Consider the following 50,000-nt stretch of genomic DNA (forward strand, 5'->3'; position numbering starts at 1 on the left):
CGGAAGTGGTGGGCTATAAGGGCTGGACCCGGATGCACTGCGATATGGATGCAGGGAAATAATCTGCAATGGGATATGCCCAAACCGCTTAATGTTTAAGGATGAATTATGAATAAGGGAAGAGCGTTAAAAATAATAATCGGAACTATTTCGCTATGTGCTATCGCTGGCTGTACGAAAAAAACACCCTCACAAGTTATTTATCGCTATGATGATAGCCGGTATCTCGAACTAAAAGGTTTCGATTGTGAAGGTGCGCTTTGGTATCATGATACCAGGAGAAATATACATAAAGAATTAGTAAATGGCATTTATTCAACGTATCAGGTATTTTCCGGAGTATATATTCACCCGTCAGATAAGTATATTCTGATACCGCGATGGGAGCCAGATGCTTACAAGATATCTAAAGATTACGGTCAAACGTGGCAGGTCGCAATATATATGGCTTCTTTCCCGGCGCTGGAGAGAAACTCAGACGGTATTATGCGCGACTATCCTGAAGGAAAAGAAATAAAAAGAGTGGTGGTGGTTAATAATCAGGCATTTATTTCCACTGCACAAGGACATTTGTATATGAGCTCATACCCTTTTGACGACCCGCGTCTGGCGCCGGGTGGTCCAGGTATAGACTATCAATACTTTGATGACACCTATTATCTCTACAGACCTGGCAAGCATAAATCCGGTGGCGAGTATGTGGACGGCCATACCAGTCCTGAGTTTCCAGGTGCTGCGTGGGGAACGGTGGTATTTATGAAAGCATCTTTAGCCCATTTAACGGAAGGTTATAAGGCTAACTATCAAAACCTGCCGGACAAAGAGCCGGAGGTGGTGGGCTATAAGGGCTGGACCCGGATGCACTGCGATATGGATACAGGGAAATAATATGAAAGGTGTAATCAGGCTAAACGATCCGCTGGAAAATGGCGGATATGTCAATAAAGCTTCTGGTAGCAAGTTTATGGGAATTCCTGTCGCTTTACAGGGGGATACTGTGGTTTGTATTCTGCACAAAAGTACCTTCCCAATACTTGATTTTGAGCCAACCTGGACAATGGACGGCAAAGGCGTCGTTGTGGATGGCTGTAGGGCCGCATGTGGTTGTGCAATTAAAACCACACTACCAACGGCGGGGACAAGCAAATGAGGAAATGGAAGATACCAAACAAGAATCCCTATGAAGAACCAGAAAAATTCCCGCTTAATATTATGCTGATCATTAGCTGTGCTATCTTTCTGTTTTTTATAACGTACAATATATTCAGCTGGTTGCAGGACAAGAAAGTTCCTGATGATCTGATATGGAATGCAATAGGTATCCCGTCGCTAATAGTATTAGCAATCTGGTGTGTGGTGGTAATCACTTACGGTGTTATATCTTTTCCATGTTACTATGCGGGTTATCTTGAGCAGTATGGTATGAACCAGTGGAAAAACTGGGCAATACGGGCATTGCCTCTTTTAGACTATTCATCCATTCTCCCGGTGCCTGAACTGGCATTAAAAATTCAGAAACTAGAGGGTGAAGCGCCAGAAGGTTCTGCAACGCCGTTACGCATTGATATTGAAGTTGACTCAATGGATGACGCCAGAGTTGATAAAGTACTAAGGCAGTTGATAGAGCCCCTCAAATGTTCTCTTGTCAGGGATTATCGGCCTTTTACTACCTGGCTGTACGTTAAGGGAGCGGATGACACTATCGGCAATAGTTTCAAGGCGGTGCTGGCAAGTCTGAGCATCCCCAAAGATAAGGTCGGAAAAATCAATATTCTTCACAAATGTCCTGATTATTTTTTAATAAATGAGTGGGTTGATTTAAATATTTCTGAAAATAACCTGGTTATTACCGTTGAATTGCATGATGAAAATAATGCTGATTTTTTTGAAAGTGCTAATGCCTTTATTTTTACCAATACACAACTGCTTAAAGATAAAGACACACCTTTATATTTATTACGCATGATGGACAGTACCCCTTACTATCTTGATGAAATCGTAAGTACATATCTTTCTGCACAGCAAGTTGATGTTAGTAAAATTAAAAAACTATGGTTCAACTCACTGGATAAGCAGTCAAAATTCGTATTGTTTAGTGGGATAGAAAACGCAAAAACGAGCATTTTGGCCGATAGTCGATATGAACTGGAGGCCGTCACTGGGCAAAGCACAGAGGTTCAGCGCTGGGTTGTATTAGCGTTGGCTGCGGATGCTGCAAAATATGGTCAAGGCCATCAGTTATTCGCCAGTACATCCGCAGATACTATTCAATCCGGCATAATAGCTGCTAAATATCCAGGATGCTGGCCTGCACTTGATAAGCTGGATTTCCATGATTATTGGAGAGTCATAAAATTGTGCGCAATTATTTTATGGTGTATGGGATTTGTAAGTCTCGTACCACTAGAACTGTTCCAAAGTCACCCCTGGTATACGTTTGCACCTTTGGTTATTGGTATTCTGGTTATTTACACGGCGGTTATGATTTTTTCTTTTATACTGAGTCATAATATAGAAGAGGAAATGGATATTTATTACTCTCAGTTTTTATGAGGTAAGCGCCCTGACGGGCGCTCTTGCTTCTTTGACTCTCTTTGTGGCAGGAGCCTTAGTCGGTTCAGGATTTATTTCACCGTCCAACCCTTATAACTGCCGACGTTGTTTTTATCGATCATCGTCACCGGGATCAGCACGGGTTCTTTCGGGGCGGGTTTCCCCTGCAATATGTCATAGCCGATTTCGACCGCTTTGGCAGCCATCACCTGCGGATCTTGTGCCGGAGTCGCCACAAATAGTGAGTTTTCGCGCTTCAGCGCTTCTTCACCGTCTGGGGATCCATCTACGCCGACAATAAAGAATTCGCTACGCTGCGCCTGTTTTGCCGCCAGATCGGCACCGATCGCCGTCGGATCGTTAATGGCGAATACGCCGTCGATCTTCGGATTCGCCGCCAGCAGCGCGGTCATGATCTCCAGCCCGCCTTCGCGACTGCCTTTGGCGTTTTGGTTATGCGACAGCACCTTGATGTCAGGGTGGCGTTTAAACTCAGTCTGGCAGCCTTCCACGCGGTTCTGGACGGCGGAAACCGGCGGCCCGTTGATGATGACGACGTTGCCTTTGCCTTTCAGGCGGTCGGTAATGTATTTACAGGCCATTTCACCTGCCTGGGTGTTATCGGAGGTAATGGTCGCGTCTGCGCCTTCCGCTGCCACGTCAACGGCAACCACCACGATCCCGGCGTCTTTCGCGCGTTTTACCGCCGGGCCGATGCCCTTGGAGTCGGCGGCGTTAAGGATAATCATGTCGACTTTGGCGGCAATAAAGTTGTCGATCTGCGACACCTGTTGCCCCAAATCGTAACCGCTGGAAACCAGCGTTACTTTAACGCTATCACCTGCCAGCTTGCGTGCTTCCAGCTCCGCGCCTTTGGTGATCTGCACGAAGAACGGGTTGGCCAGATCGCCCACCGTAACGCCAATCGATTTCAGTTCTTTTGCCTGCACAAACGGAGCTGCAGCAAGCAGGGCGCCAGCACAGAGCGCGGTCACTAATGGCTTCAAACGCATACTCGTTTCCTCACGTAGGGTATTGTTGTTATACGCCTGATGGCGCTGCGCTTATCAGGCCTACGAATGAGCAGGCCAGTAAGCTTGTCTATGCACTTTGATGGTGTCGGGTACGGTATTTGTCGATTAGCACCGCTATGATGATCACCGCCCCTTTGATCACCAGTTGCCAGAAATAGGAGACGCCCATTAGCGTCATGCCGTTATTGAGCGTGGCGATTATCAACGCCCCCACCAGCGTGCCGGTGATGGTGCCGATCCCGCCAACAAAGCTGGTGCCGCCGAGGATCACCGCCGCGATGGCGTCCAGCTCGTAACCCATACCTAAGTTGCCGTTGGCGCTATACAGCCGCGAGGCGCTCATCACCCCGCCAAGACCTGAGAGCAAACCGCTCATGCCGTAGACGAACAGCAGCACCAGCCACACTTTGATCCCGGTTAAACGTGCGGCCTGCATATTGCCGCCGACCGCGTAGATATGAACGCCGAGCGTGGTGCGGCGCAGAATGAACCAGCACACCACCACCACCGCCAGCGCAATGACCACCAGCCACGGAACCGGGCCGAGATAGTTGTTACCGATCCACTCAAAGCTGATATTGGAGTTAATCACCGTTGTACCGTCGGCCAGCAGATAGGCCGCGCCGCGCAGCGCCGTATAGGTTCCAAGCGTGACGATAAACGGCGGTAGTCCGGCAAAAGCGACCAGCGCGCCGTTAAATAATCCCAGCACCAGGCCGAGCATCAGCGCCGCCGGAATTGACAGCATGGCAAGCTCAGGAATAAGAGAAACGACCATGGCTGCGACGGCGGTGGTGCCGAGAATCGAGCCAACCGAGAGGTCGATCCCGCCGGTCAAAATAATGAAGGTCATGCCAGCCGCCAGCACGATGTTGATCGACGCCTGACGGGTTATATTCAGCAGGTTGCTTTCGGTAAAAAAGTTGGGCGCGATAAAGCCAAATACCGCCACAATCAGGATGAGAATCGGTAAGATGCCGACTGTTTGCATCAGATCGCTCATCAGCATTCTTTTCGCGGAGGCGGATTTCGCCACCTGCTGGGGAGGGGTTGGATTATTCATGGGGCACCGCCTGATGGTGGGAGTCGTTCACGCCGGTAGCCAGCGTCATAATATTTTCCTGGGTAATACTTTGTCCGTTCAGCTCGCCGGCAATGCTTCCTTCCCGCATGACGTACACGCGATCGCTCATGCCGACGACTTCCGGCAGTTCGCTGGAGATCATCAGGATCGCTACGCCTTTGCGCGCCATATCGTTCATGATCCGGTAGATCTCGCTTTTGGCGCCAACATCCACGCCGCGCGTGGGTTCATCGAGGATCAAAATACGTGGGCCGATAGCGACCCAGCGTGAAATCAGCAGTTTTTGCTGATTTCCGCCAGACAGCCCGCCCGCGCGTACCTGTGCGTGCGGCACGCGGATGTTGAGCAGCTTGATGGCGTCATCGGAAATAGCCTGCGCCTTTTTGCGATCGAGCATGCCCCAGTTGGCGTCACGCTCCAGCGTTGCCATGGTGATGTTTTCTGCCGCTGCCAGCTCTAAAAATAATCCCTGCTCTTTGCGGTTTTCCGTCAGAAAGCCAATGCCGTGGTCAATCGCCTCGCGCGGGGAGTGGATCACTACCGGTTCACCGTCTACTTCAATCATGCCGCCGATGGCTTTACGAACGCCAAAAATCAACTGAGCCAGCTCAGAACGCCCGGCACCGACTAACCCAGCCAGGCCGACGATCTCCCCGGAGCGTACCAGCAAACTGCACGGCTGCACTTTGTTGCCATCAGTCAGGTGATGAACGTTGAGGCGCGCTTTACCTAAGGGAATGTCGCGCTCTTTGTTGAACAGATCGCTCAACGGACGGCCCACCATCATGCGCACCAGCTCCGAGGCGTTGAGCTTGTCGCGGATCAGACTGCCAACATATTGCCCGTCGCGCAGGACGCTGACGCGGTCCGAGAGTTCGTACACTTCCGCCATGCGGTGGCTGATGTAGATAATCGCCATCCCCTCATCGCGCAGGCGCATGATCAGTTCAAACAGGCGGTGGGTTTCACGTGAGGAGAGGGCGGCGGTGGGTTCATCCATTACCAGAATGCGGCTGTTACGGTGCAGGGCACGGGCAATTTCCACCTGCTGCTGTTCGGCGATGGTCAACGTCATCACGCGGTCGCTGGCCTTAAACTGGGCGCCGAGTCGGTCGATAACTTTCTGCGACTGCATGACCATCTCTTTACGCTGGACCAGACCGCCGCGCGACAGCTCGCTGCCAAGAAAGATATTTTCTGCCACTGTCAGGTTTGGCGCGAGCTGCATCTCCTGATAAATCAGCGTGATGCCTGCGCTAAGCGCGTCTTTTGGCCCGCGAATGTGGAACGGCTGACCGTCAATCAGGATCTCACCGCTGGTGGCGGTATAGGCCCCTGCGAGGATCTTCATCAGGGTACTCTTCCCCGCGCCATTCTCGCCCATCAGGGCATGAATCTCGCCCGGCCAGACCGTTAAATCGACCCCTTTCAGCGCGTAAAATTTGCCAAACGCTTTAGCAATGTTGCGCATCTCCAGAACCGGTGTCCTGCTCATGGCGGATCTCCTGTGGGGTGGCCGATATCAGCAGTCCATCACAGGAATGTAAATGCAAAATGTCAGAAGCCGTTCATATTTGTCATATTGCGATTTTTCTTCACGGAGCGTGATATGCCGCAACCGGGACGTCACTTTTTCGCCAGTGCGCGCGGACGATTGCTGTTCTTCAATCTGCTGGTGGTGGCGGTCACGCTGATGGTGAGCGGCGTGGCGGTGCTGGGTTTTCAGCACGCAAGCCAGATTCAGGAGCAGGTGCAGCAGCAAACCGTTGACGACATGACCGGCAGCATGAACCTGGCGCGCGATACGGCGAACGTGGCGACGGCGGCAGTGCGGCTGTCGCAGGTGGTCGGGGCGCTGGAATACAAAGGGGAAGCGGAGCGGCTGCAGGAGACGCAAAGGGTGCTGAAGCAGTCGCTGGAACAACTGGCTACCGCGCCGCTGGCGCAGCAAGAGCCGGTGCTGGTCGAGCGTATTATCCAGCGCAGTAATGAACTACAAAGCAGCGTAGAAGGGATGTTGCAGCGCGGGCAGCGGCGACACCTGGAGCGTAACGCGTTGCTCAGTTCGCTGTATCAAAATCAAAGCTATTTACGTCATCTGCAAAAGTTGACCGGCGCGCAGGATGATGCGCTGCTGGGGCAGATGGACCGCTTAATTGTTGCCGCCATCGACACGCCCACGCCGCGTTCGGTGGTGAAACAACTGGATGCGGTGATGCCTGCGCTTCCCTTGCGCCATGCTAGTCCGCTGATTAGCGGTATCCTCAACGACTTCAACCAGGAGCTGCATAAGCTGGAGCCGCTCTCTTCCGCGCTGGAGCAGAGCGATTTGGCCATCAACTGGTATATGTTTCATATCAAAGCGCTGGTGGCGATCCTCAACAGCGATATCAATCAGTATGCCTCGCAGGTGGCGCTGATCTCAGAGCAGCGGGTGGCGCAAAGCCATCAGGAACTGCAATCCGGCGCGTTGTTTATTTTAGTGTTTGCGCTGCTGGCGGTGGTGATCACCGGTTTTGCCGGATGGTATATCTACCGTAATCTCGGCTCCAACCTGACGGCCATTTCACGGGCGATGACCCGGCTGGCGCACGGTGAATCAGACGTCAGCGTCCCGGCCCTGCAGCGGCGTGATGAGTTAGGCGAGCTGGCCCGCGCCTTTAGCGTCTTTGCCCGGAATACGGCGTCGCTGGAGCACACCACCCGGCTGCTAAAAGAAAAAACCAGTCAGATGGAAATCGATCGCACCGAGCGTCAGGGGCTGGAAGAAGCGCTGTTGCACAGCCAAAAGCTGAAGGCGGTGGGGCAACTGACGGGTGGATTAGCACATGATTTCAATAACCTGCTGGCGGTTATTATTGGCAGTCTGGATCTGGTGAATCCGGAGTCGCCCGATGCGCCACGGGTCAATCGGGCGCTAAAAGCCGCCGAGCGCGGGGCGCTGCTTACCCAGCGACTGCTGGCCTTTTCGCGCAAACAGTCGTTGCACCCTCATGCGGTGGAGCTGAAAACGCTGCTGGAAAATCTGGGCGAACTGATGCGCCACTCTCTTCCGGCCACGTTGACGCTGGAGATTGAAGCCCAGTCTCCCGCCTGGCCCGCGTGGATTGACGTCAGCCAACTGGAAAACGCCATTATCAATCTGGTGATGAACGCCCGTGACGCCATGGACGGGCAGGCGGGCACGATTAAAATCCGTACCTGGAATCAGCGGGTCACGCGCAGCGATGGGCGCAAGCAGGATATGGTGATGCTGGAGGTTGCCGACCAGGGAAGCGGGATGTCACAGGAGGTGAAAGCCCAGGTCTTCGAGCCGTTTTTCACCACCAAACAGACCGGTAGCGGCAGCGGACTGGGGCTGTCGATGGTCTACGGTTTTGTGCGCCAGTCCGGTGGCCGGGTGGAGATTGAAAGCGCTCCCGGGCAGGGAACGACGGTCAGGTTGCAACTACCTCGTGCCGTTGTGCCGGTGCAGGCTCAAGTGGAAGCGGTAGCGGTACATGCGGCGAACAGCGGTGAAAAACTGGTGTTGGTGCTCGAGGATGAGGACGATGTACGCCAGACGTTGTGCGAGCAATTACACCTGCTGGGCTACCTGACGTTAGAGGCCGCAAACGGGGAACAGGCGATGCATATGCTGGCGGCTTCATCCGAGATTGATATTTTTATTAGCGACTTAATGCTGCCAGGTGGTTTAAGCGGCGTGGATGTGGTTAACCATGCCCAGGCACATTATCCGCAGTTGTCCATCCTGCTGATAAGCGGTCAGGATTTACGTCCGGCGCATAACCCGGCGTTGCCGGATGTGGCGCTATTGCGTAAGCCTTTTACTCGGGGAGAGCTGGCGCAGGCGCTGTGGAAAAGTGAACAGTCATACCGCTAAGACATTGTCCTCTTCGCATACTATTTTGCGAGCTTCCTTCGGAAAACTAAACCTGCCAAAGAGATTAGGAATTCATCAAGACCAGGGAGCAAACGGGTGATGCTAATCTGAGCAAACACAGCCCGATTAGGATATAAAAGGAATTATGCCAGTACTAACAAGAGGTGATTCGCAGATGATTGTGATGCCGACAACGTATAGCCCGATGGCCGTCGCCCGCTCGTTTAAGGTGGTGGATACGTTTGAGCTTTCCGGGCGTATTCTGCTGGTTATTTATGACAGGCAAACTCCACGCGCAGCAATCATTGAAGCTGATATTGAGATTTTTAATGGCGTGCCTCGCCATCGGGTTCTTGCTGCACTGGATTTGCAGCGTAAACCCTACCTGGACAACGATATTTTAACGGTGGAACGATGTTGGGAAGAGGCGTCTGTGTTTCAGATAGAAGGGATATGTGTTAATCCGTCCGAACGAGATAAAGGGTTGGCGACGCGCCTGTATGAAGCACTGATTTTGCGCTGTGGTGTAACGCTGATTAGCGATTTTGAGCAATATGATGGCGGGAAAATGCTCTGGCAGAAAATTGCGCGTGAGTCTGAATACATCTCAGTTTTTATCCTGGACACGGAGCAAAACGCATTCTGGCCGTATGATGGTTCGAAAGTTATATATGATGGGGGATGTATCCCAGAAGAGCGGATATGGAGCATGTCACCAGATACAAAATGCCACGGTGTTGTTTTGGTGGCAGAGGAAAAACAACGCGCTTACCAGTTGATGGAGCCAGGGGCGTCCTATCGAGTTTGAGATTCCTCCGCTACACCTTCTTTTCTGCGTTGACTAACGTAAAGCCAGTTCAACTTCGGGTCTGGCTTATGAAATGTTATCCCATGCTTTTATTGTTTAGCTTGCTGTCACTGACCACCATGTCAGCGCAGGCGGATATTATTGATGACGCCATTGGTAATATTCAGCAGGCGATTAACGACGCATACAAACCGGACAACGGGCGGGATTATGATGACTCCCGTGATGAAAGCTGGCAGCGCCAGATGAGTGACGACCGGCGCAGGCAATATGACAATCGCCGCCGCCAGTTTGAAGATCGACGTCGCCAACTGGATGACCGTCAGCGCCAGCTCGATCAGGAACGGCGTCAGTTAGAAGACGACGAACGCAGAATGGAAGAAGATTACGATCGTTAGCTGTTACTCCAGAACAATCTCCATTCCGTCATATCCTGCCTCAAACCCAGCGGGAAGCTGATTTTCCATCATCCACAGGTCGAACTGGTGGCTGATGTGCGTCAGGATCACTCGTGGGCAGCGGATGACGTCGTTCAATGCGATAACGGTGTTTAAATCACAATGATTGCGCGGTGGCTCGGCGCGCGGGGCATGGCTGCAGTCGATGATAATCACCTGAGGCTGGTTATTGTGGAGAAACTTCAACGTCTTGTCGGGAAGTCCGGCGGTATCGGAGAGCCACGCCACGCGGCTATGTGCGGTCTCCAGCAGATAACCAAACGTCAGCTTTGAATGGTTGAGCGGTAGCGGTGTTACCTGCAATCCTTGCAGGTCGAACACCACGAACGGTGCCACGGTATGGCTAAAATCGAGGATGCCGGGATGCTTAAACAGATCGTCGCAACCCTGTTCATCCGGCGGACCGTACACCGGGATGGTCGTCCCCACGCCCCAACGTAGCGGAAACAATCCCTGTACATGATCCATATGATAATGGGTCAGCAGAAACTGCTGGAAGCTGCCCGCCGGCCAGTCGTCCATCAGATGCGGGAGCCCCGCGTCCAGCAGTGTCACCGCATTATTGAACTTGACCACCCCGCTACATGGGCGTCGACGGTATTGTGCCTGTAAGCGTGCTCGTTGGCAGGCCGCGCAGTCGCAGCCAAATGTCGGCACTAGCTGTGCGCCGCCCGTTCCCGTCAGCGTAATGGTCAGACCCATGGCTCCCCCTACAACGGTTTGGTGAAGCGAAAATGGCTCATGGTATAGCCTTCACGCTGGTAAAAACGGTGTGCGTCAAGGCGTTGGGTGCTGGTGGAAAGTTCGGTGACTTCTGCGCCCGCTTCGCGCGCGGTGGCTTCGGCCCAGGCCAGTAACTGACTGCCGACCCTTAACCCTCGTGCCTGTGGCATCACCACCAGTTCCTGAATCTCGCCAATCCAGTTGGCGTGGTGCAGATGAAACTGCAGGTGCAGGCCGATCAAGCCGACGACCTGTCCGTTGAGCAGCGCCAGCTGGTAGTGCATATTGGGATCTTGCAGATTTGCGGCGTAGCCAGCGCTAAAGGCCTGCAGATCGAATTGGCCCTGCTTCAACTCACAGACAAGCGCGTAAACCGCATCGGTATCGTATAGCGTGGCGCGGCGTAATTCACAGACAGACATGTTTCTTCTCCTTGCGTCCCATCAGTGTGAGTAGTGTATCGACAGACTGTAGCAAACTTCCATCGTTGTTCAGGACGTGGCAGTCATACGGGGCGTAGCGGGCTGCGCGTTCAAGGCGGGCGGCGATTTCCGTTTCGCTCTCCCGTCCACGCGCCTGCAAGCGCTGGCGTAAAATTGCCGGAGAAACCTGTAAGCAAATGGGGAGTAAAGATGTGCCGTAACGGGCCTGCGCCTGGGGCAGATGTGCACGCGAGCCGTTGACCACCACATCAAAACCGGCGTGTAGCCAGAGGTCAATCTCCACGCCAACGCCGTAGTAGAAGCCATTGGCGTGCCAGCTCAGCGCCAGCAGGTTCTGCCCGGCGCGGGTAAAAAATTCTTGTTCGCTCAGCGCAATATGATTTTCATTCCCGGCGTTGGCGGCGCGGGTGATGTAACGGTGCGCTACCAGCAGTTGCGCCGGTTCCTGCTGGCGGAGTTCGGCCAGCAGACTGTCCTTACCGGAGCCGGATGGCCCCATCAGCCAGATCAGTTTACCCATAGTCAGAATACCCTTTTGCCCTGACGCCAGACGTGATCGATATGGATGTTGCCGCCTTTGCGGTGCGCCAGCACCAGATCCGCGCGTTTGCCTTCGGCAACAACGCCACGATCGTCGAGATTTAATGCCCGTGCCGGATTGCGGGTCACCAGACGAATGGCCTGTGGCAGCGTAAAACGGTTGGCGTCGTCGTCCGCTACGCGAAACGCCGCATCGAGCAGGCTGGCGGGATAGTAGTCGGAGGAGAGAATATCCAAAAGCCCCAGCTCAGCCAGCTTATGCGCCGCTACGTTGCCGGAGTGAGAACCGCCGCGCACGATGTTGGGCGCGCCCATCAGCACGTTCATACCATGCTGGCGCGAGGCTTCAGCCGCTTCGAAGGTGGTAGGAAATTCGGCGATCACGCTGCCAAGCTGGTGCGATTCCAGCACATGATCATGGGTGGCATCATCATGGCTCGCCAGCGCAATCTGGCGCTCACGACACATCTGGGCAATCGCCGTGCGATTGGGCTGTGACCAACGCGCCGCCAGCGCTAACTGTTCTTCTTCATAGCGGGCCATCTGCTCGTCGGTGAGCGAATACTTACCTTGATAATACTCGCGGTACTTCTCGCGATTGGCGAACTGACGCTGGCCTGGCGAGTGATCCATCAGCGACACCAGCGTTACCGGCTCGCGGCTGACCAGTTTTTCAAACAGCGGCAGGGTAGTGTGATGCGGCAGTTCGCAGCGCAAATGCAGGCGGTGCTCGGCGCGATTGACTCCGCGCTTCTGCGTCTCTTCGATCGCATTGATCATCTTCTCCAGATTTTCCAGACGGTCGCCGCCGTCGCGCACATCGCCAATCGCCACCGCGTCCAGCACAGTGGTAATGCCGCTGGCCACCATTAGCGCGTCGTGGCTGCTCATCGCCGAATGCGCAGGCCAGTCTACCTTCGGGCGTGGGGTAAAGAATTTGTCGAGATTGTCAGTATGTAGCTCGATAAGCCCCGGCAGCAGCCAGCCGCCTTCGCCGTCCAGCGCCTCTGGTAGGCTGCTCGGACTTTCAGCAAAGGCGCGAATGATCCCGCCCTCGATTTCCAGCGATCCTTGCACCACTTCATCTTCCAGTACCAGCTTTACATTATTGATAATCATGCTGTTGTTCCCATCAGATGCAGACGATCCGCTACGCGGTCGCGCACGGTTTGATCGTGAAAAATACCGACAATTGCCGCGCCGCGGGCTTTCGCCTCTTCAATTAATGCGACGACGGCGGCGCTGTTTTTGGCGTCCAGTGAGGCGGTGGGCTCATCGAGCAGCAGAATCGGGTAATCGACGATAAAGCCGCGGGCGATGTTGACGCGCTGCTGTTCGCCGCCGGAAAAGGTCGACGGCGCCAGGTGCCACAACCGCTCCGGCACGTTCAGGCGGGTAAGCAGGTTAGCTGCTTTGGCTGCACACTCCTCACGGGAGACCCCCAGATCCAGCAGCGGTTGCATCACCACATCCAGCGCGGAAATCCTTGGGATCACGCGCAGGAACTGGCTCACCCAGCCGATGGTTGAACGGCGAACCTCCAGTACTTTGCGCGCCGGGGCCTGCACCAGATCGACCCATTCATCGCTGTGGCGGATGTGGATGCGTCCTTCATCCGGCAGGTAGTTGGCGTACAGCGAACGTAGCAATGTGGATTTGCCGCTGCCCGAGTGACCGTGCAGCACCACGCATTCGCCGCTTTTAACGTCCAGAGTGGCGTTTTGCAGCACCGGTAGACGCACGCCGTTTTGCTGATGCAGGACAAAGGTTTTACTGACATTTTCAACGCGGATCGCGTTCATTTTTAGCCTCTTTAGACATTTTTGCGTTCGATTGCCTGATGCGCTTCGCTTATCAGGCCTACAACCAATGCCGCTCCGTAGGCCGGATAAGGCGTAGCCGCCATCCGGCACAAGCGATGCCGTTCCGTAGGCCGGATAAGGCATAGCCGCCATCCGGCACAACAAAAAATCAGTTCTGCAACACCGACGACACCAGCAACTGGGTATATGGATGATGCGGATCGTCGAGCACGCGATCGGTTAACCCACTTTCCACCACCTGACCTTGCTTCATCACCAGCAAACGGTCGGCCAGCAGGCGCGCGACGCCCAAATCGTGGGTGACAATAACTACCGCCAGATCCAGTTCCACCACCAGGCCGCGCAGCAGGTCCAGCAGTTTGGCCTGTACGGAAACGTCCAGCCCGCCGGTAGGTTCGTCCATAAACACCAGTTTGGGATGGGTGACGAGGTTGCGGGCAATCTGAAGGCGCTGCTGCATGCCGCCAGAAAAGGTGGTGGGCAGATCGTCGATACGCGAGGCAGGGATCTCTACCTCCTCCAGCCAGCGCTGAGCGGTGGCGCGGATGTCGCCGTAGTGACGCGCGCCGGTGGCCATCAGGCGTTCGCCGATATTGCCGCCTGCGGAGACCTGACGGCGCAGGCCATCCAGCGGATGCTGATGCACCACGCCCCATTCGGTGCGCAGCAGACGGCGACGGTCGGCCTCGTTCATGTCGTACAGCGAACGGTTCTGATACAAAATCTCACCGCTCTGCGGCGTCAGCCGTGAAGAGATCGATTTCAGCAGCGTGGTTTTGCCGGAACCGGACTCGCCGACGATGCCCAGCACTTCGCCTGGCCACAGGTCAAAAGAGACATCGCTGAAGCCCTTGCCCGGCGCGTAGAGATGGGTCAGGTTGTTGACTGAAAGCAGCGGTTGCGTCATTTGCTGAGGGCCTCGCTCTGTTGGCGGCAGTAGTCGGTGTCGGAGCAGACAAACATGCGTTTGCCGGTGTCATCGAGCACCACTTCATCGAGATAGCTGTAGGTTGAGCCGCAGATGGCACAAGGCTCATCCCAGCTCTGCACGGTAAACGGGTGATCGTCGAAATCGAGGCTTTCCACGCGGGTGTAAGGTGGAACGGCATAGATACGCTTTTCGCGGCCAGCGCCAAACAGTTGCAGGGCCGGCATCATGTCCATCTTTGGATTGTCGAATTTCGGGATGGGCGACGGGTCCATGACGTAGCGGTCATTGACCTTCACCGGATAGGCGTAAGTGGTGGCGATATGGCCGAAGCGGGCGATATCTTCATACAGTTTCACCTGCATGATGCCGTACTCTTCCAGCGCGTGCATGGTGCGAGTTTCCGTTTCACGCGGTTCGATAAAGCGCAGCGGCTCAGGGATCGGTACCTGGAAGATGATTATCTGATCTTCCACCAGCGGTGTTTCCGGGATGCGGTGGCGGGTCTGGATCAGCGTCGCATCTTCCGTACGCTCAGTGGTATTCACTCCGGTCACACGCTTGAAGAAATTACGAATCGACACGGCGTTAGTGGTGTCGTCTGCGCCCTGGTCAATCACCTTCAGCACGTCCGGCTCGCCAATCACGCTGGCGGTAAGCTGAATACCGCCGGTTCCCCAGCCGTAGGGCATCGGCATTTCACGTCCGCCAAACGGGACCTGGTAACCCGGGATCGCCACCGCTTTCAGAATTGCGCGGCGGATCATGCGTTTGGTCTGCTCATCAAGATAGGCAAAGTTGTAGCCGGAGAGGTTAGTGGTCACGGGTGGCCTCCTGTTGCAGGCGTTTGAGCAGTTCCAGTTCGGCCTGGAAATCGACGTAATGGGGAAGTTTGAGGTGCGAAACAAAACCCGCCGCCTCGACGTTATCCGCATGCGCCAGCACGAACTCTTCGTCCTGCGCCGGTCCTGTGACCGTTTCATCGTATTCGGCTGCCTGTAGGGCGCGGTCCACCAGCGCCATCGCCATCGCTTTACGTTCGCTCATACCGAACACCAGCCCGTAGCCGCGGGTAAAATGGGGGGATTCATTTTCTGGCGCGACAAACCCGTTAACCATTTCGCATTCGGTCATCAGCAGTTCGCCGACGTTCACCGCAAATCCCAGCTCTTCTGGTACGGTTTCCAGTGCCACATAGCCACTGCGGATTTCGGCGGCAAACGGGTGGTTGCGCCCGTAACCACGCTGAGTGGAGTAGGCCAGCGCCAGCAGATAGCCTTCGTCGCCGCGCATCAGCTGTTGCAGACGTGAAGCACGTGAGCAGGGGTAAACCGGCGGCGTGCGGGTGATGTCGTCGGGTGTCGCGCCATCATCCTCTTCACGCTTTGCCAGTCCCTGGTTGGCCAGAAGGGAAAAGACGTGTGGGGAGGCATCCTGCGCGCCGTCTGCGCTGCGCAGAGACGGCGTTTCGCCATTGGCCAGCAGGGTAAAATCCAGCAGGCGATGGGTGTAATCATAGGTTGGTCCCAACAGTTGCCCGCCGGGAATATCTTTGTAGACCGCCGAGATTCGGCGCTCAAGGCGCATTTCTGCACTGTTAACCGGTTCACTGACCGCCACTTTTGCCAGCGTAGTGCGGTAGGCGCGGAGCAAGAAGATGGCTTCGACGTTATCACCGCTGGCCTGCTTCAGCGCCAGCGCCGCCAGTTCGCGGTCGGCGATGCCGCCTTCGGTCATCACCCGGTCAACGGCCAGGTTCATCTGCTGTTCGATTTGTGCCACGCTCAGTTCAGCAATGGTCTCATCGCCCCGGCGTCGGTTTTCCTGTAGGGCGTGGGCGTTGGCTATCGCCTTTTCGCCCCCTTTGACGGCGACGTACATCAGCACACCTCCACATGGGTGGTTCGCGGAATAGCCAGCAGGCGTTCGCCGCAGGTGAGGATCAGATCGACCCCCAGTGGGAACGGGTGCGGGCGTTCGGTGAGTTCGTGAATCAGGCATTCCGGCAGCTGTGGCGCGATCATGCGCTCTTCGGCAATGCCCGCACCGGTCAGACGCAGCATACGTCCGCCGCTTAAGCCTGCGACCTGCACAATCAGCGTGGCGCTGGTCTCTGGCGCGACGGCTGAACCGGCGGAGAGGGCGTTAAGCTGTTCGCTGCTGATGCGCTCGTCGGCGACGGCAAAGGCCGCCAGCTGCGGCTGATCCACCAGCGGCGCGTTGGTATGAAAACGCAGGTTCTGGCGGGCAATATCGTTATCCATCGACGGCGCCAGCCAGACCGGCGTGTCGCCATCGACCAGGGTCAGCAGCACGCTGGTGGTCGCCAGACCCAGCGGCTGCCAGCCGTGTTTCAGTTGATGCAGGGCGACGATTACGCCCGGTTCGCTCATGGCTTTCAGCAGGCGACGAAAGCTCTGCTGAGCATCCTGAACGGGTAAATTAAAAGCGGTCTGTAAAGTCATGCGTTATCTCCGCGTACCAGCGTGAAGAAGTCGACCCGGCTGGCGTTGACTTCGGCACGGCGTGCGTTAATCAGCGCATCGCGTTCCGCTTCCAGCGGGGCAATTAAGGTTTCCATTAGGTTCTGGAAATGCGTTTGTTCCTGCAGCAGTGCGTCAATCACCGCGCACTGCTCGGCATGTTGTTTATTGCGTCCCAGCAGGTAGCTGTAACCCAGCGTGCCGCTCTTCAGGCGTACCACTGCGCGGGTAAGGGTGGTGTCACCGGCAAAGAAGCGGTTGCCGGTACCGCCCATACGGGCCTGGATCTGCATCAGTCCGCTTTCCGGAGCGCGGATAAGTTCATAGTCCGGCGTCAGCTTGAGCGCGGTGATGCGGGCGTTCAGGGCATCGGCATTGCTGTATGCCAGCGCGCGCATCCAGCGCTGGCGGGTGGCGGTATCGAAATGCATTCAGTGCTCCATAGTGAATTCGATCATGTCGGCGCGGGTCAGGCTGACGGAGTATTCCGCCGCGTGTTCTTCGCCTTCACGGTGGTTCAGGGTGCGCACGCACAGCAGCGGCGCCATATTGGGGATTTCCAGCACCTTGCTCTCTTTGGCCTGCGCGCGGCGGGCGCTGATGCGCGTTTGCGTGCGTAGCAGCCTCAGACCGGACTGTTCGCGCAGGTAGTCATGCAGCGAACCGCTGTTGAAGCCTTGCAGCAGCGGCCACAGCGAGAGGTCGGAAAAATAGTGGTCGATCTGGCACAGTGCGATACCGTTAACCCGGCGCAGGGTGCGCAGGTGAATCACATTATCGCCCTCGTTTATGCTGAGCGCATCGGCAATGTGGCTGGAGGCCGGACGCAGCACCGCCAGCAGTTTTTCGCTGGTGGGATGGCTGCCCTGGTCCAGCAGATTCTGACTAAAGCGCGCCTGGGCATTAAGCGGGTAATCGAACGGGCGCATCAGCACCAGCACGCCGACGCCCTGACGACGCTGAACCCAACCGCGTTCAACCAACTGGTCAATGGCGCGGCGCAGGGTGTGGCGGTTTACCTCGTAGCGCGCGGCAAGCTGATGCTCGGCGGGCAGATAGTCACCGCAGCGATAATGTTGACGTAGCTCCTGCTCAAGTCTCGCGGCAATTTCCTGATAACGCGTTGGATAACTGGTCGGATGTGTAGACAAGTGCATAGCAATCAATGCCTCGCTAATCAGATAAAGTGCTTACGCAAACGCTGGGAAAGAAAATCCAGCAGGCTGACGGTGACGATGATTAACACCATCAGGGCGCAGGTTTGCTGGAACTGAAAGCCGCGAATCGCTTCCCATAAGGTCACGCCAATACCGCCTGCACCCACCATTCCGACCACCGTGGCCGAGCGAACGTTGGATTCAAAGCGATACAGCGAGTAGGAGATAAGCAGCGGCATGACCTGTGGCAGAACGCCGTACAGAATCTCTTCAATTTTGTTGGCACCGGTGGCGCGAATGCCTTCTACCGGACCTGGCTCAATAGCTTCTACTGCTTCGGAAAGCAGCTTGGAGAGTACCCCGGTAGTGTGGATAAACAGCGCCATCACCCCGGCGAATGGGCCTAACCCGACGGCGACCACGAACAGCATGGCGAAGACCATTTCATTGATGGCGCGGCAGGCGTCCATCAGGCGACGCATCGGCTGGTAAATCCACCACGGGACCAGGTTATCGGCGCACATCAGGCCGAAGGGGATCGACAGCACAACGGCGAGGGCGGTACCCCAGACGGCAATTTGCAGAGTGACGGCCATTTCACCGAGATAGTCCTGCCACTGGCTGAAGTCCGGCGGGAAGAAGTCGGCGGCGAAGGTCGCCATATTGCCGGAATCCTGGATTAGCGTGAGCGGAGCCATTTCGGCACCTTTCCACGAGACTACCAGTACGGCGAGAAGAATGGCCCAGCTCAGCAACGAGAACCAGCTACGTTTGGGCGGGGCGACGGTGATGGTTTGCATGTTTAGCTCCTGGGTGTCGATGTTTCGGGTCTGTTGTAGGCCGGATAAGGTGCTGGCACCGCCATCCGGCATGTAATCCTTTGCATTGCCTGATGGCGCTGCGCTTATCAGGCCTACAATTTGGTCACCAGGGTTACTGCACCGCTTTGGTGACGCTGGTCATAGCGCCCAGTGCGGCGGTCAGACGGTCAAGGTCATCGAGCTGCGCTTTCAGCACCGAGGTTTTGCTGGTTTTCTCTTCCTCGTTCAGCCCTTTGTTGTCCTTCACACCCTGCATCTCTTTAAACAGCGCCAGCTGGCGAATCGGCACCAGTTGCAGATCGCTGGAGGCGCGGAACGGTGCCCATCCCAGGCGTTCCAGTACGGTTTTCTGTTCCGGTGTTTTTCCGTAATTCATAAAGAAGTCGTACACCTTGTCCTTGGTGGTTTCGGAAAGGTTTTTACGCCAGACGATCGGATCGCCCGGGATCAGTGGCGACTTCCAGATAACCTTCAGCTCTTTCAGTTTTTCCGGCGCGGAAGTTTTCAGCTTGTCGAGGTTTTCGGTGTTGTTGGTGGCGACATCGACCTGCTTGTTGGCGACGGCCAGTGCGTTGGTTTCGTGTCCGGCGTTAACGGTGCGTTTGAAGTCGCTGGCGGAGATGTTGTTTTTGGCGAAGACGTAGTAGCCGGGGACGAGGAAGCCTGACGTTGAGTTAGGATCGCCGTTGCCGAAGGTCAGATCCTTACGTTTAGCGATCAGATCGTTCAGGTTATTGATCGGACTGTCTTTGTTAACGATCAACACGCTCCAGTAACCCGGGGATCCGTCGGCGGCGACGGTCTGAGCAAACACTTGTCCGTTAGCACGATCCACCGCTTCCATTGCCGAGAGGTTGCCGTACCAGGCGATATCAACTTTGTTAAAGCGCATTCCCTGGATGATCCCGGCGTAGTCCGGGGCGAAGAAGGCGTTCACTTTCACGCCCAGTGATTTTTCCATGTCCTTCAGGAACGGTTCCCACTGCGGCTTCAGGTTTTGCTGTGATTCGGTCGAAATAATGCCAAAGTTCAGCGCTTTTTCTTGCTCTTCGGCATGGGCCGGGGTGAGCAGTGTGCTGAGACTAAACATGCTGGTGAAGGCCAGCGCGGCAACTGTTCTATAACTCATTTCCATTCCTCATTGTGGGGATGTCAGGCAGCCTGCGCGTTCTGTTCGACGCGGTTCATGCTGCGGTAGAGATGGTCAAAACGATCGTTATCAAAATGCTGGCTGCTGCCATCAAAGAAGACGTTGCCCTGGCGCAGCGCGACGATGCGTTCGCAGTAGCGCAGGGCGTAATCCACCTGATGCAGCGTGACGACCACGGTGATGCCGTCGGTCTGGTTTATGTCGCGTAGGGTGTCCATCACGATGCGGGCGGATTCCGGGTCCAGCGAGGCTATCGGCTCGTCGGCGAGGATCACTTTGGCCTGCTGCATCAGTGCGCGGGCGATTGCGACACGCTGCTGCTGACCGCCCGAAAGCGTGGAAACGCGCTGGTATGCAAAGTGCGCCATGCCCACGCGGGTCAACGCCTGTAATGCACGCTGTTTTTGTTCCTGGCTAAACCAGCTAAAACAGGTACGCCAGAATGGCGTGCTGCCGAGCGCGCCAATCAGGACGTTCTCCAGCACCGTCAGGCGGTTCACCAGATTGAACTGCTGGAAGATGTAGCCGGTGTGGGCGCGGCTTTTGCGGATATCGCGCGCCAGGCGGCCTTCATGTTGAACGGTGCGGCCCAGCAGCTCGACGCGGCTACCGGGGGATTTATCACCGGTGATCAAACCGCTTAAATGACGTAAAAGGGTGGATTTGCCGGAGCCAGACGGCCCAAGCAGAGCCACCATCTCACCGGAACAGATGTTCAGATCAACTGCATTGAGCGCCTGATGTTGATTGAAGGACTTGGAGAGTTTCTCGACGCGAATAATCGTTTGCATGATGCGGCCTCCCTAAAAAAGTGGCCCCATCGTGGCGGATTAATGTGACGTTTTCGTTAAGGGATGGTTACTCGACGATGAAGAGTTGAGCGCTATTTGATGACAGTACGGGAGGGCTGGCCTCCCGTTAGATTACTCTGTAGGGGGTTGCTGTTGTTTGACGACGTTGATCATCCACGGCACGCCATACTGGTCGCTCACTTTACCGAAACCGTGGGCCCAGAAGGTTTCCTGCCAGTCCATTTCGATTTTTCCGTTTGCTGCCAGGTTATCAAACCAGCGTTTGCCTTCATCGACGTTTTGCGTGTCGAGCACCAGCGTAAAGCCAGAGTAGTGAGCATTTCCGTCCGGGGCGCTATCGCTCATCATGATGTCACTACCCGCAACGCGCAGGTTGGCGTGGGCGATGGCGGTATCGGGGAATTTCATGCCTGAAGGGCAACCATCTTCGCTATCCTGCGCCGATTTGGGCATTTCACCGAAGTTGATTTTGTAGAGTAGCTCAGCGCCTAACGTTTTTTGATAGTAGGCGATAGCGTCAGCGCAGTTGCCTGCAAAGGAGATATAGGGACTTAACGGCATAATCTTTACCTCAGGTAAAAGAAGCCAATTAAGTGTAGTTAGCGTCTGCAAAAATAAACCAGGCGGGAAGTATGAGCTTCCCGCCTGGCAGAAGAGCTGGTGTTGACCTGATTAGCGTCGCGCTATCAGGCAAATTGCATCAGTTCTTTTTCACAAACTCAGATTTCAGCTTCATTGGGCCAAAGCCATCGATTTTGCAATCGATGTTGTGGTCGCCTTCAACCAGACGAATGTTTTTCACTTTGGTACCGATCTTCAGCATGGAAGAGCTACCTTTTACTTTCAGATCTTTCACGACGGTAACGCTGTCGCCGTCAGCCAGCAGGTTGCCGTTGGCATCTTTAACGATCAGTTCGTCGCTGTCCTGCGCCGGTTCAGCATCGTTCCATTCGTGAGCGCATTCCGGGCAGATGAACATGCCGTTATCTTCGTAAGTGTATTCGGAGTTGCATTGCGGGCAGTGTGGTAATGACATGTGGATTTCCTCAAAAGTCAGCAGGGGCAAATGCGCCCAAAAAATGGCAGATTGCCGAAAAAGGCCGCAATTATACATAAAATCCCTGCTTTTGTCGGGACTACTGCGTGATTACGCAAAATGATCTGCTGTAAAGACCCTCTACTTTCACCTCAATGAAAGTATGGCGGAATATTTTTTAAGGGAAATTGCTACGCTTAGATATTTAAGATAAGGTGAGGCGAAATATCTGATATTCATAGGTAACATTGCTTAGAAATGCCTAAGTCATTGTGATTGAATATCATTGAACCCCTTAAATTTAGTAGGGGGATTCCGCTGGCATTTTTTAAAACTGAACTACGCTGTTTATCTTTCTTACTTATTTTCATAAGTGAGAGGCATCAGGCCAGCGGTTATACACCAAATTTATTTTAATAATATCAATTGGTTGTTTTGATTTTAATTATTTCTATACGTAATTATAAAAGCCAAAAAATCTATAAATAAAACGATTGGGCTAAATAAAAGCAATGCCATTTGCGTTAAGGAAAAATTTTCCATGCACACACAGACAATATATGAATTAAGTCAGGAAGCGGAACGCTTGCTGATGCTCTCGCTTGAACATCTCAGGCAATTGCAAAAATTGCCCGTGACCTCGTTGGATGATGTCGCGCTAAAACAAGGAGAGCATAGCAGTCAGGTTGTTCAGCCCCTGCATTTCAGCGCGCGTGGCATGGATGTCCAGCAAGCAACGCTCAATAATGAGCTGCGCAAGATTACGCGTCTGGAAATGGTGCTGGCGATTGTTGGCACGATGAAAGCGGGAAAATCGACGACGATTAACGCGATTGTAGGTACAGAAGTTTTACCTAATCGTAATCGCCCCATGACGGCGTTACCAACGCTAATACGCCATACGCCGGGGCAGAAAGAGCCGGTGCTGCATTTTTCACATGTCGCGCCGATCGATGCCCTAATGAAGGTTTTGCAGCAGCGCGTGCGCGAGTGCGATCGCCTGCGTCTTACGCAGACCCTGGAAATTGACAAGGATATGAATGTTCTGCTGCAACATATTGAAAATGGTGTGGCATTTGAACGGTATTATCTTGGTGCACAGCCTATTTTCCATTGCCTTAAAAGCCTCAACGACCTGGTGCGCCTGTCAAAAGCATTGGACGTTGATTTTCCTTTTGCCGCCTATGCCGCGATTGAGCATATTCCGGTTATTGAGGTTGAATTTGTCCATTTGGCCGGACAGGCAAGCTACCCAGGGCAATTAACGCTGCTGGATACCCCGGGGCCGAACGAGGCGGGACAACCGCACTTACAAAAAATGCTCAATGAACAGCTGGTGCGGGCCTCTGCTGTGCTGGCGGTGTTGGATTACACCCAACTGAAATCGATTTCCGATGAGGAAGTGCGTCAGGCGATTATGGCGGTCGGCAAGTCAGTGCCGTTATATGCGCTGGTCAATAAATTCGATCAGAAAGACCGCAACAGTGATGATGAAGAACAGGTGCGGGCGTTGATTTCCGGCACGTTGATGCAAGGCGGAATCTCCCCTGAAAGAATTTATCCGGTCTCCTCAATGTGGGGCTATCTGGCAAACAGGGCGCGTCATGAGCTGACGACGCGCGGGCGACTGCCGGATCATCAGGAGCAACGTTGGGTGCAGGATTTTGCCGAAGCGGCCCTTGGAAGACGCTGGCGTACCACCGATCTTGACGATACGGAACACATCCGCCATGCCGCCGACCTGTTGTGGGAAGACTCGCTGTTTGAACAGCCGATCCAGAAAGTGATTCACGCCGCTTATGCCAATGCTTCGCTGTATGCGCTTCGCTCTGCGTCACATAAGTTATTGAACTATGCACAAAGCGTGCACGAATATCTGGAATTTCGTGCCCACGGGTTAACGGTCGCCTATGACAAACTGCGGCTGAACATCACGCATATTGAAGAGGATATGCAGCAGTTAGAAGTGAGCCAGGGGCGGGTGAGCGATGAAGTCAGCCATGAAGTAGAACTGGCGCTGGAGGCTGCTGCTGCCTATCTCAGTGAGCAACAAACCGAGATTCTTTGCGGTATCAACACGTTCTTTGTCAAAGAAAACGTCCTGATGATGTCACAACACGGTCTGGGGAATGCTGTGAATACGGCAGAAATGGCCGGAGAGATGTTGGTGTTGCATGATGAAGGGCAGGCGAAAATTGTGTTAGATAAAATTCGCTCGTCCTGTGAGGGGGTATTGCTGGCGGCGCAGGAAAGCATCAGCCGGGACTTAGCCCTGCGTTTTGAACAGCTTGAGTCGACGCTCTCCCGGGCGCTAAATGACGCGATGCGGCCAATTGAGCAAAGGGTGAAAGAGGAGCTAAACCACGCCGGTTTTCGTGCGCGGATCCGTTTTCCAGCGTTCCATACGGCGATGTTTAATTTCAATACCCGCCAATTGTTTAACGAGGCCATTGAGCAGGATATTCCGGCAGAAAATGCGCCGTCTACTGGCGGTGTGGTGCGTGACACTTTCTCTCGTTGGCTAAATCAACCCAACTGGGGATGGAATGATTACGTCGAAACAAAAACGCGTTATCTCATTGATATGGGCGCATTGCATAAAAACCTTGTGCAGTACGTCTCCCAGTTTTGCCAACAAATTCGTAAAGCTTTAGCTGCTCAGGTCGATATCTCCGTTACGGCTGGCATGGCCACATTTTTTGCTGATTTCTCTCTGTGCCTGGCGCAATTGCAGGCGAGTCTGAGTGAGAGTCTGACGCTACGCCAACAAAATGAATCTGCGGTGAATGCAATGAATGAGCAATTGCAACAGCGCATTACGATTGCGGCATGGCTTTATGAAGATTCCCGATTGCTGCGTGACGATATCAATACCCTTTTTGCAACCGAGCACACATGACTAACGTTTTACTGGAAGGCCCCGGGAGGACGCTGGAGTGTGTCTACCCGAAGTTTATGGTCGATCTGGTTCAGGGAGATGAAACCAAACGTTCCGGCGGTTTTCTGCAACAGCAGCAGCGGCTGCGCGCGCGTCTGACGCAGGAGGTGTTATCCCAGACGCAACTGCGTGCGTGGGTGATGGCAGGAGTGTCCAGCGAACATCTGGTGATGCGCCTTAAGCTGGTGGAGAAGCTGGCAGGCATGATTGACCCGGGTCATCTGGCGCTGGTACGGATCGTCGAAGGGCTAATATTTTTGCAACAAACAGAACACCCGCGTGGGCTTTCAACCCCCGGTCTTTTACAGCAAATAAATTCACTGACTGATTGGTTTACCCAACGCGCGGCGTATAAAGAGAAGGCGCTGACCCAGCGCGGCCTGACGGTTCAGGCGGGCGAGCATAGCGAACAAATTTTTACCCGCTGGCGGGCTGGCGCGTATGACGGCTGGTCGTTACCAGGACGCTGTTTTGTCGCGCTGGAGGAGCTACGTTGGGGAGCTTTTGGTGATGCCTGCCGGTTAGCGAATGCCGATGTGGTGTTAATGCTAAAAGACAACCTGCGAACCATGGCTGCTCAGGCATTGGCGGACAGCGTGAATGCAGCGCCCGCTACGCGTCATTACTATCATCATTGGCTCAGCACGCCAGCTGTCGGCGGATCGGGCGAGTATAACGATATGCTGAGCTGGCTGGGGAGCTGGTGCGATGCGCAACGTCATCCTGTGAGCTGGTCGGTGACGCAGCGTTGGCAAAATGTGGCGCTGGGAATGCCGCGATTGTGTTCGGCAAAGCGGCTGGTCGATGCGATGGTTGAGGAGATTTTTGCACCGACCCTGCTCGTCAATTGAGCAGGGCTGGTGAGTAGGATAAAGGCAGGTTTAGTGGTGCAGAGAGTCTGCCGGGGTGGCCACTGCTTCGTTGGCGACCAGGTTTTTATTAAAACGTTTGGCGTACAGCGCGGTGATAATCGGCACCAGAATGGCGGTGACAATTACGCTGGCGGCAACCAGCGCCGTAGCGGATGCGGCAACCGGTTCGAACGCCGGGTTAATCTGGGCGATAATCACCGGGTTTGCTACCGCAGCACCTGCTGCAGAGGAGGCTGCGACGCCTGCCGTACCGTTCCCGCCACCAATAACACGGTCAGCAATAATCAGCGGAATACCGGTGATGACGATAACCGCGACACCCAGCAGGATACCCAGCAGACCGGTATCAACGATCACGCTCAGGTTAATAGTGTTACCCAACGCGAAGCCGAAGAACGGGATCAGCACCGGTGTGGCTTTGCTGAAGAAAGAACGCAGGTCGTGATCCAGGTTGCCCAACGTAAAACCAATCAGGAACGGTAATACCGCGCCGATGAAATGGTGTGGCTCGAAGGAGGCCAGACCCGCGGAGCCGAGGATCACCATGGTCATTAACGGACCGGATTCCAGAGACATCAACACAAATGCGCCGGACTCTTCTTTGGTGCCGTACTGGTTCATCAGGCTGGCGTACAAACCACCGTTGGTCATGTCCATTGCGGAGACAATTGCCAAAACTGAGAGGCCTGCAAAGAACCCGGTTTGAATACCGGTATCAGGAATAAATGAAGCAGCAATCATTGCCACTACCCACGCCACGGCTATTTTGGTTATTACCAGCGTACCGGACTTGCGTAATACCGTACCGGTCGCCCGTAAATCAATAGATGCGCCGATACAAAAAAACCACACTGCCAGAATCGGTACCGTTCCGCTGATCATTCCTTTGGTAAACGAACCGAAATACGCACCGGTATCCGGGGCTAACGTATTTAACACTGCGCCTAATAACAGAGGAATCAACATCATTCCGCCGGGGATGCGTTCAATCGTGGCTTTAATTTTCATAAACGTCCTCATGTCTTGTCGCTGCTAAAACTCGCGCAAGAGGGTAAAAATTAATAAATTCAAATGGTTACTGGTGTTTCTTAACAAAGAAAATCGCTATCTCTTTGTTTTATAAAATCTAACGCGGCATACGTTGAGCGTGTTGCTGCTCCCAGGGATATTGCGTCTGGAATTAGTTTGCATTCATGGGAACATTGATTCAATCAAAATAAAACGATGTTTTAGTTATCTTCATCACATATTCCGAGCAAAAGTTCTCGGTCGCTCTGATTATTAAAAAAGCTGTGATCTTTTTGTGAAGGGATTAGGTGGTTTTTTTGCTAGCAGAATAATAGTGACCGCTGTGATTGTTGGTGCAATAAAGCGATTTATTTTTGTATTTAATTGTCATTAAATCGCAAGCATTACATGTAAAAAAGCTGACTAAGAATGACCTAATTTACGCATGTTGACGAAATGAAAAACTATATGTGAAGTTGATCACAAATTTAAACGCTGTTAGGGTAAAGAGGTCATTAACCGCCCAATCAGGCGTCAACAGGTTCGGTTGTACTGTGCGTTTCTCGTCAGTGTAAGTAAACCTGCTACGCTTGTTACAGGGAATGCGCCTGTGCGTTCCCCGCTCGGTGATGACCCTGACGCATGGGCGTTGGGGGACTCGAACTGGAGCGTGACAGGGCTAAGTCTATGAGGACGAGTATGCTAAAAAGGAAAAAAATAAAACCAATAACGCTGCGCGACGTTACCATCATTGATGACGGTAAATTGCGAAAAGCCATTACCGCAGCGTCGTTAGGTAATGCGATGGAGTGGTTCGATTTTGGTGTTTATGGATTTGTTGCTTACGCATTAGGTAAAGTGTTCTTCCCGGGGGCTGACCCCAGCGTGCAGATGGTTGCCGCACTCGCCACCTTCTCTGTTCCCTTTCTGATTCGACCGCTTGGCGGATTGTTCTTCGGTATGCTTGGCGATAAATATGGTCGCCAGAAGATACTCGCTATCACCATTGTGATTATGTCGATCAGTACCTTCTGTATCGGTCTTATTCCCTCGTATGCCTCAATTGGTATCTGGGCACCGATTCTGTTGTTGCTGTGTAAGATGGCGCAGGGGTTCTCGGTCGGCGGAGAGTATACCGGGGCATCGATTTTTGTCGCAGAGTACTCGCCAGACCGTAAGCGCGGATTTATGGGCAGTTGGCTGGACTTCGGCTCGATTGCCGGGTTTGTGCTGGGCGCGGGCGTGGTGGTCCTGATCTCAACTATCGTCGGCGAGGATAACTTCCTTGAGTGGGGCTGGCGTATTCCGTTCTTCCTGGCGCTACCGTTAGGGCTGATTGGTCTGTACCTGCGCCATGCGCTGGAAGAGACGCCGGCGTTCCAGCAGCACGTGGATAAACTGGAGCAGGGCGATCGTCAGGGTCTGCAGGAAGGTCCTAAGGTCTCGTTTAAAGAGATTGCAACTAAGCACTGGCGCAGCCTGTTGGCATGTGTTGGTCTGGTGATTGCCACCAACGTCACCTACTACATGCTGCTCACCTATATGCCGAGCTATCTGTCGCATAACCTGCATTACTCTGAAGACCACGGCGTGTTGATTATTATCGCCATCATGATTGGTATGCTGTTTGTGCAGCCGATTATGGGTTTGCTCAGCGACCGTTTCGGGCGTCGTCCGTTTGTGATCATGGGCAGTATTGCGCTGTTTGTGCTGGCGATTCCGGCATTTATTCTGATTAACAGTAACGTCATCGGCCTGATTTTCGCCGGATTGTTGATGTTGGCGGTGATCCTCAACTGCTTTACCGGGGTGATGGCGTCAACGTTACCAGCGATGTTCCCGACGCATATTCGCTACAGTGCGCTGGCCGCCGCGTTTAATATCTCGGTATTAATCGCCGGTCTGACTCCGACATTGGCCGCATGGCTGGTGGAAAGCTCGCAGAATCTGATGATGCCTGCTTATTATCTGATGGTGATTGCGGTAGTAGGTTTGATTACCGGCGTGACCATGAAAGAGACGGCTAATCAGCCGCTGAAAGGCGCGACACCTGCTGCTTCGGATATTCAGGAAGCGAAAGAGATCCTCGGCGAACACTACGATAACATTGAACAGAAAATCGAAGATATCGATCAGGAAATTGCTGAGCTACAGGTTAAGCGCACGCGTCTGGTGCAGCAGCATCCGCGTATTGAAGAGTAACGGTGTTATTGCCTGACGGCACTACGTTTATCAGGCCTACGGGCAGCGTAGTACTCAGTAGGCCGGATAAGGTGTCTTATGATATCAACTTAAGGTTGGCTTAATCTGTGTCAGGCAAACTCTCCTCCATAGTTTCGGAGGAGAGTGTCATGAAAACCCGTATTTATGAAAGTTTGACCACCGTATGCAGTGTGCTGATTGTTAGCAGCTTTTTGTATGTGTGGGTGAGCTCTTACTGATTTTTCGCCAATTCCACCCATGCGCGAGTGCCGCTGGCTCCCTGGCGATTTTGCAGATAGAAATGCCCTTGATGTAACTGGGTGATACGACTGACAATGCTCAGCCCCAGCCCAATCCCACCAAAACGGCTGTCCATTCGGACGAATGCTTTACTTAACTCCCCGCATTTACTTTCATCAATGCCCGGCCCTTCATCTTCGACGGCCAGGACGGCATCATGCTCGGTGTTCAGGATAATCGTAATATGGGTGCCTTCCGGGCTGTAACGATGCGCGTTTTCCACCAGATTTCGTAGCAGCATCCGCAACAGCGTAGCATCGCCACGCACGACAACGTCCGCCGCGCTTTGTGGCAGGAGCAGCGTCTGTTTACGTTGGTCCAGCATGGTGTTGAGTTCATCGTAGGAGGGCAGAATAACGTCCTCCAGCAGTTTGACATTCTGGTAACTCCCGGCTGAAAACGACTGTCCGACGCGGGCGAGTTGCAGCAGTTGCGATACGCTGTCCATCATCTGGTCAAGGCGGGCAATTAACGGCGTAACGTCGACCTTATGGGTTTTGGATAATAATTCCAGATGCAGGCGAACGCCTGACAGCGGTGTACGCAGTTCGTGGGCGACATCGGCGGTAAATAAGCGTTCGTTTTCAATAGTGCTGGTCAGCCGTGTCACTAGCTCGTTGAGCGCTGAGACAACGGCCTGAATCTCAACGGTTGAGCTGTGAATTTCAATTGGGGCCAGGTTATCGGCTGCTCGCGCTTCTAACTCTTTTTGCAGATCTGCCAACGGGCGGGTTATTCGTCGCACCGCCTGATAGCAAATCAGCAACGTCAGGCTGACCATAAAGATGCCGGGGACGATCAGGCTGGCGATAGCCTCGCGGATCTCATGCATGATGTGGCGATCGTTATTACGATTTTCGCGTAGCGCCTGTTCGAATAACTGTATTTGTTCGGTACTTTCGTGCCACAACCAGAAGGTACTAATCAACTGAAAGACCAGCAGAATAAGACCAATCGTCAACATCAGGCGATGACGAAGCGGGAGCGGTTGTTTTAGATATTGCAGCGGTTTCACTTAGCTTTCCTCAGTGGCGACCAGCATATAGCCAAATCCCCTGACCGTGCGGATGCGTGATTTACCGACTTTATCGCGCAGATTGTGAATATGCACTTCCAGCGTATTGGTCGACGGTTCGTTATCCCAGCTGTAGATGTCGTTATACAAAATTTCCCGGTGTACCGGGCTGCCCGCTTTGAGCATCAGGCGTGACAGGAGTGCGTATTCTTTCGGCGTCAAGATAACCTCTTGTCCGTCCATCCACACCTGGCGACGACCGATATTCAGCGTCAGATTGCTGACAATTAATTCACTTTCACCCTGATTGTTGTGGCGACGCAGAAGTGCCCGGATGCGGGCGTGCAGTTCTTCCAGTGCGAACGGTTTGACCAGATAGTCATCGGCGCCCACGTCCAACCCGCTGACCCGATCTTTGAGCGTGTCACGGGCGGTGAGAATAAGCACCGGCACGGTGTATTTTTTCTGCCTGATCCGGTTCAGGAAATGCAGGCCGTCTTCATCCGGTAAACCCAGGTCCAGAACAACCAGACTGTAATGTCCGGTTTCCAGACATTGCTCCGCTGCACGGGCCGTTGATACGCCGTCGCAGGCATAGCCTTCTGTTTGCGCGGCGAGTATCAGTCCCTGTAATAACAACGTATCGTCTTCAACAATCAGAATTTTCATTCGTTTAGCCTCCCCGGCAGGGTTGCAGAATATCATCTGCCGCCTGATATTTCTGTGTTTGCACGCCCGTTAATCCCAGCAGAGTTGAGAAGAGATTATCCTGCGAGAAGTCTTCTGAGCTTGCCCGTTTTTGCAAACATGTCTGAGAGACCTGATAGCGTTGCTGATAATCCTCGGAGAGCCACAGCAGCATCGGCACATGTTTTTGCGTATCTGGTGCAATCGAATACGGCAGGCCGTGCAAATAGACGCCATTTTCCCCTAAGGATTCGCCGTGATCGGAAAGATAGACCAGGCTGGTGGTGAAATTATCCTGGTGTTCTTTCAGTATATTGATTGCTTTATCAACAATATAGTCAACGTAAAGAATGGTGTTGTCGTAAGTATTGACCAACTGTTGCTGCGAACAGGTCTGGATTTCGTTGGTATCGCAGGTTGGCGTAAATTTCTTAAACTGCGCAGGATAGCGGTTGTAATAGGTCGGACCGTGGCTGCCGATGGTATGCAGCACAATCACGCCGTCGCCTTGCAGGTTATTAATGTACTCTTCCAGCCCGTGGAACAGGACTTCATCGTAGCATTCACCGTCAATACACTGCCCTGGCAGGTTCAGCTTAGTCATATTCTGGTGTGGAACCCGGTCGCAAGCCCCTTTGCAGCCGCCGTCGTTATCGTTCCACAGAACGTTAATTCCCGCCCGCTGAATGATGTCGAGTACGCCTTCCTGATGCTGTGCCAGTTCTTCGTCGTAGTGCGCGCGTGGCATGTCCGAGAACATGCAGGGTACTGATACTGCCGTTGCCGTTCCGCAGGATGTGGTGCGGGGGAAATAGACCACATCATCTTTTTCCAGCAGCGGGTTGGTCTGGCGCGAGTAGCCTGACAGCGAGAAGTTATCGCCGCGCGAGGTCTCGCCGAGAACCACAATCGTCAGGTTTTTACGCTTTTCTTTTACCATCAATGGATTGCGATGTGCATCCTCGCCAATGCGCACCAGCGGCAGGTGGGCCAGTCGCTGGTGTGAATACCAGGATGACGTCGCCACAATGCTGTTGGATGGACTGAGGGATTTCACCAGTTCTTTGTTGTTGCGAAACAGTGAGGCGTAATCTTTATAGAAGAACGCAGCGACCAGCACGATCAGCAGCGCGGAGATCAGAATGTTCGCGCCACGAAACAGTATGCTGCGCATGACTGGCGTGATCGGTTTGATTTTTACCCAGCAGGCAATGAGCGCGGCCAGAATACCGCTGATCCCAAGTGTAAGCACCATTCGTGGCGTCATGAGGGCGAAGGTTTCAGCGGGCGTAGTATCCATCATATTGGCGATCATCGAGCGGTCGATGATGATGCCGTAGGTCATGATGAAATATTGGGCCGATGCACCAACCAGAATGAAAATGCACGCCACAAGGCGATTAAGCCACAGGAATGAGGCCAGCGTCAGCACGATGTTCATGACGCTGAACGCGACCACCGGCATTGATAAAAACACCAGCACGTTACGCACAGAGTCCAGAGGCAGGTCTTGCAGCACTTGTTTATAGAACGCAATGTTCAGGAAGGTCGCAAGATAAAATGAGATCAGCAGGAGCCAGCTGATTAGCCCGAGAGTGGGCCTTTTAAACAAGAGCTTTAACATTAAGGGGGTTCCATCGACTATGTGGCGCAAATCCTCTCAAAGTAAAATTAAGCCAACCTTAAGTTCTTAATGTTGATTTTTCGAATATCAGCGAGGCAGCGTAGGCCCGATGAACTGACGCCATCGGGCAATGACGATTGCTTAAGTTAGTTATTGTTTACCGGGGCATCCAGTGGATACGGGTTTTTATGGATCCGGTTGTAGTTCAGTGCGTACAGCGCGGTGATGATCATCAGCGTGACGAACGACCACATCACTTCTTTGGCGCCGGAACCGACAACCGCCCAGATGCAGTAGACAAAGGCGATAAAGGTCACCAGTAAGTACATCGGGCGTGCTTTACCAAAGTGGCCATGGCCGAGCAGCAGCAGCGCGGCGCAGGTGTACAGATACGGCACCAGGGTGAAAATAACGGAAACCGAAGAGACCAGACCAAACTCTTTCGCTGCGTTCGGCGACATACTGCTGAACTGGAAGATGGTCATCAGGATGCCGACAATAATTAACCCGGCCACTGGCGTACCGGCTTTGTTCACGCGGGCAAAAATCGGTGGGAATAGGCCGTCATCGGCTGCGGCTTTGGCGGTTTGCCCGGCAAGCAGCGTCCAGCCGCCCAGAGAACCAAGACACCCGGCAGCAGCACAGAAGGAAACAATCGCCCCAGCGGTGTCACCCAGCGCCATACGTGCGGCATCACCGAACGGAGAGGCTGATACACGCAGCGCCGCATTAGGGATCATACCCATGATTGCGGTGGTGGAGAGCACGTAGCAAACAGCGGCAATCAGCACGCCGCCCATGGTGGCGATAGGTACGTTACGTTTGGGATTTTTAACCACGCCAGCCGCAACGGAGGCGCTTTCCACCCCGATAAATGACCACAAGGTGACGTTCAGAGTGCTTTGAATCGCGCCAAAGGTGTTCATCCCGCTGACGTTCCAGGCTGCCATATAGGTTTCACCGCGGAACCAGAACCAGCCGAAGACGGCAATCCCGACAATTGGCACCAGTGCCAGTACCGTTGCGACGGCCTGCACGCGGGTGATCATTTTCGGTCCGACAATGTTCAGTAATACGAAGATCCACAGCACTACGACGCAGGTTAGCGTCAGGACCAGCGGATCTTTTAAGATGGGGAAGAAGTAGCTCAGGTAACCGACGCCAATGACCACCATGGCGATGTTACCAATCCAGCAGGCCAGCCAGTACAGCACGTTGGTCTGGTAGCCCAAAAAAGGACCGAAGCAGCGGCGGGCGTAAGCATAAGAACCACCGGGACTGGAGTCTAAGGACGACATTTTGGCGTACACCATCGACAGTGCCAGAGCACCGATAATCGTGACCAACCATCCGTAGATTGCAATCCCGCCAGTTGACGCAAGGTTTGCGGGTAGCAGGAATACACCGGAACCCATAATATTCCCCGACACCATAAGGGTGACGGGGATTAAGCCCACTTTGTGAGCATCAGCATCCGTCGACATATTTTTTAACTCCTGATAAGGATAAATGACGCCTTATCATACCTCGTCAAAAGTCTGTTTAATGATGACGGAGCTGGGGTATCGCTAATGCTGATATTATTATGGCTTATCGCTAACTGATTAAAAATCAGGCGGCGGATGGCTCCCTGTGTTGGCTAACATAATGCAGAGGCGTCATCCCATAGAACTCTTTGAATACGGAGATAAAGTATGAGGTACTGTTATATCCACACAGTTGAGAGACCTGAGAAATGTTTTTGCCGTCCATCAGTAATTGATTGACAGCATATCGCATGCGACATGTGGTAATTATTTGGCTGTAACTTGTATTTTCACTTTTGAGCTTTTTCTTTAACAAACTGGGACTCAGACATAAGCAACTGGCAACCATGCTTAAATTCCAGTCTTTATGTATATCGCTCTCAATAATGTGATAAACGCTATCGCTGATACAGTTGCGTAGCATATACATGAGCAAAGAAATAAACTTTTTGCTGTCGAGAAAGCGTGATAACACCGTGAACAGTAGCGAGCGTGTACGCTCTCTTTCAGCTTCGTTCACTGTGTCCATTACGCTGTGTTGGGCAGCCACCCTGAAGACATCCGGCGTCAGACACGCGGCGGTCATCACTGGGCTGGCACTGCGTTGCCAGAGTGGGATCTGTGAAAGGTCTTTATTTAAAAAGCGCAGATAATCTTTAATGATATCGCGGCTGATATGTACGACCAATGCGTTATTAAGTGATGAGAAATCGATAATATTATTATCGCATGCCACCAGTGCCATATGATTAGCTTTTAAACTGATGGCTTCTTTACCGTTAATCCTTAACCAAACATCCTTCTCCGTTAATACAACAACACAAGCTTCTTTGCTGCAAAGCCTCATACCCAACTCCAGGAATATGAACATAAAACACCGTAGCTCAACATCGGATGAGCCAAATCGGCTAAATTGAAATTGTATGATGAAACCAGGACTGCAATAAAATAACGTGTCTGAAATTAATTACAATGTTTGGCGGGATTTTTCTTATGTACACATTTTTGTACGCAAGTGGAAAGGCGCTATTTGCGTATAAAAAAAGCGCGGGGTGGTCCCGCGCAAAAAGGTATGACAATGTTATTGTTTTGCAGCAATACTCAGGAATTACTCAAGCATGACATGTCTACCTTAAACATCGGACTATCTATAAAACGACATTATGCTTTCACGCACATAACGTGGTACACACCGTCAATAATTTCCGTTCCTTCGGTTTCATGTTCAAATCCAGGGAAGTGGTGGTCCCAGGACTGCAACGAACGTAGATAACTAATCTGCGGGCTATTGGCGTCGCCAAAGTTTTCCCCGGACAGCAGCATCGGAATTCCTGGTGGGTAAGGAATAACGGAATTCGCGGCTATACGACCCGGCAGATTTTCAATGGCCACCATCTCAACGTTATCGCTGACTATCGCGTTATAGGCTTCACGCGGGGTGATTTCAGCAACAGGCAGGCCGGAGTAGGCCGCGTTAAGACGTGCGCCAGGGTTGTTCTCTTTCAGCCAGGCGAACATGGTGTCGCCCAGATCGTGAATGCCCATGTTGGCGTAAGTGTCTGGATGTTCCTCAACCAGTTCTGGCATCACCTGTGCCAGCGGGGTATTGGCATCGTAATGGTGTTTGAAAGAGCACAACGTGTTGATCAGTGTGCCCCATTTCCCGCGGGTAATACCCATGGAGAACAGGAACATAATCTGGAAATCGGTGGTACGGGTCGGCACGATGCCGTGACGGCCAAGCCAGGCGGTGACCAGTGCGGCCGGTACGCCGTTCTCTTCCAGTTCGCCATCGTCGCCCATCCCCGGTGCCAGAATGCTGACTTTGATCGGGTCCAGCATGCTCCAGTTATCCGGCAGGTCTTTAAATCCGTGCCAGGATTCACCCGGGCGCATAACCCAGCAGTTCTGGTCGGTGGTCAGGAGTTGGGTTGGCGCATCGGCAAAGTCATAGGTTTTGCCGGTCTGCGGATCGGTCACAATCTCTTTGTTCCACGGTTTGAAGAACCAGTCGCCTTCGGCGGTGAATTCTTTGTACAACCGTGCCATGGCCTGACGGAAATCGACCGCTTCGTCGATCACTTCCTGGGTGAGTGACAGGCCGCTGTTACCATCCATCATGGAGACCGCCACGTCGTTTGAGGCGCAGATGGCATACAGCGGAGAGGTAGTGGCGTGCATCATGTACGCCTGGTTAAAGCGGGAGAAGTTCACGGCCCCACGACCTTCACGAACGTGAATGTAAGATGCCTGAGAAAGCGCATTCAGCAGTTTGTGGGTTGAGTGGGTGGCAAAAACGGTAGGACCGTTATGATCGCCCGGCGCGCCACGCATGGCGTAGTGATCGGCATAAATTGGGTTGAAGCGAGCATAGCCGTACCAGGCCTCATCGAAGTGGATGCGATCGCTGGTTTGCGCGAGCAGGTCCTGGGCCTCTTTGGCGTTGTAGCAAACACCGTCGTAGGTACAGTTGGTCACAACGCTGTAAGACGGTTTTTGCCCGGCTTTACCTTTGGTCAGCGGGCTTTCGCTGATCTTTTTCTGCAATGTTTCAGGCTGCATTTCCTGCGGGTAGATAGGCCCGATAATGCCGTACCGGTTGCGGCTTGGCACCATATACACCGGTTTTGCCCCGGTGAGGATAAGCCCCTGCTCGATGGATTTATGGCAGTTACGATCCAGCACCACGACGTCGTTGTCGGTCATACAAGCTTGCATGATGGTGCGGTTAGAGCCGGAAGTCCCGACCACTACAGACCAGGAGCGATCAGCGCCAAACACGCGGGCGGCATATTTTTCGCTCTCGCCAAACGCGCCGGTATGATCCAGCAGCGAGCCGAGCGATGCACGTTCAATACCCATGTCGCTACGGAATAAGTTTTCACCATAGTAATCATGGTAGAAACGACCGGCCGGCGTTTTGGTGAATCCGACGCCGCCCTGGTGACCCGGTGCTGCCCAGGAGTATTCATGGATGTCGCCGTACTTCATCAGCGCGCTGAACAGCGGTGGCAGAAGCTGTTGGCGGTAGCGGGTCATTGCCGCAACGGCGCGCCCGGCGATAAAGTCTGCGGTGTCTTCCAGAATCCAGGCGAATTCATCGACAAGCTCCAGCAGGTCGCGATCCAGCGATGCGGTGGCTTTTTCGCGATCGCCCAGCAGGAAAACGGGAACGTTTTGCTGGCGCTCGTGGAGCTTGCCGATCAATTGCCTGACGTTCAGGTGCTCGTCTTGTTGTTCCATTTGATAGCTGAACATCAGACAATCAATGGCTTCATTGGCGGCGAGGATTGCATAACCATCGTCGAATGAGGTGGACTTAATGACGGTAACATTTTGGCGGCTTAATGCGTCAGCCAGACGTTCGACAGCGCTACCGACCCAGGTGTCCTGATGCAGAAACTCACTTTCAACAATTAATACTTTCATCATCTTTTACCCGGTTGTGGAAAGGTTGCAATCTATGAATTGCAGACACACCGTATGAATGTGACGCAGGCAAGTATTATCCTGTCAAAATGGGCTGTAAAGCGGGTAAAAAGTAGCCTGATTTGTGTTTAATTTGTTTTTAAACAGTGTGTTATGTTTGCTTGTTGGCGGTTTTTCACCGCCGTTTATCGACAGGGGGAATATTTTTTTGGCTGATACTGATATTGCCGAATGATATCAACCTGCGATTGTTTGCCGATGCTGCTGGCTTAGTTTGCGGTACTGCTGCGGCGACATGCCGACAAACTTGCTGAAGGTGTCATAAAAACGGCTGCTGGATCGGAATCCGGCGGTCAACGCAACGTCGAGAATGGTTTTATCGGTATCGCTGAGCAATGCGCGGACGTGATTGATCCGCATTGCCGTAATGTACTGCTTCAGGGTGAGTTGCATTACGCGTTGGAAAATCCCCATCGCGTAGTTGGCGTTGAGCTTCACGTGTTCCGCGACGTCGTTGATGGTGAGCGCCTGATCGTAGTTGTCGGCAATAAAGCTCAGCATTTGGCTGACGTAAAACTGGGCGTGCCGCGACACGCTGTTTTTGTGGGTCCGCGAGGTTTTATTGACCAGGATAGGCTGCCAACCGGAAAGGCTAAACCGTTTGAGCATCAGACCAATTTCATCAATGGCGAGCTGGCGAATTTGTTCGTTCGGGTTGCTCAGTTCCTGTTGCCAGCGCTGAACCTCAAAGGTGCTCAACTGCTGCGACGCCAGCGATTTGATGACCATTCCATGGGTAACATGGTTGATCAGCTCGCGATCCAGCGGCCAGGAGAGGAAAAGGTGCATCGGTAAATTGAAGATAGCCATACTTTGGCAGCTGCCCGGACGCGTGAGTTGATGAGGTGTACAGGCCCAGAATAGCGTGATGTGTCCCTGTTTTATCTGCACGACTTCATTGTTGATAAGGTACTCGACGTCACCATCAAACGGAACATTGATCTCCACCTGCCCATGCCAGTGGCTGGCAGGCATAGCATGCGGTGAGCGCAACTCGATATCCATCCGTTGATATTCTGAGTACAGCGATAGCGGGCTGCGGGTTTGTTCTTCATCGCTACTGCACATGTGCGGATCGGGAGGGAGAGGCGATGTCGGTAATGTACTCATGGTTGCTCCATTTCCTGAATTATCAGAATCATGTCATTTAACACGTATTAAGGCTGAGAATCAGGACACAAATTGGACCGTTACCATTGAGCATAGCGACATTTTGCGGCCGCATACTCTGCTTTTTGGGTAATTTTGTCCCATAAACTCAGATCCAATAGGGCGCAGAGTGATGATCTGAGTTTATGGGAATGCTCGGCAGGGAAGTCGGAGGTTTTCATCTATGCGCTGTGCCACCATGACTGTGTTCACTAATGTTCTGGAGAGTCATGATGTCTGCACCCAAAATTACCTTTATCGGCGCCGGTTCCACGATTTTCGTCAAAAATATTCTTGGGGATGTCTTTCACCGCGATGCGCTTAAATCTGCGCATATCGCCTTGATGGATCTCGATCCTACGCGTTTGGAAGAATCACACGTTGTTGTGCGCAAGTTGATGGATTCTGCGGGCGCGTCTGGACGAATCACCTGCTATACCGATCAAAAAGCAGCATTACAGGATGCTGATTTTGTAGTGGTCGCTTTCCAGATTGGCGGCTATGAACCTTGTACCGTCACCGATTTTACGGTGTGTAAACGCCATGGTCTGGAGCAGACGATTGCCGACACGCTGGGGCCGGGCGGCATCATGCGCGCGCTGCGTACCATCCCGCATTTATGGCAGATTTGTGAGGATATGACCGAAGTCTGTCCGCAGGCCACGATGCTTAACTACGTTAACCCGATGGCAATGAACACCTGGGCAATGTATGCACGTTATCCGCATATTAAGCAGGTTGGGTTGTGTCATTCGGTGCAGGGGACGGCGGAGGAGTTGGCCCGCGATCTGAACATCGACCCTGCTTCTTTGCGCTATCGCAGTGCCGGGATCAACCATATGGCGTTTTATCTGGAGCTGGAGCGCAAAACGGCGGACGGTGCCTATGTGAATCTCTACCCGGAGCTGCTGACGGCCTATGAATCCGGTCAGGCGCCGAAACCAAATATTCACGGAAATACCCGTTGCCAGAACATTGTGCGTTATGAAATGTTCAAAAAACTGGGGTATTTCGTCACCGAATCGTCGGAGCACTTCGCTGAATATACGCCGTGGTTTATCAAGCCGGGGCGTGAAGATCTGATTGAGCGCTATAAGGTGCCATTGGATGAATATCCGAAACGTTGTGTGGAACAGTTGGCGAACTGGAAAAAAGAGCTGGAAGAGTACAAAACGGCTGAGCGGATCGACATTAAACCGTCGCGCGAATATGCCAGCACTATCATGAACGCTATCTGGACCGGTGAACCGAGCGTCGTGTATGGCAACGTTCGCAATGACAATCTGATCGATAACCTGCCGCAAGGCTGCTGCGTTGAAGTCGCTTGTCTGGTCGATGCGAATGGTATTCAGCCAACGAAAGTCGGGACTCTCCCGTCACATTTGGCGGCCATGATGCAAACCAATATCAATGTTCAGACCCTGCTAACGGAAGCCATCCTGACGGAGAATCGCGATCGCGTTTATCACGCGGCGATGATGGATCCGCATACCGCCGCTGTACTGGGGATTGAAGAGATTTATGCGCTGGTGGACGACCTGATCGCGTCTCACGGCGACTGGCTGCCGGCCTGGCTGCACCGTTAATACACAATCACGCCGGGCATTGTATCCGGCGTTTAACCTCTGACGTTTCCTCTTACAGAAGGCGGGCGCTGGTAACAGCGACCCGATACCCTATGAGCATATCTCTGACAACAAAACTCAGTTATGGATTTGGAGCGTTTGGTAAGGATTTCGCCATCGGAATTGTGTACATGTACCTGATGTATTACTACACCGACGTGGTGGGATTATCGGTGGGGCTGGTCGGAACGTTGTTCCTGGCGGCAAGGATCTGGGATGCGGTAAACGATCCCATCATGGGCTGGATTGTGAACGCCACCCGATCTCGCTGGGGAAAATTTAAACCCTGGATCTTGCTCGGTACGCTGGCGAACTCATTGGTGCTGTTTTTGCTTTTTAGCGCACATCTTTTTGAGGGTACTGTGCAGGTCGTATTTGTTTGCGTGACGTATATATTATGGGGAATGACCTACACCATTATGGATATTCCATTCTGGTCACTGGTGCCAACCATTACACTGGATAAACGCGAGCGTGAACAACTGGTGCCGTATCCGCGTTTCTTCGCCAGCCTTGCCGGGTTTGTTACCGCAGGCGTGACGCTACCCTTTGTGAGCTATGTTGGCGGAGCCGATCGTGGTTTTGGTTTTCAGATGTTTACGCTCATTCTCATCGCGTTCTTTATCGTTTCCACCGTTGTGACGCTACGGAATGTGCATGAGGTTTTTTCGTCAGACAGTGAGGCCACGGCAGACAGCAGTCGTCTTGGGTTGAAAGCGATCGTTGGGCTCATTTATAAAAATGACCAGCTAACCTGCCTGTTAGGTATGGCACTGGCTTACAATATTGCATCCAATATCATTGCTGGCTTTGCCATTTACTATTTTACCTACGTGATTGGCGATGCAAGTCTCTTCCCGTACTACATGTCTTACGCAGGTGCGGCAAACCTGCTGACGCTGATTTTCTTTCCTCGGTTGGTAAGCTCGTTGTCACGACGGATCTTGTGGGCTGGGGCATCGGTGCTGCCGGTGCTTAGCTGTAGCGTACTACTGGTGATGGCGCTGGCAGATTTCCATAATATCTTACTGATTGTTATTGCTGGTGTTTTACTAAATATTGGATCTGCGCTTTTCTGGGTGTTGCAGGTCATTATGGTGGCGGATACCGTTGATTACGGCGAATACAAACTTAATGTTCGTTGTGAAAGTATCGCTTACTCGGTACAGACAATGGTGGTAAAAGGCGGGTCAGCATTTGCCGCTTTCTTTATCGCATTGATACTCGGGGTGATTAATTACGTGCCAAATGTCGCGCAGTCTGCCGAAACCATCGTTGGCATGCAGTTTATTATGATAGCGCTACCCGCACTCTTTTTTGTGGTGACCTTAGTCCTGTATTTCCGCTTTTATCGACTGAATGGCGACACCCTGCGCAGGATCCAGATCCATTTACTGGATAAGTATCGCAAGGTGCCGCAGCACCATGAGCAACCGGATATCCCGGCTATTGCGGTAGTGGCTCCAGGCGATGTGAAGGCATAGCGATGGAATGGCAATCGTTGATTGGATATTTGGCGGCCAGCCTGACGACGCTCTCTTTCTTGCCGCAAGCCATTAAGGTTATTACCACCCGCAATACGCAAGGTATCTCCGGTTTGATGTATGTGATGTTTGTGTGCGGGCTGGTTTTGTGGCTGATTTACGGATTATTGATTGAAGATACTGCCGTCAGCATGGCGAACTTTCTGACACTGTTGTTCGCCTTGCCGATTCTGGTTATCAAGTATCGCAGTAGGTAGCGTAGATTGCCGGAGAAGCGTTAGCGCTCTCCGGCCGTTTTCAACTGCCGATTGTGCCAGCCCGCCAACGCGAGGACCGTTGTTAACGCACCGAGCAGGGCGCAGAACATGTCCGACTGGGTATCCCACGGGTCACCCTGCGTGCCAAGGAAGTCATCCGCACCTTGTCCCATTGCCAGCGCCGCCCACCATTCGATCAGTTCATACATTGCGCTAATCGCCAGCGCTACGCAGCAGACCAGAAATGACAGCATCTTACGACCACGGACAATATTGCCGCGCACTAAAATCTCTCTTGCCGTCAGGGCTGGTACCAGCCCCTGGAAGAAATGGCCCAGCTTGTCATAGGGGTTACGGCTGAGATCCAGCCATTCCTGAACCTGAAAACCAATGGGAACTTTGGCGTAGGTATACATCCCACCTACCATCAGAATGATGGCGTGCAAGAAAATCAACGTATAAAGCAGCGGCGTCAATGGGTACTGCTTCATGGTAGCCAGCAACAGCGGGACGACAATAATGACTGGCGTGACTTCCATTAGCCAGGTGATTTTCTCAGAGGCAGAGATACCGGTGTAGATAAGAATCAGCGCCAGGATCAATGCGCCAGTGCGCAAGATTGTGGGGTTCAGAGTGCGGAGCATTGCGAATTCACACGTAATGGAAAAGGTCACTATTCCCTGTGAACGGCAAAAATTCAATACCAGTAAATGGGGGGATAAAGTTGGCCCGGGGGGATCGCTGGACTGACGCCAAAAATTTAGTGCCAGTCCAGTGCCGGGCCGAATGGGTTACTTCGCGCAGTTAGCGCATTGTTTGCTGACGATTTGCTGGAAGAAATCGTTGCCTTTGTCATCGACCAGGATGAAAGCCGGGAAATCTTCTACTTCGATTTTCCAGATAGCTTCCATTCCCAGCTCCGGGTATTCCACGCATTCCAGATGCTTAATGCTCTGCTGCGCCAGTACCGCTGCCGGTCCGCCGATGCTGCCCAAGTAGAAGCCTCCGTGTTTGTGGCAGGCGTCAGTCACCTGCTGGCTACGGTTACCTTTTGCCAGCATGATCATGCTGCCGCCGTGAGACTGCAACAGGTCAACGTAGGAGTCCATACGACCCGCGGTGGTTGGACCTAAAGAACCGGACGGGTAGCCTGCAGGCGTTTTGGCCGGACCCGCGTAGTAGATCGGATGATCTTTCACGTACTGCGGCAGACCTTCGCCGGACTCAATACGTTCTTTTAACTTCGCGTGGGCAATGTCACGACCAACAATGATAGTACCGCTCAGTGACAGACGAGTAGAAACCGGGTACTGAGAGAGCTGGGCGAGGATCTCTTTCATTGGGCGGTTAAGGTCAACTTTAACCACTTCGCCTTCGCCCGCCTGGCGCAGAGATTCTGGAATGTACTGACCTGGGTTATGTTCCAGTTTTTCAATCCAGATCCCTTCGCGGTTGATCTTGGCCTTGATGTTACGGTCTGCGGAGCAAGAAACGCCCATACCAACCGGGCAGGACGCGCCGTGGCGAGGCAGGCGGATCACGCGGATATCGTGTGCGAAGTATTTTCCGCCAAACTGAGCGCCAAGGCCGAGTTTTTGCGCTTCTTCCAGTAGTTCCTGTTCCAGTTGCAGATCGCGGAACGCCTGGCCGTGAGCATTGCCTTCAGTCGGCAGCGCGTCATAGTAGTGTGTGCTGGCCAGCTTCACCGTTTTAAGGGTGCTTTCCGCTGACGTGCCGCCAATGACGAATGCGATGTGGTACGGCGGGCAAGCTGCGGTACCCAGCGTACGCATTTTCTCAACCAGGAAGTTTTTCAGTTTGCCGGGAGTCAGCAGCGCTTTGGTTTCCTGATACAGATAGGTTTTGTTGGCTGAGCCGCCGCCTTTGGCCACGCACAGGAATTTGTATTCGTCACCGTCCACGCTGTACAGATCGATCTGTGCGGGCAGGTTGGTGCCGGTATTCACTTCTTTGTACATATCCAGCGCCGCGTTTTGCGAGTAGCGCAGGTTATCTTCGATATAGGTATTAAATACGCCTTTGGAGAGCGCCGCTTCATCGCCGCCGCCGGTCCAAACACGCTGACCTTTTTTACCCATGATGATTGCCGTACCGGTGTCCTGGCAGGTTGGCAACACGCCTTTGGCGGCGATTTCGGAGTTTCTCAGGAACTGCAGTGCCACGTACTTATCGTTTTCGCTGGCTTCGGGATCATGGAGAATTGAGGCGACTTGCTGTTGGTGTTCTGGGCGGAGCATGAAGGAGGCATCGTGGAAGGCTTGCTGGGCCAGTAGCGTAAGTGCTTCAGGGGCTACTTTCAGGATTGTTTCGCCTTCAAACTCGCCGACGCTGACGTGTTCGGATGTCAGCAGGTAGTACTCAGTTTTGTCTTCCCTCAGTGGGAAAGCCGCCTGGTAAGTGAATTCAACTTTTGACATTTGCTTCCAGCCTTTTCATTTTTCTCAGGAATTTTAAAATTCTCTGTGTCTTCATGGTGGCGTGCCGTACCAACGTGGACGGCACGCGAACTGTGATTACAGGAAACCGTACATTGCGGCGAAGATCCAACCAAAGACACAGGATACGCTTACGCCGATCAAGCCAGGCAGAATGAAGCTGTGGTTGATAACGAAGCGGCCGATGTGGGTGGTGCCGGAACGGTCAAACTGGATAGCAGCCAGATCGCTCGGGTAGGTCGGTAGAATGTAGTAACCGTAACATGCCGGAGCAGAAGCCACGATGTACGCGGGATCAACTCCGATTGCCAGCGCGACCGGAACAATCGCTGCCAGCGCCGCTGCCTGGGAGTTTACAAATTTGGATACCAGCAGCAGAACAATTGCATAGGCCCACGGATACTCTTTCACCATATTGCCCAGCACACCTTCGATTTCTGTCATGTGCGCGCCGAACATTGTTTCGGCCATCCAGGCAATACCGTACACCGCCACAATCGCGATCATACCGGAACGGAAGACTTCGTTTTTAGATATTGAAGCGGGATTGGTCTTCGTCAGGATAATAATCAGCGCACCGGTCAGCAGCATGAACATCTGGATAACCAGCACCATTGACAGCGGTTTGCCGCTAAAGGTAGGACGCAGCTCAGAGAACGCGCCAAGCACGGCAACAACGGCGATAGCGGCCAGGAAGATCCACATGGCCAGCCAGTTGCTTTTCGGCAGCTTTTTGTCTAACAGCGTGGCGGTATCGCCATACACATAGTTGTGGTTTTCAGGTACGGAAATGAACTTCTGGAACTCTTCATCTTTATCCAGATCCTTACCACGGAACCAGCTGAAAATACCGATCGCCAGGATACCCAACAGGGTAGACGGGATGGTGATGCTGAGCAGGTCGAGGAATTCGAGATGCTTGCCTTCAAACGTTACGTTACCCAGCATTGCCACCAGTGACACAACGGCTACAGAAACCGGGCTGGCGATAATCCCCATCTGCGCGCCGATAGAACTCGCCGCCATCGGACGTTCCGGGCGAATATTGTTCTTAATGGCAACGTCATAAATGATTGGCAGGATGGTGTATACCACGTGCCCTGTACCGCAGAGAATCGTCAGGGTGCAGGTAACGAAAGGTGCGACGATGGAAACGTATTTTGGGTTACGGCGCAGCAGCTTTTCAGCGATTTGCAGCATAACGTCAAGGCCGCCGGAGGCTTGCAAGGTTGCCGATGCGGCCACCACGGCAATAATAACCAGCATTACATCTACAGGTGGTTTACCCGGCTGGAGATGGAAAACGAAAACCAGAATGACCAGGCCGATACCGCCTAATAAACCCAGCGCGATACCGCCCTTTCTGGCACCATAAAACAAACATATTAATATTATGAGAAGTTGTATACTAAATAACATTTTATTTACCCTCGCGAAAAACCCAGTCAATTTTTGAAAAATGGATCTGTGCCACATTCTTTTTTGCCAGAATAAGCATCAAAAAATGGTCAGTATTCGATATATCCGTATTTGCGATTAATGTTCAAATGTCTTGCTAGAATGTTTTTTTAAAGTTATGGCGATATTTGGTTTTTTCTGTGGCTTTGATCAGAGGAGAGAATCCTCAGGCGATGGGAAGCAGAGCTGAACATGGAAAGCTGCGGTTGACGCTGTAATTTATCTGTTTTGCGTTTTCCGCTATTACGTGAACCACCGACAGAATGGGTGAGTAGATTATTTATGTGATCACGGTCACGCCATCTCATAATGTGATGAGGTCGGCGTGCGGATACTTTTATTTGCTCACAAAAATGTACGGTGTCCATGGTACGTAGCATGGTCTCCATTGCTACCAGTCTAGATTTTGTATGTCTGGTTAATTTCAGACTAATCCTTTATGGGTAAAAATACACACTCTGCGAGTTAGATAATACTTAATTAACTTTTGTTAGCGATTTTGAAATTAAAAACAGTGTGATGTTTGTCAATATTAAAATAATGCATTTAACATGTCGGATACAAATATATTTGATCTAACGCAAATTTATAATTTTACAGTTCCAGCTGGTGAAATTGGGATTTTTCATTATTTTAATAATTGTTACTTTCAAATAACAAATAATCCCAAGTGTATTTATTGGCAATATTGTTTAAGCAATGAGTAGTGTTCAGCCTGCACGCGATAACGATAAACAGGTCTGCCGGTCACGCCATAATGGATGCTGGTAAATAAGATGTGACAATTGACGAGCCAGATAAGGTATTTACGGCAAGAGACGCGCGAGATATTGACCTCGTTGGCCAGCTCATCTGTGGAGAACTCTTGATCCTGGTGCTCATCAATCCACTGACACAGCGTGCGTAACGTTTGTGGCGTTAACCCTTTGGGTAAGCGCCGTGCTTCCTGTTCATTGGAAGAGCTGCCGTGAATCAGCTGGTCAAGCTCAGACTGTTCATAATACTGATGCTTGTCCATCTCATTTTTCTTGTGCAGCCAGCCGGTGAGCGCCTCTTCAAACCGGGAAGCCTGGAAAGGTTTGATCAGGTAGTCAACAACACCGTAGTGAAGTGAATCTTTGATGGTGGTGGCATCAGCGGCGGAAGAGATGACGATGACATCACACTTGCAACCTTCGCTGTGCAGAACCGGTAGCAGGTCCAGACCGTTTTCTTTTTGCATATAAATATCTAGCAAAATCAGATCAATATGATGACCGCTATGAAAGATTATCTCTTTTGCTTTCTCCAGCGTGGAGGCTGTGCCGCAGCAGTGAAAACCGGAGAGTTGCGCGACATAACGGCGGTTTAATTCCGCTACCATTGCATCGTCATCGACAATTAAGACATTGATCATCTGCTGGCCCTCTCACCATTCCACGGTAACTGTACAAAAAATTGGGTGAAGATCCCAGGTTCAGACTCGACGGATATAATGCCGCCAACGTTTTCAACCTGTTGTTTAACAAGCGCTAAACCTACGCCCCGTTCGGTTCCTTTTGACGAAACGCCCTTCTCAAAGATGTGCTCAATGTTTTCGGGGGCAATCCCCGGACCATCGTCATTCACTTCGCAATGCAACCAGCCGTGTCGATAATGCAAGGATACGCTGATCTCACCACCAGGTTCTTGACCTAGCGCTTCCAGGGCGTTTTCAATCAGATTCCCCAGAACGGTAATCAGCACCGCCACCTGATCTTCGTTGCTATTTTCCGGTAACTGGCTTTCATTGCTAATGACCAGACTATGGCCTAAATCAGATGTGCGATTAATCTTACTGAGTAAAAATCCTGCGATCACCGGTGATTTTATTTTTCCTAACAGCGAGCCAATTTCTTCCTGATAATTGTTTGCTGTCTTCAGGATGTAATTTTCAAGCTGCTTATAACTTTTCAGATGCAATAATCCCAGAATCACGTGCAATTTATTCATGAATTCGTGGGATCGTTCACGAAGTGCGTCGGCATAGTTGACCATACCATCCAGACGTTGCATTAGTTTTCGGACTTCAGTCTTATCTCTGAAGGTTGAAATGGCACCGATGATTTTACCGTTGCTGAGTACCGGGACCGTGTTAATTAAGAGTAGCCGATCCTTCACCATGATCTCTTCATCGCGGCGCGGCGTTCCGTCATGTAGTACCTGTGAAAAATCGACCACCTGTGACCACGCATGGCTGAGTGTGGAGAGCTGGGCATCATCTTGTGATTTGTGATAATCCAGCAGCTCCTGCGCCGCTTGGTTAATCAGCGTCACCTCACCGCATTCGTCAACGGCAATGACACCTTCCTTTATAGAGTGCAGCATCGCCTGGCGTTGTTCGAACAGATTGGAGATTTCATAAGGCTCCAGACCAAACAGAATGCGCTTGAGAACTTTGACAAATACCCATGTACCGAGCAGTCCAACCAGCACGCCAAATAAGATGGACCAGATGATGCTGCCGCGGCTGTTATTGATCTGCTCAGTCACCCGGCTTAGCTCAAGGCCGATCGACACGACGCCAATCTGCCGGTGATGTTCGTCATAGATAGGAGTAAATACACGTAGAGCTTTAGCCAGGAATCCGCGATTAATGGCGACATTCTCTTTACCCTGCAGGGCCAGCAATATGTCATCGCCTTTAAATGGCTGACCGATTCTCTGCGCTTCGGGATGGGAGTAACGAATGCTTTGCATATCAGTGACGACGATGAACAAAAAGTCGTTGCTCTTATTCACCGCCTGGGCAATCGCCTGAATGCCGCTTTCCTCGGGCTTTTTCATTAGTCCCTGGCGGATCTCCGGAGAGTTGGCTAGCGTTCGCGCGACCGCAAGCGCTTTACTCGCTAATGCATCGCGCGTCATGTTGCTGATCTGCGAGAAATAAATCAGATGAACGACAAGCAGCACGGAGAAGAGTACTGCACTAACCATGAGGATCACGGTGGTGCCAAGCTTCATCGGGCGTTTACGTATAGCAGTACGTTGCAGGGAGTATCTCATCACGGTCCTGAAATCACGGTTTGTACGGGTATTATTGCCTGATGGGGTGCGTAATTCAAAGGTGGTAGGGATTATGGCGCTTAAGTTGTCAGTCCTTCTTCTTTATATAGCGTAGAGTGAATTTCTTTCTATATAGAGGTTTTCATACCGATTCTCTCCCTTTTTAGGGACGCTTACAGATAATTTCCTTACGATTGTGGATAACTCTGTGCGTAAATGGGTATAAGGCGGGGTTTTGCTGTGGAATGCAGCAGTCAGTCATTTTTCTGTCATTTAAGGGTTGCGGGCCGCAGGAAACTCCCTATAATGCGCCTCCATCGACACGGCGGATGTGAATCACTTCACACAAACAGCCGGTTCGGTTGAAGAGAAAAACCTGAAAATGAGGGTTGACTCTGAAAGAGGAAAGCGTAATATACGCCACCTCGCGGCAGAGCGCTAAAGCGCGTCGCAACTGCTCTTTAACAATTTATCAGACAATCTGTGTGGGCACTCGAAGATACGGATTCTTAACGTCGCAAGACGAAAAATGAATACCAAGTCTCAACGAGTGAACACGTAATTCATTACGAAGTTTAATTCATTGAGCATCAAACTTTTAAATTGAAGAGTTTGATCATGGCTCAGATTGAACGCTGGCGGCAGGCCTAACACATGCAAGTCGAACGGTAGCACAGAGGAGCTTGCTCCTTGGGTGACGAGTGGCGGACGGGTGAGTAATGTCTGGGAAACTGCCCGATGGAGGGGGATAACTACTGGAAACGGTAGCTAATACCGCATAACGTCGCAAGACCAAAGAGGGGGACCTTCGGGCCTCTTGCCATCGGATGTGCCCAGATGGGATTAGCTAGTAGGTGGGGTAACGGCTCACCTAGGCGACGATCCCTAGCTGGTCTGAGAGGATGACCAGCCACACTGGAACTGAGACACGGTCCAGACTCCTACGGGAGGCAGCAGTGGGGAATATTGCACAATGGGCGCAAGCCTGATGCAGCCATGCCGCGTGTATGAAGAAGGCCTTCGGGTTGTAAAGTACTTTCAGCGAGGAGGAAGGTGTTGTGGTTAATAACCGCAGCAATTGACGTTACTCGCAGAAGAAGCACCGGCTAACTCCGTGCCAGCAGCCGCGGTAATACGGAGGGTGCAAGCG

General features: G+C 52.5%; 45 protein-coding genes and 1 rRNA gene (1 of these 46 only partly in view). 14 read left to right on the top strand and 32 right to left on the bottom strand.

Annotation, left to right across the window (positions count from 1 at the left end; translation table 11 throughout):
- Nucleotides 1-108: 108 nt before the first annotated feature.
- From OGY06_RS20555 to OGY06_RS20565, 3 genes are read left to right on the top strand one after another with little or no spacing between them, the layout of a single operon-like run.
- The gene (locus OGY06_RS20555; RefSeq protein WP_286605915.1) at nt 109-888 is read left to right on the top strand and encodes a T6SS immunity protein Tli3 family protein; all 780 of its coding nucleotides are present in this window, start codon (nt 109-111) and stop codon (nt 886-888) included.
- Between the two features lies 1 nt (nt 889).
- Nucleotides 890-1,150 carry a PAAR domain-containing protein gene (locus OGY06_RS20560; RefSeq protein ID WP_286586896.1) on the top strand — a complete coding sequence of 87 codons (261 nt, stop codon included), beginning with the start codon at nt 890-892 and terminating at the stop codon, nt 1,148-1,150.
- The gene (locus OGY06_RS20565; protein WP_286605916.1) at nt 1,147-2,553 is read left to right on the top strand and encodes a KPHS_23130 family T6SS system protein; all 1,407 of its coding nucleotides are present in this window, start codon (nt 1,147-1,149) and stop codon (nt 2,551-2,553) included. The genes OGY06_RS20560 and OGY06_RS20565 overlap by 4 nt, the downstream gene beginning before the upstream one ends.
- 71 nt (nt 2,554-2,624) lie before the next feature.
- On the opposite strand, the gene OGY06_RS20570 is transcribed toward OGY06_RS20565, so the two are convergent.
- The 3 genes from OGY06_RS20570 to OGY06_RS20580 all read right to left on the bottom strand — a co-directional run bounded on the left by OGY06_RS20570 (nt 2,625) and on the right by OGY06_RS20580 (nt 6,166).
- A complete protein-coding gene (locus tag OGY06_RS20570) occupies nt 2,625-3,566 on the bottom strand; it encodes an ABC transporter substrate-binding protein (RefSeq protein WP_003826688.1) in 942 nt (313 codons plus the stop codon).
- 88 nt (nt 3,567-3,654) lie between these two features.
- Nucleotides 3,655-4,650, bottom strand: coding sequence for an ABC transporter permease subunit (locus OGY06_RS20575; RefSeq protein WP_003826690.1), 996 nt, complete (start codon nt 4,648-4,650; stop codon nt 3,655-3,657).
- A complete protein-coding gene (locus OGY06_RS20580; RefSeq protein ID WP_003826691.1) occupies nt 4,643-6,166 on the bottom strand; it encodes a sugar ABC transporter ATP-binding protein in 1,524 nt (507 codons plus the stop codon). Before OGY06_RS20580 ends, OGY06_RS20575 begins: the two co-directional genes overlap by 8 nt.
- Before the next feature lie 114 nt (nt 6,167-6,280).
- Between OGY06_RS20580 and OGY06_RS20585 the strand changes: the two genes are divergently transcribed.
- From OGY06_RS20585 to yjdP, 3 genes are all read left to right on the top strand, one after another.
- Nucleotides 6,281-8,554 (top strand): hybrid sensor histidine kinase/response regulator, encoded by a 2,274-nt coding sequence (locus tag OGY06_RS20585; protein WP_286605917.1) that lies wholly within the window; start codon nt 6,281-6,283, stop codon nt 8,552-8,554.
- 175 nt (nt 8,555-8,729) lie between these two features.
- Nucleotides 8,730-9,362, top strand: coding sequence for a GNAT family protein (locus OGY06_RS20590; protein WP_063941245.1), 633 nt, complete (start codon nt 8,730-8,732; stop codon nt 9,360-9,362).
- 68 nt (nt 9,363-9,430) lie between these two features.
- Nucleotides 9,431-9,760 (top strand): DDRRRQL repeat protein YjdP, encoded by a 330-nt coding sequence (gene yjdP / locus OGY06_RS20595; protein WP_003826698.1) that lies wholly within the window; start codon nt 9,431-9,433, stop codon nt 9,758-9,760.
- Nucleotides 9,761-9,763: 3 nt separating this feature from the next.
- Here yjdP and phnP read toward each other — a convergent pair whose 3' ends face one another.
- From phnP to OGY06_RS20675, 16 genes are all read right to left on the bottom strand, one after another.
- Nucleotides 9,764-10,522, bottom strand: a complete 759-nt coding sequence (gene phnP, locus OGY06_RS20600; RefSeq protein ID WP_286605918.1) for a phosphonate metabolism protein PhnP — start codon at nt 10,520-10,522, stop codon at nt 9,764-9,766.
- Nucleotides 10,523-10,530: 8 nt separating this feature from the next.
- Nucleotides 10,531-10,965 (bottom strand): aminoalkylphosphonate N-acetyltransferase, encoded by a 435-nt coding sequence (phnO, locus tag OGY06_RS20605; protein ID WP_164563230.1) that lies wholly within the window; start codon nt 10,963-10,965, stop codon nt 10,531-10,533.
- A complete protein-coding gene (phnN, locus tag OGY06_RS20610) occupies nt 10,952-11,506 on the bottom strand; it encodes a ribose 1,5-bisphosphokinase (protein WP_008786953.1) in 555 nt (184 codons plus the stop codon). Before phnN ends, phnO begins: the two co-directional genes overlap by 14 nt.
- A 2-nt stretch (nt 11,507-11,508) precedes the next feature.
- Nucleotides 11,509-12,645 carry an alpha-D-ribose 1-methylphosphonate 5-triphosphate diphosphatase gene (phnM, locus tag OGY06_RS20615; RefSeq protein ID WP_079938997.1) on the bottom strand — a complete coding sequence of 379 codons (1,137 nt, stop codon included), beginning with the start codon at nt 12,643-12,645 and terminating at the stop codon, nt 11,509-11,511.
- The gene (phnL, locus tag OGY06_RS20620) at nt 12,642-13,328 is read right to left on the bottom strand and encodes a phosphonate C-P lyase system protein PhnL (RefSeq protein ID WP_063941249.1); all 687 of its coding nucleotides are present in this window, start codon (nt 13,326-13,328) and stop codon (nt 12,642-12,644) included. The genes phnM and phnL overlap by 4 nt, the downstream gene beginning before the upstream one ends.
- Before the next feature lie 169 nt (nt 13,329-13,497).
- The gene (gene phnK, locus OGY06_RS20625) at nt 13,498-14,256 is read right to left on the bottom strand and encodes a phosphonate C-P lyase system protein PhnK (protein WP_126319494.1); all 759 of its coding nucleotides are present in this window, start codon (nt 14,254-14,256) and stop codon (nt 13,498-13,500) included.
- Nucleotides 14,253-15,044 carry an alpha-D-ribose 1-methylphosphonate 5-phosphate C-P-lyase PhnJ gene (gene phnJ, locus OGY06_RS20630; RefSeq protein WP_232079158.1) on the bottom strand — a complete coding sequence of 264 codons (792 nt, stop codon included), beginning with the start codon at nt 15,042-15,044 and terminating at the stop codon, nt 14,253-14,255. The genes phnK and phnJ overlap by 4 nt, the downstream gene beginning before the upstream one ends.
- 46 nt (nt 15,045-15,090) lie before the next feature.
- Nucleotides 15,091-16,158, bottom strand: a complete 1,068-nt coding sequence (locus OGY06_RS20635; protein ID WP_003826713.1) for a carbon-phosphorus lyase complex subunit — start codon at nt 16,156-16,158, stop codon at nt 15,091-15,093.
- A complete protein-coding gene (phnH, locus tag OGY06_RS20640; protein ID WP_003826715.1) occupies nt 16,158-16,742 on the bottom strand; it encodes a phosphonate C-P lyase system protein PhnH in 585 nt (194 codons plus the stop codon). Before phnH ends, OGY06_RS20635 begins: the two co-directional genes overlap by 1 nt.
- Nucleotides 16,739-17,191 carry a phosphonate C-P lyase system protein PhnG gene (phnG, locus tag OGY06_RS20645; RefSeq protein WP_008786958.1) on the bottom strand — a complete coding sequence of 151 codons (453 nt, stop codon included), beginning with the start codon at nt 17,189-17,191 and terminating at the stop codon, nt 16,739-16,741. Before phnG ends, phnH begins: the two co-directional genes overlap by 4 nt.
- On the bottom strand, nt 17,192-17,917 hold the full coding sequence (phnF, locus tag OGY06_RS20650) for a phosphonate metabolism transcriptional regulator PhnF (RefSeq protein ID WP_063941252.1): 726 nt from the start codon (nt 17,915-17,917) through the stop codon (nt 17,192-17,194).
- A 20-nt stretch (nt 17,918-17,937) separates the two neighbouring features.
- Complete coding sequence (phnE, locus tag OGY06_RS20655; protein WP_016155398.1) at nt 17,938-18,717, bottom strand: phosphonate ABC transporter, permease protein PhnE; 780 nt, start codon at nt 18,715-18,717, stop codon at nt 17,938-17,940.
- A 133-nt stretch (nt 18,718-18,850) separates the two neighbouring features.
- Complete coding sequence (gene phnD, locus OGY06_RS20660) at nt 18,851-19,867, bottom strand: phosphonate ABC transporter substrate-binding protein (RefSeq protein WP_149335878.1); 1,017 nt, start codon at nt 19,865-19,867, stop codon at nt 18,851-18,853.
- Nucleotides 19,868-19,890: 23 nt separating this feature from the next.
- The gene (gene phnC / locus OGY06_RS20665; protein WP_003826726.1) at nt 19,891-20,679 is read right to left on the bottom strand and encodes a phosphonate ABC transporter ATP-binding protein; all 789 of its coding nucleotides are present in this window, start codon (nt 20,677-20,679) and stop codon (nt 19,891-19,893) included.
- Nucleotides 20,680-20,811: 132 nt separating this feature from the next.
- Nucleotides 20,812-21,261, bottom strand: coding sequence for a VOC family metalloprotein YjdN (yjdN, locus tag OGY06_RS20670; protein ID WP_003031832.1), 450 nt, complete (start codon nt 21,259-21,261; stop codon nt 20,812-20,814).
- A gap of 139 nt (nt 21,262-21,400) precedes the next feature.
- Nucleotides 21,401-21,736, bottom strand: a complete 336-nt coding sequence (locus tag OGY06_RS20675) for a zinc ribbon domain-containing protein YjdM (protein ID WP_003031835.1) — start codon at nt 21,734-21,736, stop codon at nt 21,401-21,403.
- A gap of 541 nt (nt 21,737-22,277) precedes the next feature.
- Between OGY06_RS20675 and crfC the strand changes: the two genes are divergently transcribed.
- Both crfC and OGY06_RS20685 read left to right on the top strand, forming a co-directional pair.
- Complete coding sequence (gene crfC, locus OGY06_RS20680; protein ID WP_003826731.1) at nt 22,278-24,635, top strand: clamp-binding protein CrfC; 2,358 nt, start codon at nt 22,278-22,280, stop codon at nt 24,633-24,635.
- A complete protein-coding gene (locus OGY06_RS20685; protein ID WP_286605919.1) occupies nt 24,632-25,525 on the top strand; it encodes a diguanylate cyclase regulator RdcB family protein in 894 nt (297 codons plus the stop codon). The genes crfC and OGY06_RS20685 overlap by 4 nt, the downstream gene beginning before the upstream one ends.
- A 30-nt stretch (nt 25,526-25,555) precedes the next feature.
- On the opposite strand, the gene kdgT is transcribed toward OGY06_RS20685, so the two are convergent.
- The gene (gene kdgT / locus OGY06_RS20690; protein ID WP_003826735.1) at nt 25,556-26,554 is read right to left on the bottom strand and encodes a 2-keto-3-deoxygluconate transporter; all 999 of its coding nucleotides are present in this window, start codon (nt 26,552-26,554) and stop codon (nt 25,556-25,558) included.
- A gap of 699 nt (nt 26,555-27,253) precedes the next feature.
- Between kdgT and proP the strand changes: the two genes are divergently transcribed.
- Together proP and pmrR are read left to right on the top strand one after the other, a co-directional pair.
- On the top strand, nt 27,254-28,756 hold the full coding sequence (proP, locus tag OGY06_RS20695) for a glycine betaine/L-proline transporter ProP (protein ID WP_003826737.1): 1,503 nt from the start codon (nt 27,254-27,256) through the stop codon (nt 28,754-28,756).
- A 149-nt stretch (nt 28,757-28,905) separates the two neighbouring features.
- Nucleotides 28,906-28,995, top strand: coding sequence for an LpxT activity modulator PmrR (gene pmrR / locus OGY06_RS20700; RefSeq protein WP_003826741.1), 90 nt, complete (start codon nt 28,906-28,908; stop codon nt 28,993-28,995).
- On the opposite strand, the gene pmrB is transcribed toward pmrR, so the two are convergent.
- From pmrB to melR, 7 genes are all read right to left on the bottom strand, one after another.
- Nucleotides 28,989-30,062: a two-component system sensor histidine kinase PmrB gene (pmrB, locus tag OGY06_RS20705; RefSeq protein WP_126957405.1), complete on the bottom strand. Its 1,074-nt coding sequence runs from the start codon at nt 30,060-30,062 to the stop codon at nt 28,989-28,991. The genes pmrR and pmrB overlap by 7 nt on opposite strands.
- Before the next feature lie 9 nt (nt 30,063-30,071).
- Entirely contained in the window at nt 30,072-30,740 is a 669-nt protein-coding gene (gene pmrA / locus OGY06_RS20710; RefSeq protein WP_003826748.1) for a two-component system response regulator PmrA, read from the bottom strand.
- A gap of 4 nt (nt 30,741-30,744) precedes the next feature.
- Complete coding sequence (gene eptA / locus OGY06_RS20715; RefSeq protein ID WP_003826749.1) at nt 30,745-32,382, bottom strand: phosphoethanolamine transferase EptA; 1,638 nt, start codon at nt 32,380-32,382, stop codon at nt 30,745-30,747.
- A 146-nt stretch (nt 32,383-32,528) separates the two neighbouring features.
- Nucleotides 32,529-33,866, bottom strand: a complete 1,338-nt coding sequence (gene adiC, locus OGY06_RS20720) for an arginine/agmatine antiporter (RefSeq protein ID WP_003031853.1) — start codon at nt 33,864-33,866, stop codon at nt 32,529-32,531.
- A gap of 127 nt (nt 33,867-33,993) precedes the next feature.
- Nucleotides 33,994-34,755, bottom strand: coding sequence for an AraC family transcriptional regulator (locus OGY06_RS20725; RefSeq protein ID WP_008786968.1), 762 nt, complete (start codon nt 34,753-34,755; stop codon nt 33,994-33,996).
- Between the two features lie 314 nt (nt 34,756-35,069).
- Nucleotides 35,070-37,337 carry an arginine decarboxylase gene (gene adiA, locus OGY06_RS20730; protein ID WP_003826754.1) on the bottom strand — a complete coding sequence of 756 codons (2,268 nt, stop codon included), beginning with the start codon at nt 37,335-37,337 and terminating at the stop codon, nt 35,070-35,072.
- A gap of 237 nt (nt 37,338-37,574) precedes the next feature.
- On the bottom strand, nt 37,575-38,507 hold the full coding sequence (gene melR / locus OGY06_RS20735; protein ID WP_003826756.1) for a transcriptional regulator MelR: 933 nt from the start codon (nt 38,505-38,507) through the stop codon (nt 37,575-37,577).
- Nucleotides 38,508-38,776: 269 nt separating this feature from the next.
- Here melR and melA point away from each other — a divergent pair, with 269 nt between their 5' ends.
- From melA to OGY06_RS20750, 3 genes are all read left to right on the top strand, one after another.
- Entirely contained in the window at nt 38,777-40,132 is a 1,356-nt protein-coding gene (gene melA, locus OGY06_RS20740) for an alpha-galactosidase (protein WP_122973899.1), read from the top strand.
- A gap of 92 nt (nt 40,133-40,224) precedes the next feature.
- Complete coding sequence (melB, locus tag OGY06_RS20745; protein WP_286605920.1) at nt 40,225-41,655, top strand: melibiose:sodium transporter MelB; 1,431 nt, start codon at nt 40,225-40,227, stop codon at nt 41,653-41,655.
- A 2-nt stretch (nt 41,656-41,657) separates the two neighbouring features.
- Nucleotides 41,658-41,912 carry a SemiSWEET transporter gene (locus OGY06_RS20750; protein WP_003826761.1) on the top strand — a complete coding sequence of 85 codons (255 nt, stop codon included), beginning with the start codon at nt 41,658-41,660 and terminating at the stop codon, nt 41,910-41,912.
- A 20-nt stretch (nt 41,913-41,932) separates the two neighbouring features.
- Here the strand turns inward: OGY06_RS20750 and OGY06_RS20755 are convergent, their stop codons facing one another.
- The 5 genes from OGY06_RS20755 to OGY06_RS20775 form a co-directional block, all read right to left on the bottom strand.
- Nucleotides 41,933-42,556: a DUF2238 domain-containing protein gene (locus OGY06_RS20755; protein ID WP_032934135.1), complete on the bottom strand. Its 624-nt coding sequence runs from the start codon at nt 42,554-42,556 to the stop codon at nt 41,933-41,935.
- Nucleotides 42,557-42,703: 147 nt separating this feature from the next.
- Nucleotides 42,704-44,350, bottom strand: coding sequence for a class I fumarate hydratase FumA (fumA, locus tag OGY06_RS20760; protein ID WP_286605921.1), 1,647 nt, complete (start codon nt 44,348-44,350; stop codon nt 42,704-42,706).
- 96 nt (nt 44,351-44,446) lie between these two features.
- Nucleotides 44,447-45,787: an anaerobic C4-dicarboxylate transporter DcuB gene (gene dcuB / locus OGY06_RS20765; RefSeq protein WP_003031873.1), complete on the bottom strand. Its 1,341-nt coding sequence runs from the start codon at nt 45,785-45,787 to the stop codon at nt 44,447-44,449.
- A 715-nt stretch (nt 45,788-46,502) separates the two neighbouring features.
- Complete coding sequence (gene dcuR / locus OGY06_RS20770) at nt 46,503-47,222, bottom strand: two-component system response regulator DcuR (protein WP_008786975.1); 720 nt, start codon at nt 47,220-47,222, stop codon at nt 46,503-46,505.
- Nucleotides 47,219-48,850 carry a sensor histidine kinase gene (locus OGY06_RS20775; RefSeq protein WP_149335883.1) on the bottom strand — a complete coding sequence of 544 codons (1,632 nt, stop codon included), beginning with the start codon at nt 48,848-48,850 and terminating at the stop codon, nt 47,219-47,221. Before OGY06_RS20775 ends, dcuR begins: the two co-directional genes overlap by 4 nt.
- A 600-nt stretch (nt 48,851-49,450) precedes the next feature.
- Between OGY06_RS20775 and OGY06_RS20780 the strand changes: the two genes are divergently transcribed.
- Nucleotides 49,451-50,000, top strand: a 16S ribosomal RNA gene (locus tag OGY06_RS20780) (it continues 992 nt past the right edge of the window).

The sequence above is a fragment of the Citrobacter sp. Cpo147 genome, assembly GCF_030332405.1.
In the GTDB taxonomy this organism is placed as follows: Bacteria; Pseudomonadota; Gammaproteobacteria; order Enterobacterales; family Enterobacteriaceae; genus Citrobacter; species Citrobacter portucalensis.

Coding starts and splice junctions, on each gene's coding strand:
- melB (WP_286605920.1), top strand. CDS start 40,225: ATGAGCATATCTCTGACAACAAAACTCAGTTATGGATTTGGAGCGTTT.
- phnK (WP_126319494.1), bottom strand. CDS start 14,256: ATGACGCAACCGCTGCTTTCAGTCAACAACCTGACCCATCTCTACGCG.
- phnO (WP_164563230.1), bottom strand. CDS start 10,965: ATGTCTGTCTGTGAATTACGCCGCGCCACGCTATACGATACCGATGCG.
- OGY06_RS20560 (WP_286586896.1), top strand. CDS start 890: ATGAAAGGTGTAATCAGGCTAAACGATCCGCTGGAAAATGGCGGATAT.
- OGY06_RS20555 (WP_286605915.1), top strand. CDS start 109: ATGAATAAGGGAAGAGCGTTAAAAATAATAATCGGAACTATTTCGCTA.
- melR (WP_003826756.1), bottom strand. CDS start 38,507: ATGAGTACATTACCGACATCGCCTCTCCCTCCCGATCCGCACATGTGC.
- crfC (WP_003826731.1), top strand. CDS start 22,278: ATGCACACACAGACAATATATGAATTAAGTCAGGAAGCGGAACGCTTG.
- OGY06_RS20750 (WP_003826761.1), top strand. CDS start 41,658: ATGGAATGGCAATCGTTGATTGGATATTTGGCGGCCAGCCTGACGACG.
- phnJ (WP_232079158.1), bottom strand. CDS start 15,044: ATGATCCGCCGCGCAATTCTGAAAGCGGTGGCGATCCCGGGTTACCAG.
- phnC (WP_003826726.1), bottom strand. CDS start 20,679: ATGCAAACGATTATTCGCGTCGAGAAACTCTCCAAGTCCTTCAATCAA.
- OGY06_RS20565 (WP_286605916.1), top strand. CDS start 1,147: ATGAGGAAATGGAAGATACCAAACAAGAATCCCTATGAAGAACCAGAA.
- yjdP (WP_003826698.1), top strand. CDS start 9,431: ATGAAATGTTATCCCATGCTTTTATTGTTTAGCTTGCTGTCACTGACC.
- pmrR (WP_003826741.1), top strand. CDS start 28,906: ATGAAAACCCGTATTTATGAAAGTTTGACCACCGTATGCAGTGTGCTG.
- OGY06_RS20725 (WP_008786968.1), bottom strand. CDS start 34,755: ATGAGGCTTTGCAGCAAAGAAGCTTGTGTTGTTGTATTAACGGAGAAG.
- OGY06_RS20775 (WP_149335883.1), bottom strand. CDS start 48,850: ATGAGATACTCCCTGCAACGTACTGCTATACGTAAACGCCCGATGAAG.
- OGY06_RS20685 (WP_286605919.1), top strand. CDS start 24,632: ATGACTAACGTTTTACTGGAAGGCCCCGGGAGGACGCTGGAGTGTGTC.
- phnN (WP_008786953.1), bottom strand. CDS start 11,506: ATGGGTAAACTGATCTGGCTGATGGGGCCATCCGGCTCCGGTAAGGAC.
- proP (WP_003826737.1), top strand. CDS start 27,254: ATGCTAAAAAGGAAAAAAATAAAACCAATAACGCTGCGCGACGTTACC.
- OGY06_RS20590 (WP_063941245.1), top strand. CDS start 8,730: ATGATTGTGATGCCGACAACGTATAGCCCGATGGCCGTCGCCCGCTCG.
- OGY06_RS20755 (WP_032934135.1), bottom strand. CDS start 42,556: ATGCTCCGCACTCTGAACCCCACAATCTTGCGCACTGGCGCATTGATC.
- fumA (WP_286605921.1), bottom strand. CDS start 44,350: ATGTCAAAAGTTGAATTCACTTACCAGGCGGCTTTCCCACTGAGGGAA.
- phnL (WP_063941249.1), bottom strand. CDS start 13,328: ATGAACGCGATCCGCGTTGAAAATGTCAGTAAAACCTTTGTCCTGCAT.
- adiA (WP_003826754.1), bottom strand. CDS start 37,337: ATGAAAGTATTAATTGTTGAAAGTGAGTTTCTGCATCAGGACACCTGG.
- phnH (WP_003826715.1), bottom strand. CDS start 16,742: ATGACTTTACAGACCGCTTTTAATTTACCCGTTCAGGATGCTCAGCAG.
- melA (WP_122973899.1), top strand. CDS start 38,777: ATGATGTCTGCACCCAAAATTACCTTTATCGGCGCCGGTTCCACGATT.
- OGY06_RS20580 (WP_003826691.1), bottom strand. CDS start 6,166: ATGAGCAGGACACCGGTTCTGGAGATGCGCAACATTGCTAAAGCGTTT.
- OGY06_RS20570 (WP_003826688.1), bottom strand. CDS start 3,566: ATGCGTTTGAAGCCATTAGTGACCGCGCTCTGTGCTGGCGCCCTGCTT.
- OGY06_RS20575 (WP_003826690.1), bottom strand. CDS start 4,650: ATGAATAATCCAACCCCTCCCCAGCAGGTGGCGAAATCCGCCTCCGCG.
- dcuB (WP_003031873.1), bottom strand. CDS start 45,787: ATGTTATTTAGTATACAACTTCTCATAATATTAATATGTTTGTTTTAT.
- OGY06_RS20585 (WP_286605917.1), top strand. CDS start 6,281: ATGCCGCAACCGGGACGTCACTTTTTCGCCAGTGCGCGCGGACGATTG.
- yjdN (WP_003031832.1), bottom strand. CDS start 21,261: ATGCCGTTAAGTCCCTATATCTCCTTTGCAGGCAACTGCGCTGACGCT.
- pmrA (WP_003826748.1), bottom strand. CDS start 30,740: ATGAAAATTCTGATTGTTGAAGACGATACGTTGTTATTACAGGGACTG.
- dcuR (WP_008786975.1), bottom strand. CDS start 47,222: ATGATCAATGTCTTAATTGTCGATGACGATGCAATGGTAGCGGAATTA.
- phnD (WP_149335878.1), bottom strand. CDS start 19,867: ATGAGTTATAGAACAGTTGCCGCGCTGGCCTTCACCAGCATGTTTAGT.
- OGY06_RS20635 (WP_003826713.1), bottom strand. CDS start 16,158: ATGTACGTCGCCGTCAAAGGGGGCGAAAAGGCGATAGCCAACGCCCAC.
- phnE (WP_016155398.1), bottom strand. CDS start 18,717: ATGCAAACCATCACCGTCGCCCCGCCCAAACGTAGCTGGTTCTCGTTG.
- adiC (WP_003031853.1), bottom strand. CDS start 33,866: ATGTCGACGGATGCTGATGCTCACAAAGTGGGCTTAATCCCCGTCACC.
- phnM (WP_079938997.1), bottom strand. CDS start 12,645: ATGATTATCAATAATGTAAAGCTGGTACTGGAAGATGAAGTGGTGCAA.
- phnG (WP_008786958.1), bottom strand. CDS start 17,191: ATGCATTTCGATACCGCCACCCGCCAGCGCTGGATGCGCGCGCTGGCA.
- phnP (WP_286605918.1), bottom strand. CDS start 10,522: ATGGGTCTGACCATTACGCTGACGGGAACGGGCGGCGCACAGCTAGTG.
- OGY06_RS20675 (WP_003031835.1), bottom strand. CDS start 21,736: ATGTCATTACCACACTGCCCGCAATGCAACTCCGAATACACTTACGAA.
- kdgT (WP_003826735.1), bottom strand. CDS start 26,554: ATGAAAATTAAAGCCACGATTGAACGCATCCCCGGCGGAATGATGTTG.
- eptA (WP_003826749.1), bottom strand. CDS start 32,382: ATGTTAAAGCTCTTGTTTAAAAGGCCCACTCTCGGGCTAATCAGCTGG.
- phnF (WP_063941252.1), bottom strand. CDS start 17,917: ATGCACTTGTCTACACATCCGACCAGTTATCCAACGCGTTATCAGGAA.